The organism is Pseudomonas sp., from assembly GCF_030683065.1.
Taxonomy (GTDB): Bacteria; Pseudomonadota; Gammaproteobacteria; order Pseudomonadales; family Pseudomonadaceae; genus Aquipseudomonas.
The window spans coordinates 57,672-114,976 of sequence record NZ_JAUXMX010000029.1; the positions used below are offsets into that span (position 1 = coordinate 57,672).

Annotated in this window: 52 protein-coding genes, 1 tRNA gene and 1 pseudogene (2 of these 54 cut by a window edge); 37 read left to right on the top strand and 17 right to left on the bottom strand. The window is 60.3% G+C overall.

Annotated features, from left to right (window positions below):
- The 5 genes from Q8K09_RS07140 to Q8K09_RS07160 form a co-directional block, all read left to right on the top strand.
- Positions 1-1,042, top strand: the 3' portion of a protein-coding gene (locus tag Q8K09_RS07140) for an NAD-dependent succinate-semialdehyde dehydrogenase (protein WP_305254275.1). 419 nt of this gene lie to the left of the window's left edge; the window shows 1,042 of its 1,461 coding nt (coding positions 420-1,461); its start codon lies beyond the left edge, outside the window; its stop codon occupies positions 1,040-1,042.
- Between the two features lie 3 nt (positions 1,043-1,045).
- On the top strand, positions 1,046-1,741 hold the full coding sequence (gene rpiA / locus Q8K09_RS07145; protein WP_305254276.1) for a ribose-5-phosphate isomerase RpiA: 696 nt from the start codon (positions 1,046-1,048) through the stop codon (positions 1,739-1,741).
- A gap of 22 nt (positions 1,742-1,763) precedes the next feature.
- Positions 1,764-3,146, top strand: coding sequence for a glutathione-disulfide reductase (gene gor, locus Q8K09_RS07150; RefSeq protein ID WP_305254277.1), 1,383 nt, complete (start codon positions 1,764-1,766; stop codon positions 3,144-3,146).
- Between the two features lie 154 nt (positions 3,147-3,300).
- Positions 3,301-4,698 carry a class II 3-deoxy-7-phosphoheptulonate synthase gene (locus tag Q8K09_RS07155; RefSeq protein WP_305254278.1) on the top strand — a complete coding sequence of 466 codons (1,398 nt, stop codon included), beginning with the start codon at positions 3,301-3,303 and terminating at the stop codon, positions 4,696-4,698.
- Between the two features lie 104 nt (positions 4,699-4,802).
- Complete coding sequence (locus tag Q8K09_RS07160) at positions 4,803-5,423, top strand: hypothetical protein (RefSeq protein ID WP_305254279.1); 621 nt, start codon at positions 4,803-4,805, stop codon at positions 5,421-5,423.
- Here the strand turns inward: Q8K09_RS07160 and Q8K09_RS07165 are convergent.
- From Q8K09_RS07165 to Q8K09_RS07220, 12 genes are all read right to left on the bottom strand, one after another.
- Entirely contained in the window at positions 5,420-6,433 is a 1,014-nt protein-coding gene (locus Q8K09_RS07165; RefSeq protein ID WP_305254280.1) for an NADP-dependent oxidoreductase, read from the bottom strand. The two genes, Q8K09_RS07160 and Q8K09_RS07165, sit on opposite strands and share 4 nt — an antisense overlap.
- Before the next feature lie 129 nt (positions 6,434-6,562).
- A complete protein-coding gene (locus Q8K09_RS07170; RefSeq protein WP_305254281.1) occupies positions 6,563-7,588 on the bottom strand; it encodes an NADP-dependent oxidoreductase in 1,026 nt (341 codons plus the stop codon).
- Positions 7,589-7,644: 56 nt separating this feature from the next.
- Positions 7,645-8,397 carry a glucose 1-dehydrogenase gene (locus tag Q8K09_RS07175; RefSeq protein WP_305254282.1) on the bottom strand — a complete coding sequence of 251 codons (753 nt, stop codon included), beginning with the start codon at positions 8,395-8,397 and terminating at the stop codon, positions 7,645-7,647.
- An 11-nt stretch (positions 8,398-8,408) separates the two neighbouring features.
- A complete protein-coding gene (locus tag Q8K09_RS07180; protein WP_305254283.1) occupies positions 8,409-9,023 on the bottom strand; it encodes a glutathione S-transferase family protein in 615 nt (204 codons plus the stop codon).
- A 25-nt stretch (positions 9,024-9,048) separates the two neighbouring features.
- Entirely contained in the window at positions 9,049-9,807 is a 759-nt protein-coding gene (locus tag Q8K09_RS07185) for an SDR family NAD(P)-dependent oxidoreductase (protein ID WP_305254284.1), read from the bottom strand.
- Between the two features lie 62 nt (positions 9,808-9,869).
- Positions 9,870-10,652, bottom strand: a complete 783-nt coding sequence (locus tag Q8K09_RS07190; RefSeq protein WP_305254285.1) for a ThuA domain-containing protein — start codon at positions 10,650-10,652, stop codon at positions 9,870-9,872.
- A 9-nt stretch (positions 10,653-10,661) separates the two neighbouring features.
- Entirely contained in the window at positions 10,662-11,462 is an 801-nt protein-coding gene (locus tag Q8K09_RS07195) for an SDR family NAD(P)-dependent oxidoreductase (RefSeq protein WP_305254286.1), read from the bottom strand.
- Positions 11,462-13,924, bottom strand: a complete 2,463-nt coding sequence (locus Q8K09_RS07200; RefSeq protein ID WP_305254287.1) for an RND family transporter — start codon at positions 13,922-13,924, stop codon at positions 11,462-11,464. The genes Q8K09_RS07195 and Q8K09_RS07200 overlap by 1 nt, the downstream gene beginning before the upstream one ends.
- Complete coding sequence (locus Q8K09_RS07205; RefSeq protein WP_305254288.1) at positions 13,908-15,071, bottom strand: YCF48-related protein; 1,164 nt, start codon at positions 15,069-15,071, stop codon at positions 13,908-13,910. Before Q8K09_RS07205 ends, Q8K09_RS07200 begins: the two co-directional genes overlap by 17 nt.
- A gap of 146 nt (positions 15,072-15,217) precedes the next feature.
- Positions 15,218-16,588 (bottom strand): DUF1329 domain-containing protein, encoded by a 1,371-nt coding sequence (locus Q8K09_RS07210; RefSeq protein WP_305254289.1) that lies wholly within the window; start codon positions 16,586-16,588, stop codon positions 15,218-15,220.
- A 26-nt stretch (positions 16,589-16,614) separates the two neighbouring features.
- The gene (locus Q8K09_RS07215) at positions 16,615-18,258 is read right to left on the bottom strand and encodes a DUF1302 domain-containing protein (RefSeq protein ID WP_305254290.1); all 1,644 of its coding nucleotides are present in this window, start codon (positions 18,256-18,258) and stop codon (positions 16,615-16,617) included.
- A gap of 563 nt (positions 18,259-18,821) precedes the next feature.
- The gene (locus Q8K09_RS07220) at positions 18,822-19,727 is read right to left on the bottom strand and encodes a LysR family transcriptional regulator (protein WP_305254291.1); all 906 of its coding nucleotides are present in this window, start codon (positions 19,725-19,727) and stop codon (positions 18,822-18,824) included.
- 155 nt (positions 19,728-19,882) lie between these two features.
- Between Q8K09_RS07220 and Q8K09_RS07225 the strand changes: the two genes are divergently transcribed.
- The 10 genes from Q8K09_RS07225 (at position 19,883) to Q8K09_RS07270 (ending at position 29,812) form a co-directional block, all read left to right on the top strand.
- Positions 19,883-21,406, top strand: coding sequence for a CoA-acylating methylmalonate-semialdehyde dehydrogenase (locus tag Q8K09_RS07225; RefSeq protein WP_305254292.1), 1,524 nt, complete (start codon positions 19,883-19,885; stop codon positions 21,404-21,406).
- Positions 21,407-21,457: 51 nt separating this feature from the next.
- The gene (locus Q8K09_RS07230) at positions 21,458-22,231 is read left to right on the top strand and encodes an enoyl-CoA hydratase (protein WP_305254293.1); all 774 of its coding nucleotides are present in this window, start codon (positions 21,458-21,460) and stop codon (positions 22,229-22,231) included.
- 29 nt (positions 22,232-22,260) lie between these two features.
- Positions 22,261-23,151, top strand: coding sequence for a 3-hydroxyisobutyrate dehydrogenase (gene mmsB, locus Q8K09_RS07235; protein ID WP_305254294.1), 891 nt, complete (start codon positions 22,261-22,263; stop codon positions 23,149-23,151).
- Between the two features lie 2 nt (positions 23,152-23,153).
- On the top strand, positions 23,154-24,245 hold the full coding sequence (locus Q8K09_RS07240; RefSeq protein ID WP_305254295.1) for an enoyl-CoA hydratase/isomerase family protein: 1,092 nt from the start codon (positions 23,154-23,156) through the stop codon (positions 24,243-24,245).
- Between the two features lie 26 nt (positions 24,246-24,271).
- Positions 24,272-25,423 (top strand): acyl-CoA dehydrogenase family protein, encoded by a 1,152-nt coding sequence (locus tag Q8K09_RS07245; RefSeq protein ID WP_305254296.1) that lies wholly within the window; start codon positions 24,272-24,274, stop codon positions 25,421-25,423.
- A 69-nt stretch (positions 25,424-25,492) separates the two neighbouring features.
- On the top strand, positions 25,493-26,257 hold the full coding sequence (locus Q8K09_RS07250; protein WP_305254297.1) for an electron transfer flavoprotein subunit beta/FixA family protein: 765 nt from the start codon (positions 25,493-25,495) through the stop codon (positions 26,255-26,257).
- Positions 26,258-27,187: an FAD-binding protein gene (locus Q8K09_RS07255; protein ID WP_305254298.1), complete on the top strand. Its 930-nt coding sequence runs from the start codon at positions 26,258-26,260 to the stop codon at positions 27,185-27,187.
- 624 nt (positions 27,188-27,811) lie between these two features.
- Positions 27,812-28,639, top strand: coding sequence for an ABC transporter substrate-binding protein (locus tag Q8K09_RS07260; RefSeq protein ID WP_305254398.1), 828 nt, complete (start codon positions 27,812-27,814; stop codon positions 28,637-28,639).
- 10 nt (positions 28,640-28,649) lie between these two features.
- Positions 28,650-29,000 (top strand): DUF4398 domain-containing protein, encoded by a 351-nt coding sequence (locus Q8K09_RS07265; RefSeq protein ID WP_305254299.1) that lies wholly within the window; start codon positions 28,650-28,652, stop codon positions 28,998-29,000.
- 11 nt (positions 29,001-29,011) lie between these two features.
- Positions 29,012-29,812, top strand: a complete 801-nt coding sequence (locus Q8K09_RS07270) for an OmpA family protein (protein ID WP_305254399.1) — start codon at positions 29,012-29,014, stop codon at positions 29,810-29,812.
- A gap of 42 nt (positions 29,813-29,854) precedes the next feature.
- On the opposite strand, the gene Q8K09_RS07275 is transcribed toward Q8K09_RS07270, so the two are convergent.
- Complete coding sequence (locus Q8K09_RS07275) at positions 29,855-30,346, bottom strand: DUF4124 domain-containing protein (RefSeq protein ID WP_305254300.1); 492 nt, start codon at positions 30,344-30,346, stop codon at positions 29,855-29,857.
- A gap of 324 nt (positions 30,347-30,670) precedes the next feature.
- On the opposite strand from Q8K09_RS07275, the gene mgtE reads away from it, so the two are divergent.
- The 4 genes from mgtE (at position 30,671) to Q8K09_RS07295 (ending at position 35,505) form a co-directional block, all read left to right on the top strand.
- Positions 30,671-32,113 carry a magnesium transporter gene (gene mgtE, locus Q8K09_RS07280; protein WP_305254301.1) on the top strand — a complete coding sequence of 481 codons (1,443 nt, stop codon included), beginning with the start codon at positions 30,671-30,673 and terminating at the stop codon, positions 32,111-32,113.
- 186 nt (positions 32,114-32,299) lie between these two features.
- Positions 32,300-32,551, top strand: coding sequence for an OadG family protein (locus Q8K09_RS07285; RefSeq protein ID WP_305254302.1), 252 nt, complete (start codon positions 32,300-32,302; stop codon positions 32,549-32,551).
- Between the two features lie 25 nt (positions 32,552-32,576).
- Positions 32,577-34,358, top strand: a complete 1,782-nt coding sequence (gene oadA / locus Q8K09_RS07290) for a sodium-extruding oxaloacetate decarboxylase subunit alpha (RefSeq protein WP_305254303.1) — start codon at positions 32,577-32,579, stop codon at positions 34,356-34,358.
- A 10-nt stretch (positions 34,359-34,368) separates the two neighbouring features.
- Entirely contained in the window at positions 34,369-35,505 is a 1,137-nt protein-coding gene (locus Q8K09_RS07295) for a sodium ion-translocating decarboxylase subunit beta (RefSeq protein WP_305254304.1), read from the top strand.
- A 117-nt stretch (positions 35,506-35,622) separates the two neighbouring features.
- On the opposite strand, the gene Q8K09_RS07300 is transcribed toward Q8K09_RS07295, so the two are convergent.
- Entirely contained in the window at positions 35,623-35,943 is a 321-nt protein-coding gene (locus Q8K09_RS07300) for an Arc family DNA-binding protein (RefSeq protein ID WP_305254400.1), read from the bottom strand.
- Positions 35,944-36,481: 538 nt separating this feature from the next.
- On the opposite strand from Q8K09_RS07300, the gene phnC reads away from it, so the two are divergent.
- From phnC to Q8K09_RS07370, 14 genes are all read left to right on the top strand, one after another.
- A complete protein-coding gene (gene phnC / locus Q8K09_RS07305) occupies positions 36,482-37,318 on the top strand; it encodes a phosphonate ABC transporter ATP-binding protein (RefSeq protein ID WP_305254305.1) in 837 nt (278 codons plus the stop codon).
- Positions 37,319-37,369: 51 nt separating this feature from the next.
- Positions 37,370-38,374 carry a phosphonate ABC transporter substrate-binding protein gene (gene phnD / locus Q8K09_RS07310; RefSeq protein ID WP_305254306.1) on the top strand — a complete coding sequence of 335 codons (1,005 nt, stop codon included), beginning with the start codon at positions 37,370-37,372 and terminating at the stop codon, positions 38,372-38,374.
- Between the two features lie 66 nt (positions 38,375-38,440).
- A complete protein-coding gene (phnE, locus tag Q8K09_RS07315) occupies positions 38,441-39,235 on the top strand; it encodes a phosphonate ABC transporter, permease protein PhnE (RefSeq protein ID WP_305254307.1) in 795 nt (264 codons plus the stop codon).
- Between the two features lie 35 nt (positions 39,236-39,270).
- A complete protein-coding gene (gene phnF / locus Q8K09_RS07320) occupies positions 39,271-39,975 on the top strand; it encodes a phosphonate metabolism transcriptional regulator PhnF (RefSeq protein WP_305254308.1) in 705 nt (234 codons plus the stop codon).
- A 40-nt stretch (positions 39,976-40,015) separates the two neighbouring features.
- The gene (phnG, locus tag Q8K09_RS07325; protein ID WP_305254401.1) at positions 40,016-40,465 is read left to right on the top strand and encodes a phosphonate C-P lyase system protein PhnG; all 450 of its coding nucleotides are present in this window, start codon (positions 40,016-40,018) and stop codon (positions 40,463-40,465) included.
- Complete coding sequence (gene phnH / locus Q8K09_RS07330) at positions 40,465-41,076, top strand: phosphonate C-P lyase system protein PhnH (RefSeq protein ID WP_305254309.1); 612 nt, start codon at positions 40,465-40,467, stop codon at positions 41,074-41,076. Before phnG ends, phnH begins: the two co-directional genes overlap by 1 nt.
- Complete coding sequence (locus tag Q8K09_RS07335; protein WP_305254310.1) at positions 41,076-42,167, top strand: carbon-phosphorus lyase complex subunit PhnI; 1,092 nt, start codon at positions 41,076-41,078, stop codon at positions 42,165-42,167. Before phnH ends, Q8K09_RS07335 begins: the two co-directional genes overlap by 1 nt.
- Entirely contained in the window at positions 42,164-43,042 is an 879-nt protein-coding gene (locus tag Q8K09_RS07340) for an alpha-D-ribose 1-methylphosphonate 5-phosphate C-P-lyase PhnJ (protein ID WP_305254311.1), read from the top strand. The genes Q8K09_RS07335 and Q8K09_RS07340 overlap by 4 nt, the downstream gene beginning before the upstream one ends.
- Positions 43,039-43,848, top strand: coding sequence for a phosphonate C-P lyase system protein PhnK (gene phnK, locus Q8K09_RS07345; protein WP_305254312.1), 810 nt, complete (start codon positions 43,039-43,041; stop codon positions 43,846-43,848). The genes Q8K09_RS07340 and phnK overlap by 4 nt, the downstream gene beginning before the upstream one ends.
- 88 nt (positions 43,849-43,936) lie before the next feature.
- Positions 43,937-44,662, top strand: a complete 726-nt coding sequence (phnL, locus tag Q8K09_RS07350; RefSeq protein WP_305254313.1) for a phosphonate C-P lyase system protein PhnL — start codon at positions 43,937-43,939, stop codon at positions 44,660-44,662.
- Entirely contained in the window at positions 44,652-45,797 is a 1,146-nt protein-coding gene (locus Q8K09_RS07355) for an alpha-D-ribose 1-methylphosphonate 5-triphosphate diphosphatase (protein ID WP_305254314.1), read from the top strand. The genes phnL and Q8K09_RS07355 overlap by 11 nt, the downstream gene beginning before the upstream one ends.
- Positions 45,797-46,360 carry a phosphonate metabolism protein/1,5-bisphosphokinase (PRPP-forming) PhnN gene (gene phnN / locus Q8K09_RS07360; RefSeq protein ID WP_305254315.1) on the top strand — a complete coding sequence of 188 codons (564 nt, stop codon included), beginning with the start codon at positions 45,797-45,799 and terminating at the stop codon, positions 46,358-46,360. The genes Q8K09_RS07355 and phnN overlap by 1 nt, the downstream gene beginning before the upstream one ends.
- The gene (gene phnP / locus Q8K09_RS07365) at positions 46,351-47,100 is read left to right on the top strand and encodes a phosphonate metabolism protein PhnP (RefSeq protein ID WP_305254316.1); all 750 of its coding nucleotides are present in this window, start codon (positions 46,351-46,353) and stop codon (positions 47,098-47,100) included. Before phnN ends, phnP begins: the two co-directional genes overlap by 10 nt.
- A 115-nt stretch (positions 47,101-47,215) precedes the next feature.
- Positions 47,216-48,439: a nitrate/nitrite transporter gene (locus tag Q8K09_RS07370; RefSeq protein ID WP_305254317.1), complete on the top strand. Its 1,224-nt coding sequence runs from the start codon at positions 47,216-47,218 to the stop codon at positions 48,437-48,439.
- A gap of 174 nt (positions 48,440-48,613) precedes the next feature.
- Here the strand turns inward: Q8K09_RS07370 and Q8K09_RS07375 are convergent, their stop codons facing one another.
- Positions 48,614-49,081, bottom strand: a complete 468-nt coding sequence (locus Q8K09_RS07375) for an Lrp/AsnC family transcriptional regulator (RefSeq protein WP_305254318.1) — start codon at positions 49,079-49,081, stop codon at positions 48,614-48,616.
- A 201-nt stretch (positions 49,082-49,282) separates the two neighbouring features.
- Between Q8K09_RS07375 and Q8K09_RS07380 the strand changes: the two genes are divergently transcribed.
- From Q8K09_RS07380 to Q8K09_RS07390, 3 genes are all read left to right on the top strand, one after another.
- Positions 49,283-52,750, top strand: coding sequence for an indolepyruvate ferredoxin oxidoreductase family protein (locus Q8K09_RS07380; protein ID WP_305254319.1), 3,468 nt, complete (start codon positions 49,283-49,285; stop codon positions 52,748-52,750).
- Between the two features lie 211 nt (positions 52,751-52,961).
- Positions 52,962-54,020 carry a Glu/Leu/Phe/Val dehydrogenase dimerization domain-containing protein gene (locus Q8K09_RS07385; RefSeq protein WP_305254320.1) on the top strand — a complete coding sequence of 353 codons (1,059 nt, stop codon included), beginning with the start codon at positions 52,962-52,964 and terminating at the stop codon, positions 54,018-54,020.
- 119 nt (positions 54,021-54,139) lie between these two features.
- Complete coding sequence (locus Q8K09_RS07390) at positions 54,140-55,537, top strand: sodium-dependent transporter (RefSeq protein ID WP_305254321.1); 1,398 nt, start codon at positions 54,140-54,142, stop codon at positions 55,535-55,537.
- Positions 55,538-55,737: 200 nt separating this feature from the next.
- On the opposite strand, the gene Q8K09_RS07395 is transcribed toward Q8K09_RS07390, so the two are convergent.
- Complete coding sequence (locus Q8K09_RS07395) at positions 55,738-56,211, bottom strand: GNAT family N-acetyltransferase (protein WP_305254322.1); 474 nt, start codon at positions 56,209-56,211, stop codon at positions 55,738-55,740.
- Positions 56,212-56,333: 122 nt separating this feature from the next.
- Between Q8K09_RS07395 and Q8K09_RS07400 the strand changes: the two genes are divergently transcribed.
- Positions 56,334-56,408, top strand: a tRNA-Arg gene (locus Q8K09_RS07400).
- 82 nt (positions 56,409-56,490) lie between these two features.
- Here Q8K09_RS07400 and sstT read toward each other — a convergent pair.
- Positions 56,491-57,305, bottom strand: a pseudogene (gene sstT / locus Q8K09_RS07405) (serine/threonine transporter SstT); it runs 410 nt beyond the window's last position.

The following is a 57,305-nucleotide window of genomic DNA, read 5'->3' on the forward strand; positions in this document are numbered from 1 at the left end:
CCGCCGTATCGTCGTCCTGAAACAGCCCGTCGGCGTCTGCGCTGCCATCACGCCCTGGAACTTCCCCGCCGCCATGATCACGCGGAAGGTCGCACCGGCGCTCGCCGCCGGCTGCGCAATGGTGGTGAAACCCGCCACCATGACGCCGCTCTCCGCCTTCGCGCTTGCCGAACTCGCCGAACGCGCCGGGCTTCCCGGCGGTCTTCTCAGCGTCGTCACCGGCAAGGCGGGCGAGATCGGCGGCGAGATGACGTCGAGCGGCATCGTCCGCAAGGTGACCTTCACCGGCTCCACGGAGATCGGCAAGGACCTGATGCGGCAATCGGCATCCACCGTGAAAAAGATTTCGCTGGAGCTTGGCGGCAACGCGCCTTTCATCGTTTTCGACGACGCCGATGTCGACGCGGCGGTCGAAGGTGCGGTCGCTTCGAAATACCGCAACACCGGCCAGACCTGCATCTGCACCAACCGTTTCCTCGTGCAGGCGGGCGTCTACGACGAATTCGTCGAGAAGCTCACGGCGAAAGTCGCCATGCTGAAAGTCGGCTCCGGTTTCGAGGAAGGCGTCGTGCAAGGTCCGCTGATCGAAATGGCGGCCGTCGAAAAGGTCGAGGAGCATGTCGCGGATGCCGTCGCGGGTGGCGCGAAAGTTCTCACCGGCGGCAAGCGCCACGCGAAGGGCGGCACCTTCTTCGAACCGACCGTCATCGCCGGCATGAAACGCGATATGAAGGCCGCGCGGGAGGAAACCTTCGGGCCCCTCGCGCCCGTCTTCCGCTTCGAAACGGAGGAAGAGGCCATCGAAATGGCGAATGACACGCCGTTCGGTCTCGCTTCGTATTTTTACAGCCGCGACATCGGCCGCGTTTGGCGCGTCGCGGAGGCGCTGGAATGCGGCCTGGTCGGCGTCAATGCTGGATTGATTTCCACGGAGCTCGCGCCCTTCGGCGGCTTCAAGGAGTCCGGCGTCGGCCGCGAAGGCGGTCCGTGGGGGATCGAGGAATTCCTCGAAGTGAAATATGTTGCAATGGCGGGGCTCTGAGACATGAACGCTGACGATCAGAAGAAGGCGGCGGCTGTCCGCGCGCTCGACTATGTGAAGCCCGGAATGAAGCTCGGCCTCGGCACCGGTTCCACGGCGGAACATTTCGTGCGCGCGCTGGGTGAAAAGGTGAAGGCGGGCCTCGATGTCGTCGGCGTGCCGACATCGGAGCGCACGGGCAAGCTCGCCGCCAGCCTCGGCATTCCGCTCACCAATCTCGACGACACGCCGCATCTCGACATCACCGTCGACGGCGCGGACGAACTCGACGGCAAGCTCCGTCTCATCAAGGGCGGCGGCGGCGCGCTGCTGCGCGAAAAGATCGTCGCCACGGCGTCGGACCGCATGATCGTCATCGCCGATGCCTCGAAGCTCGTGAAGACGCTCGGCGCTTTCCCGCTTCCCGTCGAGGTGATCCCCTTCGGTGCCGCCGTGACGGCCCGCAAGATCGCGGAAGTCGCGAGCGCCCATGGCTGCACCGGCAGGATGTCCCGCCGCGCCGACGAATATGGCGAGCCCTTCTTCACCGACAGCGAAAACTTCATCTACGACTGCGACTTCGGCTCCATTCCGGATCCGGACGGCCTCGCCGCGGCGTTGAACCGCATAGCGGGTGTCGTCGATAACGGCTTGTTTATCGGCATCGCCGCTTTGGCCATTGTCGGAACGGACAAGGGCACCGATATCATCGAGGCGTAATAGGAAAAGCGGAGCCGGCGGCATGACCGAATACGACTACGATCTCTTCGTCATTGGCGCGGGCTCCGGCGGCGTGCGCGCGGCCCGCATCGCGGCGAACCACGGCGCGAAGGTCGCGGTCGCCGAGGAATATCGCGTCGGCGGCACCTGCGTCATTCGCGGCTGCGTCCCGAAAAAGCTCTTCGTCTATGCAAGCCACTTCTCGGAAGATTTCGAGGAAGCGAAAGGCTTCGGCTGGACCGTCGGCGAAACCTCCTTCGACTGGAAGACGCTCGTCGCCAACAAGGACAAGGAAATCGACCGCCTGAACGGCATCTACATCCGCAATCTCGAAAAGGCCGGCGTCGAGATCATCGAGTGCCGCGCCACGCTGAAAGACGCGCATACGGTGCATCTCGTCGGCGAGAAGCGCGATGTCACCGCGGATAAAATCCTCGTCGCGGTCGGTGCCGCTCCCTTCCTGCCGGACATTCCGGGCATCGAACACGCGATCACCTCCAACGAAGCCTTCCATCTGGAAGAGCTGCCGAAGCGCGTCATCGTCGTTGGCGGCGGCTACATCGCGGTCGAATTCGCCGGCATCTTCAACGGTCTCGGCGTGCAGACGATGCAGCTCTATCGCGGCTCGCTCTTCATGCGCGGTTTCGACAACGATCTGCGGGAGTTGCTGCAGGAGGAGATGAGCAAAAAGGGCGTCGATCTCCGCATGAACAGCGACATCGCCGCCATCGAGAAGAAGGACGGCGAGCTTCACGTCAAGCTCACGAATGGCGACGAGTTGAAGACCGACGCCGTCATGTATGCGACCGGCCGCAACCCGAACACGAAAGATCTCGGCCTCGAGGAAGTCGGCGTGCAGCTCGGCATGGCGGGCGAGGTGATCGTCGACGATTATTCGAAGTCCTCCGTCGACAACATCTATGCCGTCGGCGATGTCACCGACCGCGCCAACCTCACCCCCGTCGCCATCCGCGAGGGCCACGCATTCGCCGACACCGTCTTCGGCGACCGGCCCACCAGGGTCGATCACTCGATCATCCCGACGGCCATCTTCTCCCAGCCGGAAATGGGCACCGTCGGCCTCACCGAGGCGCAGGCCCGCGAGCAATATGACGAGGTCGACATTTACAAGACCGCCTTCCGCCCCCTGAAGGCGACGCTTTCGGGTTCGCAGGAAAAGACCTTCATGAAGCTCGTCGTCGACGCGAAATCGGGCAAGATGCTCGGCGTCCACCTGATGGGCCCATCCTCCGGCGAACTCATCCAGGCCGTCGGCATCGCCGTCACCATGGGCGCCACCAAGGCCCAGTTCGACATGACCATCGCCGTCCACCCCACGGCGGCCGAGGAACTGGTGACCCTGAAGGAGAAATGGCAGGCCCCCGTGGTCAAGGCGGCGGATTAACCGCTTTTCCACGTCCCTGAACCGGATCAAGGGCTTAGGCTTCCCTTTAGAGCCCTTGTGGCCTATAACTCCGCCTTCCATATGAGGAGCGTGCGGCGCCGCCGGGCATCAGCCCCGAAGCCCGCGCGCTTTCTTGCGTTTCGGAGAGAAGACGATGGCTGATACCTGGAAACCGGAGAGCTGGCGCGCCAAACCCGCGAAGCATCTCCCGAGCTACCCGGATGAAGCGGCTCTGGCCGCCGTGGAAGCGCGTCTGCGCTCCTATCCGCCGCTCGTTTTTGCAGGTGAGGCCCGCAAGCTGAAGGCAGACCTCGCCGAGGTCTGCGAGGGCCGTGCATTCCTCCTCCAGGGCGGCGATTGCGCCGAGAGCTTCGCCGAATTCTCCGCCGACAATATCCGCGACACGTTCCGTGTGCTGCTGCAGATGGCGGTCGTGCTCACCTTCGCCGCCGCCTCGCCGGTCGTGAAGGTCGGCCGCATCGCCGGCCAGTTCGCGAAGCCGCGTTCGTCCGCCACCGAGACCATCGGCGACGTCACGCTGCCGTCCTATCTCGGCGACAACATCAACGGCATCGAGTTCGACGAGAAGTCGCGCGTGCCGGACCCAGAAAGGCTGCTCCGGGCCTACTCGCAATCGGCCTCGACGCTGAACCTCATCCGCGCCTTCGCGAATGGCGGCTATGCCGATCTCGATTTCGTGCATCGCTGGAATCTGGGCTTCGTCTCCGACAGTGCCGAAGGTGCGCGCTACGAGGAACTCGCGAACCGCATCACGGAGGCGCTCGACTTCATGCGCGCCTGCGGCATCGACAGCGCCACGCAGCATCAGCTTCACACGACGGATTTCTACACCAGCCACGAGGCCCTGCTGCTCGGCTACGAGCAGGCGATGACGCGCATCGATTCGACCACGGGCGACTGGTACGACACCTCCGCCCACATGCTCTGGATCGGCGACCGCACGCGCCAGCCCGATCACGGCCATGTCGAATACATGCGCGGCATCAAGAACCCGATCGGCATGAAATGCGGCCCCTCGCTCGATCCCGAGGAGCTTGTGCGTCTCACCGATATTCTCAATCCGAAGAACGAGCCGGGCCGCCTGACGCTCATCTGCCGCTTCGGCGCGGAGAATGTCGAGAAACACCTGCCGCAGCTCATCCGCGCCATCGAGCGTGAGGGCAAGAAGGTGGTCTGGTCCTGCGACCCGATGCACGGCAACACGATCAAGGCGTCGTCCGGCTACAAGACGCGCCCCGTGGACCGCATCCTCGCCGAGGTGCAGGCCTTCATGGCCGTGCACCGCGCCGAAGGCACCCATGCCGGCGGCGTCCATTTCGAGATGACCGGCCAGAACGTCACCGAATGCATCGGCGGCGCGCAGGCGATTTCGGAAACGCAACTCGGCGACCGCTACCACACGCATTGCGACCCGCGCCTTAACGCCAGCCAATCGCTGGAACTCGCCTTCCTCATCGCCGAAGGCCTGAAGAAGGAGCGCATGGAAGCCCAGCGCGAGAGCGGCTCCGTTGCCGCCTTGGGTGCGTGGTAACGGCGGCACACGGATTAAAATTAAAAGGCCCGGAGCGATCCGGGCCTTTTTCTTTGCGCTCATGCGCGGTAGAAAAGGGAAGGGGGATAAAACAGGGAACGCCCGTGACCCCTTCATCCCGACTGAAATTCCTTCATCTTCTGCCCGCCGCGCTCGTCTTCCTCTGCGCCGTCCCTGCACAGGCGAGCGGGTTCCGCGCGCCCGGCCCGGAAGACCGGCTTCATGCCGTCTCGGTCTTTTTCGGCGAGGGCACGGAAGACAATTTCAGCGACGTGGTGGAAAACTTTTTCATTGTCGACAAGACCGACGACAACATCGTCTCCGCCGCCGCCTCGCGCCTTCTCGGCTGGTACGGCACTTCGCTCAGTTTCGAGGCCGAACTCATGTATGCATGGCACTTCGGCCGCGAAGACTATCACGAGATCGGAACGGCGGCTTATGCGCGCTGGCATCGCTTCCCGTGGAACGATTATCTCGCCACCACCTTCGCCGTCGGCATGGGCCCCTCATACACGAGCCGCTATCCCGAGCTGGAGCGCCAGCCGGATGGCAGCCGTTCGCGCGTGCTGAACCAGTTCAACCTGCAGGCCACATTCGCGCTGCCAGCTCATCCCGAAACATCGCTGGTCACCCGGCTTCAGCATCGCTCCGGCGTCTTCGGCGCGTTCAATGGTGTCACCGATGCCTCGAACTTCATCAGTGTCGGCCTGCGCCACGAATTCTAGCTGACCTTGATAAGCCGCCGCCCCAGATTCTCCCCCTCGAACAGCCCGATGAAGGCCGCCGCCGATCCCTCGATCCCTTCGGACACATCTTCCGTATACTGAAGCTTGCCCTCGTGGATCCATCCGGCCATCTCGGCCTGCGCCTCGCGGAACCGCTTGAAATAGTCGAACACCACCAGCCCCTCCATCCGCAGCCGGTGCGTGATGAAGCGCGTCACGTTGCGGATACCGACGAGTTCGTCATCCGCCCGGTTGTATTCGCTCACCTGGCCCGAAACGACGATCCGCCCATGTTCCTTCATGTTGAGGATCGCGGCGTCCAGCATCTCGCCGCCCACATTGTCGAAATAGATATCGACACCCTCGGGGCAGGCACCTTTGATCGCCGCGCGCAAATCGGCGCCGCGATAGGAGAAGCACTCGTCGAAACCGAGACCCTTCACATAGTCGCATTTCTCCTTCGAGCCCGCGATGCCGACGACCCTGCAGCCCTTCATCTTCGCGATCTGCCCGGCCGTCGCGCCGACGGGCCCGGCCGCCGATGAAATCAGCACCGTGTCGCCTTCCTTCGGGCTCCCGAGTTCCAGCAACCCGAAATAGGAAGTCAGCCCCGGAATGCCGAGCACGCCGATGGCCGCGGTCGGCCTGAGCTTCCCGTGAAACATCTCCGGCGCCAGTACCTGCACGCCACGCCCGTTCGACACCGCATGTGTCACCCAGCCGAAGCCGCCCGTCACCCGGTCGCCCGGCTTGAACTTCTCGTTGTTCGACGCCTCGACCACGCCCACCATCGCGCTGTCGATGGTCTCGCCCACCGGCAGCGCCGCCGTGTAGCTGTCGCCCGAAAGCCGCCCGCGCATGCCGGGATCGACGGAGTGAAACTCCGTGCGGATGAGAATCTCGTGCTCGCCGATATCCGGCAGCGTCACATCCTCCAGCCGGAAATTCTCCGCCCTCGGCTTCCCCTCCGGCCGTGACGCCAGCACCCAGCGTTTCGCTTTTGTTGGCATTTTTTGTTCCTCCCTCACTTCTCTTCGTCATTGCGAGGAGCGAAGCGACGAAGCAATCCAGGGGGCCGCAGCCGCTGCGCTTGCCGCTCTGGATTGCTTCGCTTGCGCTCGCAATGACGTTCTTGTTTATCAGACCGCCTTGTCCGGTCCGATCTTCACCAGCATCTTGCCGAAATTCGCACCCTTGAAGAGATTGAGGAACGCCTTCGGGGCATTCTCGATGCCGTCTTCCACCGTCTCTTCCCACTTCATCTTGCCGCCTTTGATGAGCGGACCCATCTCGGCGAAGAATTCCGGCAGGTGCTGGAAATAGTTGGAAACGATGAAGCCCTGCAGGCGCAGGCTCTTGCCGACGATCTGGATGAGGTTCGTCGGGCCCGGCCGCGGCTCGGTATCGTTGTACTGCTCGATCATGCCGCACAGCGCCGCCCGCCCGTTCACCCGCATTGCGTTGATCGCGGCTTCGAGGTGCTTGCCGCCCACATTTTCGAAATAGACGTCGATGCCTTTCGGGAAAGCATCGGCCACCGCCTTCGTCAGGTCGCCGCAGGTCTTGTAGTTGATCGCGGCGTCGAATCCCAGCTCCTCGACGATCCAGCGGCACTTCTCGTCGCTACCGGCTATACCCACCACCCGGCAGCCCTTGAGCTTGGCGATCTGCCCGGCCAGCGAGCCGCAAGCACCGGCGGCAGCGCTGATCAAGGCAGTCTCGCCGAGTTGCGGTTTACCTATTTCCAGCACGCCAAAATAGGGCGTCAGGCCCACCGCGCTAAAAATGCTCACGTGATAGTTCAACGGAAAGCCATTGTCAGTACTGACTTTGTAGACCTGCTCGCCACCCACCACGCTGAAGTCTTCCCAGGCGTTACAGGCAATCCCCACAACATGGTCGCCTTCACGAAAATCCGGATGACGGCTTTCGATGACCCGACCCAGGGTCGAACCTCGAATGGCCTCGCCCAGAGCAATCGGCGCAAAGTAGCTAGCTTTCTCGCTCATCCAGCCACGAATGGCCGGATCCATCGACAAATAGAGGTTTTCCAGAAGCACCTGGCCTGGTCCAGGACGGCTAACCGGCACTTCGCGCAAGTGAATGTGCTCGGGGGTCGGAATGCCCTGTGGTCGGGCGTGCAGATACAACTGGCGATTGAGCAATTTTTTCACAGCGGATTCTCTTATTGTTCGGTTTGCCGCTCACATGGAAGTGAGGGCTATTGAGCCGTCCAGCCACCATCGATGCTGACCAAGCTGCCATGCATGAAAGACGCCGCATCGGACGCCAGCCAGAGCACCGCCTGAGTCACTTCATCAACTTCACCGAGACGCCCGACCGGATGCAGGGCCGTTAGTTTAGGCAGCAATTCATCGACATCCAGACGGTTCTGCAACATGGCAGTGCGGATAACTCCAGGGCAGATCGCATTGATCCGCACGTTATGCCGAGCATATTCAACTGCTGCGGTTTTGGTCAGCCCCGCCACCGCATGCTTGGTCGCGTTATAGGGTGCCGAACCTGGCAACACCGTAAGGCTCAATGCTGATGCGGTGTTGACGATCACACCGCCACCCTGCTTGAGCATCTGTTCGATGGAGTACTTCATGCACAGCCAGACCGCCTTGAAGTTGACCGCGACGATCTGATCGAACTCGGCTTCGACCACATCGGCAGTCAGGGCGTAACCGCCACTGATACCTGCGTTGTTGTGGACAATATCCAACCGCCCCCAACGCCGCACGGTCTCGGCAATCAGCTCGCGCATCTGCTCGGCCTGGGTCACGTCAACGGCACGAAACGCAGCCCGCCCGCCCGCTGCCTCGATCTGCGCCAAGCACTGTTGGCCCTGGTCGTCACTGATATCCGCCAGCATCACCCAGGCACCTGCACGGGCGAAGGCCTGTGCCGTGGCAGCGCCGATGCCCGAAGCAGCCCCTGTTACCAGCACCACTTTGTCTTTGAACTGCATGACCCGCTCCCTTAGCTCAGTGCACTCACACGTGATCCCATGGCGGCATGCCAGCGGGCTAAATTGCCACAACGTCCACTATTGAGCCCCTGTCCGACCTGCGCACCGAATTCCAGAAAGCAGAATAGCAACAGGTCGGCCACCGTCAGACGCTCGCCGCAAATGAAGGTTTGCGTGCCTAGCTGCTCATCCAGCCAGCACAGCCCCTCGCCAGCAGCCAGCTTCAGCTGATCGGCAGCCTGCGGGTAGCACCGCACACGGTTCTTGAACAGCTCGAAGCCTTCGGCGGCACGAAATCCCGCAGTCATTGGCTGAACCACCGCCTGGTCGACCCGCCGCAACCACATGCGCGTCTGCGCCCGCTGCAGGACTGTCGTGCCGATCAACGGGGGACACGGAAAAATCTCTTCCAGGTATTCGCAAATCGCGGTGGTCTCGCTGATAACCTGGCCGGTGCCCAACTCAAGAACCGGCGTGGTACCGCTCGGGTTGAGCGCGAGGAAACCTGCTTGGCGATTTTCGCCACCGATGATATCGACGTCGACTATCTCCAACTGGATGCCCTTCTCCGCGGCGAACATCCTAACCAACCGCGGATTGGGCCCGATCGAACTGTAGAGCTTCATCCACTCGACTCCCTAGCTCAGCGGCTCAGAACTGCACGCGCTTGGTATAACCGCCATCGATGATCAGGTTGCTGCCGGTGATGTAGGACGCCATCGGGCTGGACAAGAAGACCATCGAGCGAGCCACGTCCTCGACCTTGCCAAAGCGGCCCAAGGGCATTTCAGACAGGGTCTTGGCATACAGCTCGGGCATTGCTTCCTTGATCGCCGTCCAGTTGCCACCCGGGTATTCGACCGGGCCGGGGCAGATCATGTTGACGCGAATATTCTTCGCCGCCCACAACTGCGATAGCTGTTTGCCGTAGGTGATGATCGCCGCCTTGATGGCATTGAACGCTTGCGGATAGATAAAGGTTTCCACCGCAGCGGTACTCGACATCAGAATTACCGAGCCTTCCTTGCTGGCAGACAGAGCTTCTTCAAGCGTCTGGCAGCCGGTCACGGCGCCCATCATGTCGAGACGGAAGCTCATGTCCCAATCCATAGTGCCCTGGGCACCCGAAGAACTGGCGTTGTGGATGAAGATATCGCAGCCCCCCAGGCGCTCTACCGCAGAATTCAGCCAGGTCACATAGGCCTCGCCGTCGTTCATGTCAAAGGCATCGCCATAGACCTTGACCCCATGCGCCTGCAGCGCTTTCACCGTGTCCGCAACGCGCTGCGCGTCACGGGAGAAGAAGGCGATGTCGCAGCCTTCTTGCGCATAAAGCTCCAGGGCTGCACGACCGATACCGCGGCTGCCGCCATTGATGATGACTTTTTTCCCGCGAAGTCCGAGATCCATTGATTTAGCTCCTCAGCGTAAGTTGATTGACCGACGCATGCCGGTCGTAGTCGTAGTCGTAGTTAATTCGTAGGCTGATCAAGGCGTGCCGCCCAGTTCAGGCCGCGACGCAGCAGTTCGTAGAACATTGGGTGATCCCAGGCGCAGCGATCGACCTGCGGCCAGAAGTCCATCAGCGGCCGCAGGTCGTAATGCCCGCGACAATGACCGAGGGTCAGGTAGAGCACGGCCCCTTTGCCCAATGGCCGCAGGTAAAGCACCGGATGGCGCTCGGCCCGCCACTGATCACGGACGAATCCAGGGGTTTCACCCTCGAATGCGGTATCCAGCAGCACCTCGACCTCGGCCGTCATGTCCATAAGGTAGCGCTCGTCGGTGATCTCAAACGCTTCGATGCCGCGTACCAGCGGGTGCTCGGGCTTGGCCACTTCGACCCGGAACGGCGCGATCGGTGGATGCGCGGCAAACTGCGAGCCCAGTGTCTCCATCAGGTGCGGCGCCCAGTCGGGGGTGTCCACCTGGCCATTGTCGAGAAAGCGCAAAATCGAGTTGGTGCCGTGCAACGCATACCAGCGCCCACCCAGCTCTAACCATTCGCGCAGAGCGACCTGCTGCTCCAGACTGGGAATTACTTCACAGGTGTAGGTCAGCAGAAAGTCAGCCGCCTGAATAGCCGTAAGGTTTGCGTAGTCCTCGAACACCCGCACACGGATACGCTGGTTTTCGCCAAGCAGCTTGAGCAGCTCCAGGCGGGCGAAATCGATGTCGTGGTATTTTCCGGCCGCCACCACAACACAATCAATTCTGCCTGTTTGTTTGCTTTCTATGTCGTTGCTCTGCTCCATGACTGATCCTCAGGCGTCAGTTTTGGCAGCCAGTGCCTTTGCCACAGCAGCGCCCACATCGGCACTGGTCGGATTGCCGCGCAACTGCAGGCCACCATTGATTTGCAGGTTCTCACCAGTCATAAAACACTCATCGCTGGCCAGCCACACAGCGGCGGCAGCGATATCCGCCTTGGTACCGATACGGCCCAACGGATAGCGCCCGAGGAAACACTCATGCACGCCCGGCGTAGCCATAGCTTGCGCGGTCATCGGCGTTTCGGTCAGGCCGGGGGAAATCGAGTTGGCACGGATACCGCGACTGCCGAACTCATTGGCCACGCAACGCAGCACATGGTCAATACCAGCCTTGGTGCCAATATAGGCGGCGTAGTTCTCGATCACCGCCTGGGTCGTGGCCGAGCTGATCTGAATGATCGAGCCGCCGCGATGCATCGCCTCGATCACCGCCTGAAGGAACAGGAAGGGGCCTTTAAACTGCAGAGCGGTAATCCTCTCCAGCTCGCCTTCAGAGGTTTCAAGAAAACCCTTGGTCAACCCCCAGCCCGCAGTGTTCACCGCGATATCGAGCCCACCGCCCCAGGTCAGCACATGGGCGGTCAAGGCTGCCAGATCGGTTTTGCTGGTGATGTCGCACTGGAAATACGAGCCCTTGATTTCATCGGCGAAGCGGGACATTTCGTCCACATTACGCCCTGCCACCACCACCCTCGCCCCCTCGGCGACAAAGCGCCGGGCAATGTCCTGACCCATGTTGTCATGGCTGTCGGCACCGATGACCAGTGCGATCTTGTCTTGAAGTCTTGGCATCAGATAGCTCCCCCTGTGACTGCATTAGCATTGGAATCGTTCTGCGGCGCACGCTTAATGCGTGCGGATTCACCCTGAAGCAGGAAGTGGGAAAGTGCCGGTACCAGGATCAGGGCGCCGAGCATGTTCCAAGCAAACATAAAGGTCAGCAGAATGCCCATATCGGCCTGGAACTTGATCGGCGACCAAGCCCAGGTAATCACACCGGCGGCCAGAGTCACGCCGACCAGTGCAACCACCTTGCCTGTAGTCGCCAGTGCCTTCTTGTAGGCTTCGGCCACCGACATCCCGGTACGCTGGAAGGCCAACTGGATACTCAGTAGATAGATCGCATAGTCGATTCCGATACCAACCCCCAAGGCAACCACTGGCAGGGTCGCAACCTTGATGCCGATCCCCAGATAGACCATCAGCGCTTCGGCAAGGATCGAGGTAAGAATCAGTGGAACCAAGGCCACGATCACAGCGCGCCAACTACGGAAGGTGATCAGACACAGCAGAGCCACGGCGGCATAGACGTAGAGCAACATCTGCCGGTTGGCTTCCTTGACCACGATATTGGTCGCTGCGTCGACGCCGGAGTTACCCGCAGCCAGCAAGAATTTGCGATCCTCGGTGTCATGTTTGGCGGCAAACTCACTAGCCACCTTGACGACGCGATCAAGAGTCTCAGCCTTGTGGTCGGCTAGGTAAGCCACGACCGGTGTCAGCGTGCAACTGGTGTTCAGGTACTCTGAGTTCCAGGACACCGCATTGCCAATTTGCGCATCGATGATGCCTTGATTATCACTGATGGTGGACCATTTCGGATTGCCCTCGAACATCCCGGAGGTATAACCGCGCACGGTGTCCGCCAGCGAGGCAGTTCGCTGTACGCCAGGGACCTGAGATAGTTCCCAACCAAGGCGATCGACCTCGGTCAGAGTCTCGTAGGAGCGACAGCCATCGTCACCGGTCTTCACCATCACAGCGAACACATCGCTGGAAATACTGTAGTGCGAAGTTATGAACGCATTGTCCAGGTTATAGCGTGAGTCCGGGCGCAGCTCAGGCGCACCGGCATCCAGATCGCCGACCTGCAGTTGCAGCGAGGTCATAAAACCCCAGCTCCCCAGCGCGAAGCTAACCAGCAAAGCACCGACAGCCCAGCGGCGCTCGGTAAACCGCTCGAGGGTCAACCATACATGGCCGAAACCCGATGCATGCTGGGAGTCGGCTTGCTCCACTGCCAAACTGCGTTGCGCCGCCTTGGGTGTAACGCCGACGTAAGAAAGTAATACCGGGATAAGAATCAGGTTGGTGAAAATCAGCACCCCAACACCGATACTGGCGGTCAGGGCCAGTTCGCGAATCACTGGAATATCGATAATCATCAAGACGGCGAAGCCAACCACGTCCGCCAACAACGCAGTCATACCGGCCAGGAACAGGCGGCGAAACGTGTAGCGGGCGGCGACCAGACGATGGGTGCCCCTGCCAATGTCCTGCATGATGCCATTCATTTTCTGCGCACCATGGCTGACGCCAATAGCAAACACTAGGAATGGCACCAACATGGAGAATGGATCGAGGTTGTAACCAAACAGCGCCACAAGCCCTAATTGCCAAACTACCGCCATGATCGAACAGCACAGAACCAGCAACGTACTGCGGATGCAACGGGTGTAAGAGTAGATGATGGCTACTGCAATAATCACGGCAGCCAGGAAGAATAGCGCTACCTTTTCCAGCCCAGCGATAAGGTCACCGATCATCTTGGCGAAACCGATCACATAGATGTTGACCTTTGCATTCTCACCCTCACCATAGCGCTGCCGGATCTCCTCGATCGACTGCGACAACTCCTGGTAATCCACCGTCTTACCTTCAGCATCCCTGGCCATTAATGGCACTATGATCATGCTGGAGCGATAGTCATGCGCCACTAGGCTGCCGACTGCATCAGCACGCCCGATGTTGATGCGCAGGTCTTCGATCGAACGCGCTGAGCCGTCGTAGTCATTGGGCAATACCGGTCCACCGGTAAAGCCCTCTTCGGTGACCTCAGTCCAGCGCACCACGGGGGTGAAGATCGACTTCATCCAAGGCCGGTCGACACCATGCAGGATGAAGACCTCATCATTGATCTTGGCCAATTCGGCCAGATACTCAGCATTGAATATATCGCCGTCCTTGGCCTCAACCACAATGCGCACCGAGTCACCGAGACCGCGCAGTTCGCTGCGGTTATCAAGGAAATTCCTAATGTACTCCTGCCCGTGCGGCAGCATCTTTTCGTAACTGGCCGCGATCTTCAGATCGCGCACTTGCAGCCCGAGAAACAACGTGATCAGCACACAACTGATGATTATCAGCACGCGGCTGTTAAAGATCAGCTGCTCAAGTAGGCTCCCTGAACGACCATCAAAGTCCTTGAGATCTTTGATCACATCCATTTTTTCTGCATTAGTGACGGTAGCCATAGCCAGCTCCCAACAAGGTGGACATCTGATCAGCAGAGCGTTCGACTACAGCACTCGATTCCTTGGTTTTAATGGCCAACAACGTCATCGTTTCACGCTGTACGCCAGTCGCGCCGACCAGTGTCAGGTTGCCATCCACCCTGGCAACTAGGTCAAAGAACGGCATCGACTTCTTCAGCTGCACGCGTGTGAAACTTTGACCTTCATCCGTACTCAACTCCACTTCACCAGCCAGACTGGTCAGCAGCAGATGCCCTCCTAGTAAGAACACCCCTGCAGTAATCCCAGCTTGACTGTCGATTGGGGTACGCACCCAATTTGCGCCCTCATCGGTCGAGCGAAACACACTGCCACGCATACCAAAAGCGATCAGGCTTTTTCCATTACTGGCCGCGCCGAACAAGGTGCCGGCATAGTCGGTTGGGATCGCAGCGAATGCCATTTCATCCAGACCCATGCGCCAGACCATGCCCTGCTCACCGGTGATATAGAGCGCCCTCGCATCATCGCTCAGCGAATAGAAATGCAGCTCATTCGGATTGTCGACTCGGTGCAGCCAGGGCTCCCAAGTCTTGCCCCCGTCGACCGTTTTAAGAATCCGGTTAAACAGCCCGACTACAAAGCCGATTTTCTCATCAAGAAAATGTACCGCCATTAGTGGCTGAGTACCGCCGTAGCCAATCAAACTTTGCTCGCGATCAATAAACAGTTGCGCATTTTCCAGCGCACCACCACGTGCTTTGTCCGTGTAGTACTCAAGAATCAGCGTGGATGCCTGATGTCCATCCAGTTGCCGCTCCCAGGTTAAACCACCGTCCTTGCTATGCAAGACTACCCCGCCATGGCCCACGGCCCAGCCGTGCTGCGCCGTGGGAAAACTCACGGCTACCAAATCACTACTGACCGGCACTTGAGCTTGTTTCCAGCTATGACCACCATCCTCAGAAAGAGCAATATGACCACGCTGCCCGACTGCCACCGTACGCTCACCAGCCATAGCAACAGCGATCAGCGGACTCATGAGCATTTTCTCACTCATTGCCGCCGCAACCTGCGTCGGATCTTCAAACGCCTGAGCATAACCACAGACAATTAGCCAAGTGCTCAGCAAGAAGACCCTGCAGCAATAAATAGCAAAGACTCGCATCGAAACTCTCCTCACACAGCAGCTCCTGAAGTAGCAGGGCTAACGCCTTGCTACTAGGAGTTCGCGTACATATTCTACAAACCGGGATCAGCCTGACTCAGAGAGAGGAACGGCTGAGTGATTACGCCGCTCCACCCCATTAAGGCTTAGCGAATACCACCACCAGTCAGCGCCGAAGCCGAGAAGGTATTCGTCGGTACGGGATCGGAGGTATACCAGCCGGTCTTCCCTGTCGAATAGGCCTGACGGGTATAAGCACCACTCGCCAAGTCATACACTGCGAACTGGCCGCTGACATGACCTGCCGACTCGTAGAACGGGAAGGATTCGGACTGCACGACACGGTAGACCTTGCCAGTGCTGTCGTAGGAGTCCGCCATGCCTACTCCGAGGTAGTCCTCATCCCAGTAAAGGGTCCGAGTCGGATAGATGTGACGCTTACCGGGCTTCAGCTTCGCGTCGACCACCCAGACCCGATGCAACTCCCAGCGCACGCAATCTGGGTTGATGAAGTTAGGCGTATGCACCACATCCTTGCCGCACTTGGTCTGATCCTGGATCTTGAACATATTGTACGGAATGTACATTTCCTTCTTGCCGACCAGGGTGAAGTCATATCGATCAAACGCACCGTAGAACACCGAGGAATCATCGACCGTACCGATACCCGCACCTGTCGGCGATGGCGTGTCGTAAGCGACGTCCGGCGACAGTTTTACCCGACGCTGACCAACTACATAACTCCAGGCACGGCGTGCGTTGGTAATCATGTTGATGCCATCGTGCAGTACCAGCTTCTCCCCTGCCTTGCGCGCCGGAGCGTTGTAGTCCGCCCGCAGCATCTCGTTGATTTCGTCACCGACCAGCTTCTCGTTCTGCTTCTCAATCCATAGCGGATACTGGTTCCACTGCTTCCAGCCAGCGGTATTGATCACAGTGCCGTTGGCATCGACCACTGTGGTCATCAGATCGTCAGCACGGAATGCAGCCTGTTCGAATTTGAAGATGCGATTCCACATGACTTCCTGACCGGTCTTCGGGATCGGGAACGGTGCGCCAGCCCAGCAATTGCTGACGGACAAGCCTTCGGGGGTCAAAGTACAATCAGTGGCATTCTTCTTGCTGTTTTCCAGATAGAAGTCCGGATAGCGCGCCGTGCGATGCGTCGGATAGACATCGATACGGAAGTTCGGGTATTTGGCAAACAGCGCCTTGGTCCCTTCAGTCAATTTGTCCGCATGCTCGGCCATGTTGGCAGACGTAACCGTCAATACCACAGGCTCATCGGCAAACGGGTCAGGCCGAATGCCTGGGGTGCTCGGGTCATAGTTGGCGGGGGGCTGTATCCCGCCGGTGTAGGCTGGAATGGTGCCTTCCGCGTTACCGGCAACCTCGGCCCCCCAGGGAGTGAGGGTAGTCCCCAGCTGCTTGGCTTCCTCAGGAGAAACGGCGGCCAGCAGTGAACCGCTGACAACCATGCCGATGACTGCAGAGAGCAGTTTGATTGTGTGCTGCATCTTGTTTGCCTCTTTTATTGTTGTCATCAGAAAGTGGTCTTCAGCGTCAGGGACAACCAGCCGCGGTCATTCAGCGTTTCACTGCCACTGAACGGACCCAGTACGCGGTCTTCCAGACCTGGCGTGCCGGCCAACGGATTAGCGATTTGCACACCCTCACCAAAGTAATCGTTGTAGGCCAGGTTAACTTTGTACTGGGAATAGATGTCGAGGCCGACACCAACACTCCAAGAACCCGTATTCTCATTGGCCCCCAAGGCCGCAGGCGAGTTGCCTTTGAGGCCCATACCGAAGTTCAGCGGCAGGGTCATATCGACGCCCGGGAACACCTGATACCAGGTTGGTGTGAAGCCGATATTAAAGCCGATGGCATCATCACTGACGCAGCCAGCCTTGGTGCCGAGGGCGCAACCATGATCTTCATGATTGGCCTCGAATTGGGCCTTGGTTGCATTGCTTACTTTGTCCAAACGCGAATACGTCAGCTCTGCCTGCAACGGCGCAGAGTCGAACAAAGGCGTCTGGCCGATATAGGCAATCATGTTGACTAAGCCATGCCAGGTATCGCCACGCGCGTTGCCGGCCAAGGTCGTATCCTCACGACGCGACAGCTCCGCACCCACTGAAACAGAACCAATCAGTCGGTTGTAGCTGAGGCCATAGAGTTTCACGTCCTCGGCATAGTCGTTATAGAGGAAGGTGCCACTGGAATCTGCCACCAGATTCGGCATGCGGTCATCGAACTTGCGGTAGAACAAACCGACGCTGCCACCCAACGTATCGGATTGAATCTGCATGTTCAGACCAAAACTGCCCTTGTCATCCGGGGTTTTGTTGGGCCCGCTATCAGGGTCACCTATATAGGGAACGCCCAGGTTCTGACCACCGAGCAAACTCACACCACTACCCCCAAGGTAGGTACCGCCATCGGGCAGACGGTGTGGGTCCCACTCCAGCAAGTAGTTGGCGGCAACACTGACCTTGTCGGTCAGCTGTGCAGAAACGGATACCTGATTCTGCGGAAGGAACAGTTCTTTGGCTTCTATACCTGGCGTCGAGGTGGCCTTACGCAGATCAAGAGGGCCCTGACCATAAGCAATGCCGTCGGCGACAGTGAACAATGCCTCCCCCCAATAGAGGTTGTGCCGGCCAGCACGAATATTTACCGGCACCTCACCCAGATCCAAGCGTGTGAAAACGAATGCATCGAGAATTTCACCAGAACGCTTGTAGTAACGCTCCACATCACTAGTGAACTTGTTGTTCGGATAAAGGGAACCGCCGATCAACGGATTGGCCTTAACCTTGTCATCGTAGGCAAAGTCATTCCAGCCCGCAGCAGAAACGCGGAAGCCGTGGTTCTCTTTATAGATAAAGTCGAACTCACTGAAGATGTCTATGCGATTAGTGACTAGATCACCGCGATCATGCGAGTAAGTAGAGTTGTGGTAGGCAGGGCTGTCGCCCAGATTGTCATCACGACCTTCCACTCGCCAGCCAGCGTTGTACTTCAGGGTGTTATCCCAACGCACGGCCAGATCCGAATTGCCAGTATCAATGCTGAATGCATTGGCCGACTGCGCGCCAAGCGTCATCACCGCCGCGCTAACAGCGGCCGCCATGCGCACCCTGACAAACCTCCCCACCTTGATTTTTTTGTTCTTATTCATTGGATTCTCCGAACTTGAGTTGAGTCGGCAGTCGATCGAGTGTACCGACATATTAAAACCATCGTGATCGTTTTTGTTTTATCTATTTTTTTTCATGTCTCTGCCTGCCTTAACCAGCCACGCCAGATAGAACGCATCTGACCCTTACCCTTCCACCACGTAACTGCTACTTCGAGATGCCCTTAGCAGAGAGGCAATCAAGCTCCTAGCCTGGTCGCTTCTCCTTGACCAACCTTCCTGCTGAGACGCTCTGCTAGCTGCAAGTGAACGCACCATCACGCCACCCATTAAAAACCAACACGAACGTTTTTTATTAACTTACACCTGCATCAGCCTATGCACAAGCCACTCAACGAGAGAATTTTCAAAATCATCTGCTCACGGCTGAACCGCCGCGCAAACAGCTTACTTGGGCCAAGTCCAACTGCCCGACAAGACCAGACAGCATGGAAATCACCGACCAATGCAGCCAGACGGAGAATAATTTGTCGACCAATCGCGGAAGATGACTCGAGAATCCGTACTGCTTCGGTACCTTGCTCAAGAGGTATTTCATGACGGCTTTACCCTTCGCCATCCAGCGCACCAAGCAATAAAAACTGGTTCGCCTGTGCCATTTCCCGAAGAAAATTCCAGGTTGCTTTCATCCGGGCGATGTCCTTTAGCTCGATGGGCATCAGCATCCAGAAAGTTCGGGTGAACTCGATTTCCTCACTGAGCACCCGCCGAAGGCGTGGGTCGGCATCAGCGGAGAATGACGGCAGGATTGCAATACCGGCCCCGGCAGCGGTGGCCTGCTGCTGCGCAAGAATACTGGTGCTGCGCAAGGCGAAATGCCGAGGCTTACCGATTTCATCGAGATAAAGGAGTTCCTTGCTGTACAGCAAATCGTCGATATAGCTGACAAATGCATGATCGCGCAGATCCTCCCGATGTCGAATGGGTGGATGCTGCTCCAGATAGCTGGCCGAGGCATACAGCTTGAGCACGTAGTCGGTCAGTTTGGTAATAATGAATGGCCCGCGCTCGGGGCGCTCCAGGGTAATCACAATGTCGGCTTCGCGGCGCGACAGCTGCACCATCCTGGGCACTGCCAGCAAGTCGACCCCAAGGTTTGGATAGCGCCGGGTGAACTCGGCCAGTTGCGGGGCAAGCATCGCCGAGCCATAACCTTCGGTCGCACCGATGCGCACCTGTCCGGACAGGCTGTCTTTCTGCCCTGCTCGCGCTTGTTCAATCGCCGAAAAAGCGCTCTCCATCGCTTCCGCTTGTGGCAATAGCGTGCGCCCAGCCTCGGTCAGGCTGTAGCCCGCCGCCGCGCGCACGAACAGCGGCGTATCCATGCTCTTTTCCAGCGCCTGCACGCGACGCGACACCGTGGTGTGATCGACGCCTAGCCGGCGCGCAGCGGCCGTCAGTTTGCCCGCACGTGACAGCTCGAGGAAATAACGCAGATTGTCCCAATCCATACGACCACTCCAATCACTGTGCAAAAATGCAGAGTAACCCTGCGCATAGTCGTATTGCTACAGACAAAAACGCACTGCTAGGATCGGGGCCTGGTTCTCAAAGCCCCACGATGAGATCCCTACTCACCATCTGCCCTTGAAAGGCTGGAGTCCTAATGACAGCGCAAGCAAACGCCCAGAACACTGTGCCCACCGTCAAACTGCTGATCGGCGGCCAGCTGGTCGAATCCAAGACCACCGAGTGGCGCGACGTGGTCAACCCGGCGACCCAGGAAGTCCTGGCCCGCGTGCCTTTCGCCACCTTGGATGAAATGAACGCCGCCGTGGCCAGCGCCAAGGAAGCCTTCAGCACCTGGCGCAAAACGCCGATCGGCGCCCGTGCACGGGTATTTTTGAAGTATCAGCAACTGATTCGCGAGAACATGAAGGAGCTGGCGGCGATCCTCACCGCCGAACAGGGCAAGACCCTGCCGGACGCCGAAGGCGACGTGTTCCGCGGCCTGGAAGTGGTCGAGCACGCCGCCAGCATCGGCAACCTGCAACTCGGCGAACTGGCCAACAACGTTGCTGGCGGCGTCGACACCTACACCCTGCTGCAGCCGCTGGGCGTCTGCGCCGGCATCACCCCGTTCAACTTCCCGGCGATGATCCCGTTGTGGATGTTCCCGATGGCCATCGCCACCGGCAACACCTTCGTCCTCAAGCCGTCCGAGCAGGACCCGATGGTAACCATGCGCCTGGCCGAACTGGCCATGGAAGCTGGCGTGCCGCCAGGCGTGCTCAACGTGATCCACGGTGGTGCCGATGCAGTCAATCTGATCTGCGACCACCCGGATATCAAGGCGGTGTCCTTCGTCGGCTCGACCAAGGTCGGCACCCACGTCTATAACCGCGCCACCCAGAATGGCAAGCGCGCACAGTGCATGATGGGCGCAAAAAACCACGCCATCGTCATGCCGGATGCCAACAAGCAGCAGACTCTGAACAACCTGCTGGGCGCCGCCTTCGGTGCCGCCGGTCAGCGCTGCATGGCGCTGCCAGTAGTGATTCTGGTCGGCGAGGCGCAGCAGTGGCTGCCGGAACTGATCGAGAAGACCAAGACCCTGAAGATCAGCGGCGGCGCCGAGCCGGGCACCGACATCGGCCCCGTGGTGTCCTGCTCCGCGCTGGACCGGATTGGCAGCCTGATCGCCAGCGGCGTCAGCGAAGGTGCCACCCTGGAACTGGACGGCCGCAACCCGCAAGTGTCCGGCTATGAGCAGGGAAACTTTGTCGGCCCGACCATTTTCTCCGGTGTCACCACCGACATGAGCATCTACCGCGAAGAGATCTTCGGCCCGGTGCTCTGCGTGCTGCACGCAGACACCCTGAACGACGCCATCGCCCTGATCAACGCCAACCCGAACGGTAACGGCACCGCCCTGTTCACCCGTTCCGGCGCTGCTGCACGGCACTTCCAGGAAGAGATCGACGTCGGTCAGGTCGGTATTAACGTGCCAATTCCGGTGCCGGTACCGCTGTTCTCCTTCAGTGGCTCGCGCGCTTCCAAGCTCGGCGACCTGGGCCCTTACGGCAAGCAGGTGGTGCAGTTCTATACCCAGACCAAGACCATCACCCAGCGCTGGTTTGACGAAGACGAAGTCAGCGGCGCCGTCAACACCACCATCACTCTGAAATAAACCGCCAGGCAGGCGCCTGCCTGGCGCCTGCCTGACTCAGGAGTCTGCGTCATGCAATTTGAAACCCTGCTGCTGGAAATCCACGAGCGTGTCGGTCTGATCACCCTGAACCGCCCCAAGGCACTCAATGCCCTCAATACTCAACTGATTGCCGAGCTGAACCTGGCGCTGGATCAGCTCGAGAAAGATCCGCAGATCGGCTGCATGGTTATCACCGGCTCGGCCAAAGCCTTCGCCGCCGGTGCCGACATCAAGGAAATGGTCGACCTGACCTACCCCCAGGTATTCCTCGATGACTTCTTCTCCGCCGCCGACCGCATCGCCAGCCGGCGCAAACCGCTGATCGCAGCCGTGGCCGGTTATGCCCTGGGCGGCGGTTGCGAACTGGCGCTGATGTGCGACTTCATCTACGCCGCTGACAATGCGCGTTTTGGCCTACCGGAAATCACCCTCGGCGTGCTCCCCGGAATCGGCGGCACCCAGCGTCTGACCCGCGCCCTGGGCAAGGCCAAGGCCATGGAAATGTGCCTGACCGGACGCCAGATGGACGCCCAGGAAGCCGAACGCGCCGGCCTGGTAGCGCGCATTCTACCAGCCGATAGTCTGCTGGAGGAAACCCTCAAAACCGCCCGCGCCATCGCTGAAAAATCCCTTCCGGCGACCATGCTGGTCAAGGAAAGTGTCAACCGCGCGTTCGAGTCCAGCCTCAGCGAAGGCGTGCGCTTCGAGCGCCGGGTGTTCCATTCGATATTCGCCACCGCCGATCAAAAGGAAGGCATGAGCGCCTTCGTCGAAAAACGCCCCGCGCAGTTCAAGCACTGCTGAGCGCTTACCCCATTTAGCGAGGATCCACCATGCACATAGGTTTTCTAGGACTCGGCAACATGGGCGGCCCGATGGCCCTCAACCTGCTCAAGGCTGGCCACAGCCTGACGGTATTCGACTTGTCGCCGGCCTCGCTGGCACGCCTAACCGAAGCCGGCGCCACCGCCGCCACTTCGCCGGCCGCCATTGCCCAGAGCGATGCCGAGCTGATCATCACCATGCTGCCCGCTGCCGCGCATGTGAAGTCCGTGTACCTGGGCAACAGCGGCCTGCTGGCCCATGTACAGCCCGGCGTCCTGCTGATCGACTGCTCGACCATCGACCCGCTCAGCGCCCGCGAAGTGGCCAAGGCCGCCGTAGAGCACGGCAACCCCATGCTCGATGCGCCGGTTTCCGGTGGCACCGGCGGCGCGACTGCCGGCACCCTGACCTTTATGGTCGGTGGCTCTGTTGCCGATTTCGACCGCGCCCAGCCGATTCTCGCGGCCATGGGCAAGAACATCGTGCACTGCGGCGACGCCGGCAACGGCCAGGTGGCCAAGGTCGCCAACAACATGCTGCTCGGCATTTCCATGATCGGGGTCGCCGAGGCCATGACCCTCGGCGTGTCCCTGGGTATGGATGCTGCAGTCCTGGCCGGCATCATCAATACCTCGAGCGGACGCTGCTGGAGCTCGGACAGCTACAACCCCTTCCCAGGCGTACTGGAAACTGCACCGGCCGCCCGTGGCTACAGCGGCGGTTTCGGTACCGACCTGATGCTCAAGGATCTCGGTCTGGCCAGCGAAGCGGCCAAACAGATCGGTCAACCGGTGATCCTCGGCGCCCTCGCCCAACAGCTCTACCAGAGCTTCAGTGCCCAGGGTAATGGCGGCCTGGACTTCTCCGCGATCATCAACCTGTACCGCAAGGACGCCTGAGCATGAGCGATGTCGAAGCGCCAGTTCTGGCGACCGTCCGCAATCGCATTGGCCACCTGAGCCTGAATCGTCCGGCTGGACTGAATGCCCTGACCCTGCCCATGGTGCGCCTGCTCCTGCAGCAGCTGCATGCTTGGGAGCAGGATCCGCAGATCCTCGCCGTGGTGTTACGCGCCACTGGCGAAAAGGCCTTCTGTGCGGGCGGCGACATCCGCATGCTCTACGACAGCCACAAGTCGGGCGACAATAAACACGAGATCTTCCTCGAAGAGGAATATGCCCTCGACGAATACATCCACACCTACCCCAAACCGATCATGGCGCTGATGGACGGTTTCGTGCTCGGCGGCGGTATGGGGCTGGCGCAGGGTGCCACGCTGCGGGTGATCACAGAGCGCACGCGCATGGGCATGCCTGAAGTGGGCATCGGTTTCTACCCGGATGTCGCTGGCAGCTATTTCCTGCCGCGGTTACCTGGCGAGCTGGGCATTTATCTAGGCGTCAGCGGCATCCAGGTACGCGCCGCCGACGCGCTTTACGCGCGACTGGCCGACTGGTGTATCGCCAGCGAGCAGATTACCGAGCTGGACCGCTGCCTCGACAATATGAGCTGGACCAGCCATCCGCGGGAAGCCTTGCGCACCCTGCTCGCCACCCTCGCCGTCAGCAAGCTGCCAGGCTCGGAGCTCAAAGCGTTGCGCTCGGCCATCGACGAGTACTTCGCCCTGCCCGACCTGGCATCGATACGCGCGGCGCTGTTGGCTGAGACCCGTCCCGAGTTTCAGGACTGGGCCGAGGAAACTGTCAAGGTGCTCGACAGCCGCTCGCCGCTGGCCATGGCCGTGACCCTGGAGTTGCTACGCCGCGGGCGCAAACTGCCGCTGGCCGACTGCTTCGCCCAGGAACTGCACCTGGACTACCAGTGGTTCGACAAAGGCGATCTGATGGAAGGCGTGCGCGCCCTGATCATCGACAAGGACAAAACCCCACGTTGGAATCCAGCCACCCTGGAGGAGCTTGATCCCGCACGGGTGCAGGCCTTCTTCAACGACTTCAAGCCAGCTGCTAAATCCCGGCGCACCGTCAGCGCCTGAGCCCCACAGCACAAGAGAGATGCCCGATGCACGACCTCGAACTGAGTGAAGAGCAATGCATGATCCGCGACATGGCCCGCGACTTCGCCCGTCGCGAGATCGCGCCCAAGGCCCAGGCCATGGAAAAGGCCGGCTGGATCGACGACGCCCTGGTGGCACAGATGGGCGAGCTGGGGCTGCTCGGCATGGTGGTGCCCGAAGAATGGGGCGGCAGCTATATCGATTACGTCGCCTACGCCCTGGCAGTGGAAGAAATCTCCGCCGGCGACGGCGCCGTCGGTGCGCTGATGAGTATTCATAACTCGGTTGGTTGTGGCCCGGTCCTTAACTTCGGCACCCAGGCACAGAAGGATTTCTGGCTCGCGGATCTGGCCAGCGGTCAGGCGATTGGCTGCTTCTGCCTGACCGAGCCTCACGCTGGCTCCGAAGCCAACAACCTGCGCACCCGTGCCGAGCTGCGCAATGGCCAGTGGGTACTCAATGGCGCCAAACAGTTCGTCAGCAACGGCAAACGCGCCCGGCTTGCCATCGTCTTCGCCGTTACCGATCCGGAGCTGGGCAAGAAGGGCCTGTCGGCCTTCTTAGTACCCACCGACACCGCAGGCTTCACGGTCGACCGTAGCGAACACAAGATGGGCATCCGCGCCTCTGACACCTGCGCGATAACCTTGAGCGATTGCAAGATCCCCGAAGCCAACTTGCTCGGCCCGCGCGGTAAAGGCTTGTCGATCGCCCTGTCCAACCTGGAAGGCGGCCGCATCGGCATCGCCGCCCAGGCCCTCGGCATCGCCCGCGCGGCCTTCGACGCCGCTCTGGGTTATTCCCGCGAACGCATCCAGTTCGGCAAACCAATTGGCGAGCACCAGAGCATCGCCAACCTGCTTGCCGACATGCACACCCAGCTCAGCGCCACGCGCCTGCTGATCCTGCATGCCGCGCGCCTGAAGAGTGCCGGATACCCCTGCCTGTCGGAAGCCTCGCAGGCCAAACTTTTCGCCTCGGAGATGGCCGAGCGCGTGTGCTCCAAGGCAGTGCAGATCCACGGCGGCTACGGCTACCTAGAGGATTACCCGGTGGAGCGCTATTACCGCGATGCGCGCATCACCCAGATCTACGAAGGTTCCAGTGAAATCCAGCGCCTTCTGATCGCCCGCGAGCTGGCCAACTACCCGCTGTAACCCCTCCTTTTGCGCAGGACCACCCTACCCGAGTGGCTTGTGCTTTTTTATTCGATGAAGAGAGATCCCATGAAAGTCCTGGTAGCCGTCAAACGAGTGGTCGACTACAACGTTAAAGTGCGCGTCAAAGCGGACAACAGCGGCGTTGATCTTGCCAACGTCAAGATGTCGATGAATCCCTTCTGCGAAATCGCTGTGGAAGAAGCGGTACGCCTGAAAGAAAAAGGCGTGGCGAGCGAAATCGTCGTGGTGTCGATTGGTCCGACTACTGCTCAAGAGCAGTTGCGTACCGCACTGGCGCTGGGTGCTGATCGCGCCATCCTGGTTGAGGCAGTCAAGGTAGAGGGCAGCGATGAGCTGAACTCCCTGGCTGTGGCCAAGCTGCTCAAAGCCGTGGTCGACAAGGAGCAACCGCAGTTGGTGATCCTTGGTAAACAGGCCATCGACAGCGACAACAATCAGACCGGCCAGATGCTGGCTGCGCTGAGCGGTTACGCTCAAGGCACCTTCGCCTCCAAGGTCGAAGTGGCGGGCGACAAGGTCAATGTAACGCGTGAAGTTGACGGTGGACTGCAGACTGTTGCACTCAACCTGCCAGCGATCGTTACCACCGACCTGCGTTTGAACGAGCCGCGTTACGCCTCCTTGCCGAACATCATGAAGGCTAAGAAGAAGCCACTGGAAGTGTTCACCCCAGAAGCTCTGGGCGTTGCTACCACTTCTACCGTCAAGACCCTGAAGGTCGAAGCGCCTGCTACCCGCAGTGCCGGCATCAAAGTCAAGTCGGTGGCTGAACTGGTCGAGAAACTGAAGAACGAAGCGAAGGTAATCTAAATGGCTATCTTAGTTGTTGCAGAACACACCAATGCGGGCCTTGCGCCTGCCACGCTGAATACCGTTGCTGCGGCCAAAGCTATCGGTGGTGATATTCACGTACTGGTTGTCGGTGCTGGTTGTGGCGCTGCCGCTGAAGCGGCGGCCAAAGTTGCTGGCGTGGCCAAGGTCCTGGTTGCCGATAATGCTGCATTCGCTTATCAGTTGCCGGAAAACGTCGCGCCGCTGGTTGCCGAGCTCGGTGCCGGCTACAGCCATATCCTGGCTGCTGCCACCAGCAACGGTAAGAACATCCTGCCGCGCGTCGCTGCGCAACTGGACGTAGATCAAATCTCGGAAATCATCGCTGTTGAAAGCGCTGACACGTTCAAGCGTCCGATCTATGCCGGTAACGCTATCGCTACCGTGCAATCTTGCGCTGCCGTGAAAGTCATCACCGTGCGTGCCACCGGTTTCGATCCGGTTGCCGCCGAAGGTGGTTCCGCAGCCATTGAAGCCGTGGCTATTGGTGGCGACGCTGGCAAGTCGGCATTCGTCGGCGAAGAGCTGGCTAAGTCCGATCGTCCGGAACTGACCGCTGCCAAGATCGTCGTCTCCGGCGGCCGCGGCATGCAGAACGGCGATAATTTCAAGCACCTCTACACGCTGGCCGACAAGCTCGGCGCGGCAGTTGGTGCCTCGCGTGCCGCGGTCGACGCCGGTTTCGTGCCTAACGATATGCAGGTCGGTCAGACTGGCAAAATCGTTGCGCCGCAGCTGTACATTGCTGTCGGTATCTCCGGCGCGATCCAGCACTTGGCCGGCATGAAAGACTCCAAGGTGATCGTCGCGATCAACAAGGATGAAGACGCACCGATCTTCCAGGTGGCCGATTATGGTCTGGTGGCGGATCTGTTCGATGCTATTCCGGAGTTCGAGCAACTGGTGTAAATCAGCGTCTCTTGTGTCATAAAAAACCCGCCTTGGCGGGTTTTTTATTGAGTGCGCCAGGCATGGTGCTGTTCGGGTCGCTGTGGTGGCGAGTCGGGCGACTTGCAGGTGAGCGTCCGCTACACACCTGGTTAGGTGGTGCCTAGCTTGGGGGCGTCTAGCCGAGCGGGAAACAGATGAGCATAATGAAGAGCGTTAGCCAGAATTGCTGAAGTCCGATACTTGCACGGAGCGTTATGTCCTGGATCCGACAGGCTAAGCAGCAAGGTCGCGAGCCAGTTGTCTTGGCTGGCAGCGAAACCGTGGGCCATTAGAGTGGTTTCGCCGTTGCTCGGGCCGCCGTGGTGGCAATGAATGCTAAGATCGTCGACAGTCCCCTGTTTGGCGCCGAGGTCGGCTTGATGCGGGTGCGACCAGGTGCGCCGTAGCCAGTGGCACTTTTGGGCGTAGATAAAAAAGCGCCTGCGAAGCTGCCGAGCAGTAGTGTCAGGTTTAGAGTTTGATTTTTCACCGCAAGCTTTCATCGCGAATTATTGTTGCGCCGGTTATACGCTGACATGCAGTCGGCATACGGCTTTGCGCGCATGTCCGAGAGTCCATCCAACGTTCAGCCGAGAAGCCATCATGCTTGAACATGGTTTGTTGAAATCCGTATTGCTATTGCTGGGTGTTGCGCTGTTGCCTGGGGTGAGCGCTGCCGCAGGTAAGTGTGAACGCCTGGTCGCAACCGGTAATCCCGAGTATCCGCCCTATTTATGGCGCGACCCGCAGAATCCGCAGCAGTTGATCGGGGCCAATGCTGACTTGCTCAAGCATTTGGCTAAAGAGTTGGATCTGGTTATCGATGTGATTTATACCGGGCCCTGGTCTCGCGCCCAGGACGAGGTGCGCACGGGGCGTGTCGATGTGATCGCCGGGGCTTTTCTGACCCTGCCGCGCCTGGAAACCATGGATTACGTGCACCCGGCATTTTATTTCACTCCGAGTGTGGTTTGGGTGCGTAAAGGTGCAGAGTTCCCCTATGCCAGTTGGGCCGACCTGCATGACCGCATGGGCGGCACGTTAGTGAATAACAGCTTCGGTCAGCAATTCGATGCCTATGCCAAGGCCAATCTGAGCCTAGAGGGTGTGTCCAGTGTGACTCAGGCGTTCCAGAAGCTGTTGTTGGGGCGTACTGATTATGTTCTTTATGAGCGTTTTCCCGGTTTGGCGCTGGCCGAAACGCTAGGCGTGGAAGATGACCTGCTGGTGCTTGATCCACCTATTTCCAGCGAAGGTTTGTACCTGACGCTGTCACATAACTCGGCATGCAACGACCCTTGGCTGCGCGGACAATTGGCGAAAAAGATGACAGAATCTGTTGCTGCCGGCCTACCGGAAGTCTTGCTGCAGAACAATCTATTGCTCTGGAAAGAACAGCAGTTGCAACCTGCAAGCGTCCCGAATCCGTAGGATATTCTTTGTGATTAATCGTGTTTCATGTGCAGCAATCGTCTTGCTGGGTTTGACTGGTTGCGCCAGTGATCCAGCGCCAATTGAACAGTTACGTCTTACTGAGCAAGCGTTGGCGCAAGCCAAAGCTGTGGGCGCCGATGAGCACGTGGCTGAGCAGGTCATGGCCGAAGACAAGTTGCTGCAAGCTCAGTCCGCCATGCGACATGATGCATTCAGGGAGGCTCGGGTGCTTGCCGAGCAGGCCGAGCTGGATGCGCGTCTGGCGCAGGCGCAGGTGTTGACGCAAAAAAGCCAGTATCAGCTGAACGAACTGAATAACCGGATTAATCGTCTGCGTAAGCAGTTGGGAGAGCTTTGATGAGTGCTCGAATGAAGTTGCTGAGCAGCGCTCTCTTGGCATTACTGCTGAGTGGCTGCGTGAGTTCGTCGCAGCAGAGCAGCAGTCAGGCACTCGAGGCAGCCCGCGACAGTTTTCAAACGGTAAAAGAGAACGCTGATGTGCTGCGCAGCGCACCCAAAGATGTGATTCGTGCGGGTGAATCCCTGGCCCGTGCGGATCGCCTGTCTAGCTATTGGGGAAGTGCGGATGATGTTAGTCATTACGCCTACCTCAGTCAGCGCTACAGTGAAATCGCCGGGCAAAATAGTGCCTTGAGTCTGAATCAGGAACGCGCGGCCAAGCTCGAGCTGGAGCGTCAGCGCCTGCAGTTGGCGCTGCGTGAGGCCAAGCTGCTTAGTGTGCAAGAGCAGAGCAACTGGCTGGAGCAGATGGTGAGCCTGGTAACCAGTGAGACTGAGCGCGGTTTGGTGATGACGTTGGGCGACGTACTGTTCGATGCAGGGCAGGCCAATCTGAACGCTTCTGCCAATCGAACAGTGTTGAAGCTGGTGCAGTTCCTGCAGTTGAATCCGCGCCGGGTAGTGCGTGTCGAGGGCTATACCGACAGCAGTGGCGACAAGCTGGAAAACCTCGAACTGTCGCGTGCGCGCGCGCAAACCGTTGCCGACGTATTGATTGATCTAGGCGTCGATGGCCAGCGTATCAAGGTGCAGGGCCATGGCGAGGGCTTTCCTGTCACGGAGAATGCGTCGGCTAGGGGGCGGGCGCAAAACCGCCGGGTTGAGGTTGTGTTTTCCGACGAGCAGGGTCGCCTGGGCGCTCTCCGCTGATTCAGTGGTCACGCAAAGCCCTGGTTCGCTGAATAAGGTGCGCTAACGCTTGCTTTTGACGCAGCCAGCTTGGTCGAAGCTGACCTGGCGACTGTTGCCCTGCTGGTCGCGGTAGTGATAGCGCGCTTGGCCGTTCTGGCTGCTGATTTTATCCGGTGTGCCGAGGCTGCTTTCCACATCGTTGCGGCTCATGCCACTGCGTATTTGCTGCTTGATCATGGCTGTGCGGCGCTCGCTGCCGGTAATCAGGTTGCCGCAGCCATCCTGCGTTTCACCAACTACCACCAGTCTGCTGGTCTTAGCCGATGCTTGGTCGCGCGTTAATTTGCCTGGCTTGGCCAGTAGCGTAGGGCTGCCGTTGCCCGGTGTGGGGTTGTAGGCATCCTGCATATATTGCGCTTGCTCGGCAGGGCAGCCTTGCAGGGTGAAGGTGATGTGGCCATTGGCGTCTTCGCAGCGGAACACGGTTGAGGCCAGCAGTGGGGGTGGGCACAACAGGATGGCGCAGATAGTTGCATGGTGCAGTACAAGCATAGTGACGTCCTCCTTGACGCTCGTGTGGCAAGCCTAGTCGATGAGCCTGGCTTTGCCAGTGGTGTCTTGTGCGGCTTCTCCGGCGTCGCAGCTAAGCAGTGTTAAAAACACTGAAGTTTGAGTTGCAACAGCTTGTTCTAGCCTGCTTTTTTGTAACGTGCAAAGCCATCGGGCGGTGTTATTATTTTGCTCGTCAGCCCCGCCGGGGCTTGTGGATTACCACCATGGACTTACCCAGTAGTTACTCTGAATCTCGATTGTGCAATCACGTGTTGACTGATTGACCCTCTTTGGCGTGCGCCGCCGCTGGGGGTGGAGCGCGCCATGACTGAAGTAGAAGCCAAAAAGCCGCAAGAAAGCCTGCAGGATCGCCTTGCCCAGGTGGTCGAGTTGCTGCATCGGCACAAACTGGTCGAAGACCTGACCCATCGTCAGGAAGGCCCGCATCACGACCGGGTGGAAAACCTGGTGCATCGGCAAAATCTGGTCGAACTGCAGCGCAAACTCGATGAGCTGCACTCTGCCGACGTCGCCCACATCCTCGAAGCATTGCCGCTGGACGAGCGACTGACTATCTGGCAGCTGGTCAAGGCCGAGCGTGACGGCGATATCCTCCTCGAGGTGTCCGATTCGGTTCGAGAAACCTTGCTTGCCGACATGGACGACCATGAAATTCTTGCGGCGGCCAAGGAGATGGATGCCGACGAGTTGGCGGATCTGGCCTCCGAGCTGCCGCGTGATGTCGTCCATGAGTTGATGGAAACGCTCGATGCGCAGCAACGTGAGCGAGTGCGTTCGGCGCTGTCCTACGAGGAGGATCAGGTCGGCGCGCTGATGGACTTCGAGATGGTCACCATCCGCGAAGACGTCAGCCTTGAGGTGGTCTTGCGTTACCTGCGGCGCCTCAAAGAGTTGCCGGGGCATACCGACAAGCTGTTCGTTGTCGATTATGACGGGGTGCTCAAAGGTGTGCTGCCGGTCAAGCGCTTGCTGGTCAACGATCCGGACAAGCTGGTCCGTGAGGTGATGGCGACCGATCCGGTAAGCTTTCATCCAGACGAGGATGCCTACGATGCCGCCCAGGCCTTCGAGCGATATGACCTGATCTCAACGCCAGTTGTCGACAAGAACGGCAAGCTGATTGGCCGTCTGACCATCGACGAAATGGTCGATTTGATTCGTGAAGAAAGCGAAAGCGAAGTGCTGAACATGGCAGGCCTGCGCGAGGAGGAAGACATCTTCGCCTCGGTGTGGAAGTCGCTGCGTAACCGTTGGGCCTGGCTGGCCCTCAATCTGATCACCGCGTTCATTGCCTCGCGGGTGATAGGCCTGTTTGAGGACTCCATCGAAAAGCTGGTGGCGTTGGCTGCATTGATGCCGATTGTTGCCGGTATTGGCGGTAACTCGGGTAATCAAACCATCACCATGATCGTGCGCGCCATGGCGCTGGATCAGGTCAGTACGGGTAACACTGCGCGGCTGATTCGCAAGGAGCTGACCGTTGCCCTGATCAATGGCCTTGTTTGGGGTGGGGTGATTGGAGTGGTGGCTTATATGCTTTACGACAGCTGGTCGTTGGGTGCAGTGATGACTGCGGCCATGACGCTCAATCTATTGCTGGCGGCATTGATGGGCGTGCTTATTCCAATGACTCTGGTGCGCATAGGCCGCGATCCTGCGATGGGGGCCAGCGTGATGATAACTGCAGTGACCGATAGTGGCGGCTTCTTCATCTTCCTGGGGATGGCTTCGTTGTTTCTGTTGTAGTGAGGGCGTTAAGTTTGTACGGTCTGGGCTTGGCGCTATTTCGACATAATTTGTCGCCAAGTGCTGTCTGGGGTTTGCTTCAAACGCCCGTTTCAAGCTAAGGTGCGCCAGCTTTGCCTGGGGCATTCCTCAGGCGCTCCTATCAATAATTAATGCAGCCAAATGCTGCTGCAAAAAGGAGTCAAGATGACCTCCAATCAACTCCTGCTCGAGGGTGTTGAGCTCATGTTCTTCGGCCTGGGCTTTGTATTTCTCTTCCTGATTATGTTGGTGGGTGCAATCCGCGTGATGTCGCGGTTGATCGAGCTGTTCGCCCCCCACACGCCAGTACCCGCAGCGGCACAATCGTTCACCAAGTCTGCTATTCAACAGCCGGACGCCGATGTGCTGGCCGCTATTCAATCCGCTATCAATCAGCACCGCGCTCGCCGCGGTTGAGTCAGGTTCGCAAGGGAGCACCTGTATGACTGCCGTTAAACAAGCACTCGGAATCACCGATGTGGTTCTGCGCGATGCTCACCAGTCGATTCTGGCCACTCGAGTGCGCCTCGAAGACATGTTGCCGATCGCGCCGAAGCTCGATCAGGTTGGCTTCTGGTCCGTGGAGTCCTGGGGTGGTGCTACTTTTGATGCCTGCATCCGTTACCTGGGTGAAGACCCATGGCACCGCATCCGCGAGCTGAAAAAGGCCATGCCCAATACCCGCCAGCAGATGCTGTTGCGCGGGCAGAACCTGCTTGGCTACCGGCACTATGCTGATGATGTCGTAGAGAAGTTCGTCGAACGTGCGGCCTTTAATGGTGTCGATGTGTTCCGGGTGTTCGATGCGATGAATGACCCGCGTAACCTGCAGACCGCCCTCAGAGCCGTCAAAGAGCAGGGCAAGCATGCTCAGGGCACGATTTCCTACACCACCAGCCCGGTGCACACCTTGGAAATGTGGGTTGATCTGGCCAAGCAGATCGAGGACATGGGCGCCGATTCGGTGGCGATCAAGGACATGGCCGGCATTCTCAATCCATACATAGCGTTCGAACTGGTGACGCGCCTGAAGGCGACCCTGTCGATCCCTATTCATATGCAGTGCCATGCCACCGCCGGGCTTTCTACCGCTGCCATCGTCAAGGCGGTGGAGGCCGGTATCGACAATGTCGATACGGCGATTTCCTCGCTGTCGATGACCTACGGCCATTCGCCGACCGAGTCAGTAGTGGCAATCTTCCAGGGTTCCGAGCGCGACACGGGCTTGAATCTGCAGCTGCTCGAAGAAATCGCGGCCTACTTCCGTGAAGTTCGTAAGAAGTATGCCAAGTTCGAAGGCACCCTCAAGGGCGTCGACTCGCGCATCCTGGTTGCCCAGGTGCCAGGCGGCATGCTGACCAACATGGAAAGCCAGCTGAAAGAGCAGGGCGCACAGGACAAGTTCGATGAAGTGTTGGCCGAGATCCCGCGGGTGCGCGAGGACTTGGGCTTTATCCCGCTGGTGACGCCGACTTCGCAGATTGTTGGCACCCAGGCGGTGATTAACGTATTGACTGGCGAGCGTTACAAGTCGATCACCAAGGAGACCGCGGGCGTGTTGAAGGGTGAATACGGCGCAGCGCCGGCACCGTTCAATAAAGAGCTGCAAGCGCGGGTTCTGGATGGCGCCGAAGCGATCACCTGTCGCCCGGCGGACATGCTCACTGCGGAAATGGACAAGCTGACTGCCGAACTCAAGGGCATTGCCAAAGAGAAAGGCATCAAGCTGGCCAGCGACGAAATTGATGACGTGCTGACCTATGCACTGTTTCCGCAGATCGGTCTGAAGTTTCTGGAGAATCGCGGTAACCCGGCAGCCTTCGAGCCGGCACCAACGGGTAATGAGTTGCCTGCGCGTGAAGCCGGCAAACCCGAGGTCTACACCGTTGAAGTCAACGGTAAGTCTTTCGTGGTGCAGGTCAATGAGGGTGGCGATATCGACGGCATCAAGCCGCTTGGTGGCGCTGCAGCCGGTGCTGCGGCTGCTACCGCCGCGTTGCCGGCGGGTGGCGGTGAGTCGCAAAACGCCCCGCTGGCTGGGAATATCTTCAAGGTCTTGGTGCAACCAGGGCAGGAAGTCGAGGATGGTCAATTGCTGATCATCCTTGAGGCCATGAAGATGGAGACCGAGATTCGCGCGTTCAAAGCGGGTGTTATCGGTGCGGTTAATATCAAGGTCGGCGATGCAGTGGCGGTGGGCGACAGCCTGCTGACCATCGGCTAAGGGGCGAATCATGGATAAGCTCCTCAAGCTGTGGCAGAGCACAGGTCTTTATCATGTAGAGCCGGGTCAGATTTTCATGATCGCGATCTGCTTGCTACTGATCTATGTGGCGATCAAGAAAGGCTTCGAGCCGCTGCTGTTGATTCCGATTGGTTTTGGCGGCCTGCTGGCCAACATTCCTGTGGCCAACATGGCCGAGGGATCCGGCTTTCTGCACATGATTTATGAGGTCGGCCTGCCCACCAGCGTGTTCCCGCTGCTGATTTTCCTGGGTGTCGGGGCAATGACTGACTTCGGACCGATGCTGGCCAATCCCAAGACCCTGTTGTTGGGTGCGGCGGCGCAGTTCGGTATCTTCGGTACCCTGCTCGGTGCGCTGGCCCTGGCTTCACTGGGTATTCCCGGGCTGGAGTTCACCCTGAAGGAAGCGGCCTCGATCGCCATCATCGGCGGTGCCGATGGTCCAACTTCTATCTTCGTTACCTCCAAGTTGGCGCCGCATCTGCTTGGGCCAATTGCCGTGGCGGCCTATGCCTATATGGCGCTGGTCCCATTGCTGCAGCCGCCGATCATGCGGGCGCTGACCACCAAGGCCGAGCGTGCAATTGTCATGCAGCAGTTGCGTCCGGTTGGGCAGACCGAGAAGATCATCTTCCCGCTGGTACTGTGTTTGCTGGTGGGGCTTCTGCTACCGGACGCGGCGCCGTTGGTGGGTCTGTTTGCCCTTGGCAATTTGCTGCGTGAAGCAGGTGTAGTTGAGCGTCTGGCCGATACATCGCGCAACGCGCTGATCAACATCGTCACTATTTTCCTCGGTCTGGCCGTGGGTTCCAAGTTGTCGGCCGATGCCTTCCTGCAGATCAAGACCCTGGCGATCCTGCTGTTGGGTATGGTGGCTTTCTGTGCGGGCACAGCGGCTGGGGTGTTGATGGCCAAGTTGATGAATGTGTTCTGTACGCACAAGGTCAACCCCTTGATCGGGTCCGCCGGGGTTTCGGCGGTGCCAATGGCGGCGCGGGTATCGAACAAAGTCGGCCTGGAGGCTAACCCCCAGAACTTCCTGTTGATGCATGCGATGGGCCCCAACGTGGCTGGGGTAATCGGCTCGGCGGTAGCAGCCGGGGTGTTGCTCAACTTTGTCGGCTAACGACCAAGGCGTTTAGATGTTGTAAAAAAAGCCGCCTGTTCAGGGCGGCTTTTCTTTGGAGGCGAATAATAAATTGCGTGGGTAGTGGGTAGCGAGCTTTGTCGTCGCTACTTACGCTTATTCAGCTGCCATCTCTGCATCGTGGGCAATCAATGCCACCAGGGCATTTTGTTGGCGACGAGACAGTTGGCGGAAGCGCTGCAGCAACTCGCGTTCATGCAAGGATAGCTCGGGACTATCCAGGCTAACGTTGACTTCGTCACCCAAGCTGCTCTCTTGAAGCATGCTCTGCTCAAGGCGGGCGATGATTTCCGAGTTCATGCTGCGATGGTGATTGCGCGCGACATCAGCGATGCGCTCGCGCATGCCATCAGGCAAGCGAACCACGAATTTGTCAGCCGTGCGGCTGGAGTAAATAGCCTGTTTCATAGGTCGCATACATTTAACCGGTAAGTTCAGGGAAGCGATGCTGTCAGTGAGCACGTGATTGTCACCGTTTTGACCGTCTTTAGCACTAGCTGTTCAATCGCAATCATCATTTGCATCAATATTACGCTACGGGATAGGTGATTATTTGACGCCAAACTTGTGGCACATTGTGCTTTGGGTAGAGGCCCATTGCCAGCACCGGTTGTCAGAAATGCGACCCATTAAACATAAGATAGGCATTTCTGGGTGCGATGCAAAAGTCGCAGCGGGCCTCATTCCTGGTTATCGCAGCCGACGGCTGATCACGCTTCGCCCCGAATCACCTAGTTAAACAGTAGCGGATGATCCTGTTATTTGCCCCTTACCTTAGCGTGCGCCAAGAACCCCTGACGCTAGTAGCCGAGCATCACTCCAGATCAGGAAAAATAAAGCAGTAGTCACCTAAGCGTCATGGCCTGTTAACGGGGATGTCACAGAGTTTGCCTACCTTGGTCTACACCAAGCGGCGACCCTGGGTCGTCAACCCGTTAACTGAAGAGGCGAACCCATGAACGCAGCGATCCGCGTTGAGAGCCTGAGCAAAACGTTCGGCACTAAACAGGCTCTCTATTCTCTGGCGCTGTCCGTGCAGCCCGGTGAAATGGTCGCGCTGATTGGCGCATCCGGTTCCGGTAAATCAACCTTACTGCGCCACCTCGCCGGCTTGGCCTGCGGTGACCGCACGGCTGGCAGCAACATCGAAGTGCTCGGTCGTCAGGTGCAGGCGCAAGGTCACCTGAATGGCGAGATACGCCAACTGCGTGCTGACATTGGCTACATTTTCCAACAGTTCAACCTGGTGACTCGTTTAAGCGTAGTGCAAAACGTCCTGCTTGGCTGCCTTGGGCGAATGCCTCGCTGGCGCGGCACTCTCGGCCTGTTCAATGCCGAAGAAAAGCAGCGTGCGCTGCAGGCGTTGGCGCGCGTTGGTTTGGCTGACCTGGCGCAGCAGCGTGCTTCGACCCTGTCTGGCGGTCAGCAGCAGCGTGTGGCGATTGCCCGTGCCCTGTGTCAGCGCGCCAAAGTGATTCTGGCCGATGAGCCAATTGCCTCGCTGGACCCCGAATCCGCGCGCAAGGTCATGCAGATTCTCGCTGACATCAACCGTGAAGACGGCACCACCGTGGTGGTCACCCTGCATCAGGTGGACTACGCCATGCGTTATTGCCAGCGCGCCGTGGCGCTCAAGACCGGGCACATCCATTTCGACGGATCAACCGCAGGTCTCAATCCGGATTTTCTCAACGATCTGTATGGCGCCGAGTTGGCGGTCGATGTGTTGCCGGCTGACAAGCCGCGTCGGCAGCGCCCGCAACCGGCCTCTATAAGCCTCGCCAAGGCCTGAGTGATCCCCGCGTCTCATTAATTCAGCCCACCCGCAACAGGAGTGCTCCGCATGTTCAAACGTATCAGTCGTGTTCTCGCCGCGTCCGCCCTGGTCACCGGCTCCCTCTTGGGTGCTGCTCAGGCCTCTGAGCCAGAACTCAATTTCGGCATTATCTCTACCGAGGCTTCGCAAAACCTCAAGACCATGTGGGACCCCTTTCTGGCCGATATGAGCCAGCAGACCGGCTTCAAGATCAATGCCTTCTTTGCTCCTGATTACGCTGGGATCATCCAAGGCATGCGTTTCGACAAAGTCGATATTGCCTGGTACGGCAACAAGTCGGCGATGGAAGCGGTAGACCGTGCCGGTGGTGAAGTATTCGCCCAAACCGTCGCAGCAGATGGTTCGCAGGGCTATTACAGCTTGATGGTGGCGCACAAAGACAGCCCGATCACGTCGATCGAAGACATGCTGAAAAACGCCAAGACCCTGACCTTCGCCAACGGCGACCCGAACTCCACCTCTGGCTATCTGGTACCCGGCTACTACGTGTTCGCCCAGAACAATGCCGACGCCAACAAGATATTCAAGCGCGCGCTCAATGGCAGCCATGAAGTCAACGCGCTGTCGGTGGCCAACAAGCAGGTCGATATCGGCACCTTCAACAGCGAAGGCATGCAGCGTCTGGAAGTGACTGCGCCACAGAAGGCTGCTCAGCTGAAAGTGATCTGGACCTCGCCGCTGATCCCGTCTGACCCAATGGTCTGGCGCAAGAACCTGGATGAGGCCAGCAAGAACAAGCTGCGCGAATTCTTTATGACCTATGGCGATCAGCCGGCTGAGCTGAAAGTCCTGGAAGGTCTGCAGTGGGCCAAGTTCAAGGCTTCCGATGACGACCAGCTGCTGCCGATTCGCCAGCTGGAGCTGTTCAAGCAGCGCACTGAAGTGGCCAACAACGACAAGCTAAAGGCCGACGACAAAACCGCCAAGCTCAAAGAGCTGGATGCCGAGTTGGCCAAGCTGGAAAAGCGCATGGCTGAAATCGCCAAGCAAAGCCCTGTCAGCGCTGGTTAATCGCAGTTCTCGACCCGCCGCTTACGGCGGGTCGTTTTCTTCTGCCGCATGATTCGAGACGTTGTTATGACCACTTTGACCACCGCACCCACGCCCGACCTGACTGCCAAGCGTTCCTGGTCGCAGTTGATTGGCTGGGGGCTGTTTTTCGTTGTGTTGGCTTGGTCCTGGCAGGGCGCGGAGATGAATCCGCTGGCCCTGATCCGCGACTCCAGCAACATGGCGACCTTTGCCGCGGACTTCTTTCCGCCCGATTTCAGTAACTGGGAGCTGTACCTCAAGGAAATGATCGTCACCGTGCAGATCGCCCTGTGGGGCACGGTGCTGGCGATTGTCTGCGCGATCCCGCTGGGAATTCTCTGCTCAGAAAACATCGTGCCGTGGTGGGTCTATCAACCCATTCGCCGTGTGATGGATGCCTGCCGTTCGATCAACGAAATGGTCTTCGCCATGCTCTTTGTGGTGGCGGTTGGCCTGGGGCCATTCGCTGGGGTGCTGGCGCTGTTTATCGGCACCACCGGGGTGCTGGCCAAACTCTTCGCCGAGGCGGTCGAGGCCATTGATCCGGGCCCGGTTGAAGGTGTGCGCGCCACTGGCGCAAGCGCGCTGCAGGAAGTCATCTACGGGGTGATTCCGCAGGTGCTGCCGCTGTGGATTTCCTACTCGCTGTACCGCTTCGAGTCCAACGTGCGCTCGGCCACCGTGGTCGGCATGGTCGGTGCCGGCGGGATCGGGGTGATTCTCTGGGAAGCGATTCGCGGCTTCCAGTTCGCTCAAACCTGCGCCTTGCTGATCGTGATCATTCTGGTGGTCAGCTTCCTGGACATCATTTCGCAGCGCCTGCGCAAACAATTTATCTGACGGAGCCGGGTGCCTACGGGCGCCCGTTTTAAAGCATGCACTTGTCTAGACAAGCAGGGCCCATGTACCGCGAACTGGCTGCCGTGCTGCGCGATGAGCTGCAGCGCATGAACCCCGGCGACTACCTGCCGGCCGAGGTGCAGCTGGCCGCGCGTTTTGCCGTCAACCGCCACACCCTGCGCCGTGCGGTGGATGAGCTGGTGCTCGAAGGCCGCCTGCTGCGTCGCCAGGGCAAGGGCACGCAGGTGTTGGCCAAACCGATGATTTACCCGATGCAGGCCGGCAGTGCGTACAGCGCGTCGCTCTCGGCGCTCGGCCACAAGGTTGAGGCGCAGTTGCTCGAAAGCCGCCTGCGCCCGGCCAGCTGCGAGGAGCGCGAGTACCTGCAACTGCCCAGTGCTGCGCAGTTACTGGAACTGAGCACTTTGCGCCTGATAGAAGGCCAGCCGGTCAGCCTGATTCGGCATGCCTTCAGCACTGAACACGCCGAGCTGCTGGCCGACTACCAGGGCGGCTCGCTGCGTCAGTACCTCAGTCAGCGCGGCCTACCGCTGACGCGCACCTTCAGCCTGATCGGCGCGCGCCTGCCCAGCCGTGACGAGGCCGCGCGCCTGATGATGCCTAAACATGCACCGCTGCTGAGTGTGCAAACCCTTTCCCGTGATCTGGCCGGACGGCCGGTGGAGCTGTCGTTATCGACCAGCCGCGCCGACCGCTTCCAGTACCAGCTCGCCCTTTGATGGAGGCTTGTTGATGAACCGCGATAGACCGCACAGCGACATGCAGCACAGCGATCCGCAGATCGCCATTCGTCAGCACTGGATGGGTGTACTCGCCCGTGCTGGCGCCAGCTTGGCAACTTACGAGTCGGCGTTGAAGGAAATCGATTACCGCCTGATTCGTGCCCCGGAAATCGGCATGACCCTGGTGCGTGGGCGTATGGGCGGCACCGGCAGCCCGTTCAACCTCGGCGAGATGAGCGTGACCCGCTGCGTGGTGCGCTTGGTCGACGGCCGCACTGGCTACAGCTACGTGGCGGGTCGTGACAAGCAGCACGCTGAACTGGCGGCCCTGGCCGATGCGCACTTGCAAGGCCAAGAGCAGGCGCACTGGCACGCACGCCTGATCGAACCGCTGGCCGCGGTTCAACGCGCCAAACAGGCGGCCAAGGCCGCCGAAACCGCCACCACCCAAGTGGAATTTTTCACCCTGGTCCGAGGAGAAGACTGATGAACGCGGCGAATAGCTCGCAATGGCTGCAACCGGCCTTCAATGATCCGGTGCTGGACGCGCAAACCAGTTTCCGCAGCGCCCTAAAAGCTCTGGCCGAACCAGGCCTGGCTCAACCGCTGAACCGCGCCCTGGCCCTGGAAAACCTGCATCCGGCAACCTACGCCCTGTGTCTGGCGTTTCTCGATGGCGACACGCCGCTGTGGCTGGCGCCGCGTTTCGACACGCCGGCGATCCGCGCCAACCTGTCGTTCCACTGTGGCTGCCCGATTGTCGCCGAGCGCGAGCTGGCGCTGTTTGCCCTGCTCGATGGCAGCCAGTTGGCCGACTTGTCTGATTTTGACAATGGCAGCGAACGCTACCCCGATCAGTCCTGCACCTTGCTGATTCAACTGGATGCACTGAGCGGCGGTGCACCTCTGCGCTGGCGTGGCCCTGGCATCAAGGACGTGCGCGGCGTCGAGCTGCCATTGCCGGCGGCGTTCTGGCAGCAGCGTCAGGCGCGCAGTGCGTTTCCCCGTGGTTTGGATGCCTTCTTCGCCGCTGGCGAGCAGGTCATCGGCCTGCCGCGCAGCACCCATGTGCTGCTCAATGCCGAGGAGGCTGCCTGATGTACGTCGCGGTTAAAGGTGGCGAGCGCGCCATCGACAATGCCCATTTGCTGCTGGCGAAAAAGCGCCGTGGCGATATTGCCATTCCCGAGCTGAGCGTTGCGCAAGTACGCGAGCAAATGCCGCTAGCGGTAGCGCGGGTCATGAGCGAAGGCTCGCTGTATGACCCACAGCTGGCTGCGTTGGCGATCAAGCAGGCGGCTGGCGACCTGATGGAGGCGATCTTCCTGCTACGCGCCTACCGCACCACGTTGCCGCGCTTTGGTGCCAGCGCCGCGCTGGAGACCACGCAGATGCAGCTGTCGCGGCGCATCTCGGCCACCTTCAAGGACTTGCCCGGCGGTCAGTTGCTCGGACCGACGTTTGACTACAGCCACCGCCTGCTGGATTTCGCTCTGCTGGCCGAAGGCGAACAGCCGGGGCCGCATGTCGACCCGCAGGCTGAACTGTCGCCGTGCCCACGGGTGCTGGATTTTCTCGCCGACGAAGGGCTGATGGCCCGTGAAATCGATGACGGCTTAGCGGTGCCGGATATCACCCGCGAGCCGCTGGACTTTCCCGCCAGCCGTGCCCAGCGTTTACAGGCGTTAGCCCGAGGCGATGAAGGCTTCCTGCTGGCGCTGGGTTATTCCACCCAGCGCGGTTACGGGCGCAATCACCCCTTTGCCGGGGAGATTCGCATTGGCGAGGTCGAGGTTTGGCTGGAGCCGGAAGAACTCGGCTTTGCCGTGCCGTTGGGCGATATCGAAGTCACCGAGTGCGAGATGGTCAACCAGTTCGTTGGCGGCAAGGGCATTGATGCGCAGTTCACCCGTGGCTACGGCCTGGCCTTCGGTTATGCCGAGCGCAAGGCCATGGGCATGGCCCTGGTTGACCGTTCGCTGCGTGCGGCGGAGTACGCCGAGGAGGCGCAAGGCCCGGCGCAGCAGGAAGAGTTCGTGCTGATGCACTGCGACAACGTCGAGGCCGCAGGCTTCGTCTCGCACCTGAAATTGCCGCACTACGTCGACTTCCAATCCGAGCTGGAGCTGATCCGCAAACTGCGCAAGCAGGCCAGCGAGCAGCCCGCCGCCGAGGAGCAACGCGCATGAATGCCCAAAGCCAGATCACTCGCGCCCCGGAAGCCGGGTATAACTTTGCCTATCTCGATGAACAGACGAAAAGAATGATCCGCCGTGGTCTGCTCAAGGCCGTGGCGGTTCCCGGTTACCAGGTGCCCTTCGGTGGCCGCGAGATGCCGCTGCCCTATGGCTGGGGGACCGGCGGCATGCAGCTGACCGCCGCGATTCTCGGTGCAGACGACGTGCTCAAGGTGATTGACCAGGGCGCGGATGACACCACCAACGCGGTGTCGATCCGCCGCTTTTTCGCCCGCACGGCTGGCGTTAAAACCACCACGCGCACGCCGGAGGCGACGGTGATCCAGACCCGTCACCGCATCCCGGAAACACCGCTGAGCGGCGATCAGATCATGGTCTATCAGGTGCCGATCCCCGAGCCGCTGCGCTTTATCGAACCCTCGGAAACCGAGACCCGCACCATGCACGCGCTGGAGGATTACGGCGTGATGCACGTGAAGCTGTACGAGGACATCGCCACCTTCGGCCATATCGCCACCAGCTACGCCTACCCGGTGACGGTCGATGAGCGCTACGTGATGGACCCGTCACCGATCCCCAAGTTCGACAATCCCAAACTGCACATGAGCCCGGCGTTGATGCTGTTTGGTGCCGGCCGCGAGAAGCGCCTGTACGCCGTGCCGCCGTTCACCCGTGTGGTCAGCCTGGATTTTGAAGATCACCCCTTCGAGATCCAGCGCTGGGACGAGTGCTGCGCCTTCTGCGGCAGCCAGGATTCCTACCTCGACGAGCTGATCGTCGACGACGCCGGGACCAAACGCTTTGTCTGCTCCGACACCGATTACTGCATGCAACGCCGAGACCTTGAAGAGGAGGGCGCGCAATGAGTGCTGCCGAGAAATTGCAGCTGCACACCGACACGGCGCAGCCGCTGTTCAGCGTGCGCGACCTGACACGTCTGTACGGCCCGGAAACCGGCTGCCAGGGGGTGTCGTTCGACCTGTATCCGGGTGAGGTATTGGGCATTGTCGGCGAGTCAGGTTCGGGCAAGTCGACCCTGCTCAGCCTGCTGTCGGGGCGCTGCCCGCCGGATTGCGGTGCAGTCAGTTATCGCGATACGACCGGTAACTGGGTTGATCTGTACAGCGCCAGCGAAGCGCAGCGGCGCACGCTGCTGCGTACCGAGTGGGGCTTTGTTGAGCAAAACCCGCGTGACGGGCTGCGTATGGGCGTGTCGGCCGGGGCCAATATCGGCGAGCGGCTGATGGCTCAGGGCGTGCGCCATTACGGCGAACTGCGCGCGGCCGGCATCGACTGGCTGCAACAGGTGGAGATCGACCCGCTGCGCATCGACGACCTGCCGCGCACCTTCTCTGGCGGCATGCAGCAGCGCTTGCAGATCGCCCGCAATCTGGTCTCTAGCCCACGGCTGATCTTTATGGACGAACCCACCGGTGGCCTCGATGTGTCGGTGCAGGCACGTCTGCTCGACTTGTTGCGCGGCCTGGTGCGTGAGCTGGATCTGGCGGTGGTGATCGTCACCCACGACCTGGCGGTAGCGCGTTTGCTGGCCGACCGGCTGATGGTGATGCGCCGCTCCCATGTGGTCGAGGCCGGGCTCACCGATCAGATTCTCGATGACCCGCAGCACCCCTATTCGCAGTTGCTGGTGTCGTCGGTGTTGCAGCCATGAAGCGCTTCGTAGCCCGGATGAAATCCGGGGGCGGTATATGCCAAATCCCCGGATTGCATCCGGGCTACGGGTCAATATGAGGTCAATCATGAATACGCTTATCGAGGTCTCTGGCCTCAGCAAGACCTTCACCCTGCATCAGCAGCACGGTGTGGTGCTGAATGTATTGAGCGGGCTGCATTTCAGCGTGCGCGCCGGCGAGTGCCTGGTGCTGCACGGGCAATCCGGTGCGGGCAAGTCGACCTTGCTGCGCACCCTGTACGGTAATTATCTGGCCGCTGGCGGCAGCATTCGCGTGCTGCACAACGGCGAATGGGTTGAGTTGGTCGGTGCCGAACCGCGTCAGGTGCTGGCGGTGCGTCGGCAGACCCTGGGCTATGTCAGCCAGTTTCTGCGGGTGATTCCCCGTGTCTCGACTCTGGATGTGGTGATGGAACCGGCCCTGGCCCGTGGCTGGAGCAAGACCGATGCCGAGGCGCGGGCGAAAAGCCTGCTCAGTCGCTTGAACATTCCGCAAGCCTTGTGGCAACTGGCCCCCGGCACCTTCTCCGGCGGCGAGCAGCAGCGGGTGAATATCGCTCGCGGCTTTATGGTCGCTTGGCCGCTGATGTTGCTGGACGAACCCACCGCCTCGTTGGACGAGGCCAACCGTCAGGTGGTGCTGGAACTGATTGACGAAGCCAAGGCCGCCGGTAGCGCGCTGATCGGCATCTTCCACGACCGCGCCGTTCGTGAGGCGGTGGCCGATCGCACCCTTGATATGAGCCAGGACATGGGCGCTGCAGCGCAGCAGGAGTATGTGTATGCCGGTTGAACAGATTTTCACCAACGCGCGCATCGTCACCGCTGAACAGGAGTTTCTCGGCACCCTGGTGCTGCGTAACGGCCTGATTGCTCAGGTGGAAGAGGGCGTCAGCGGCTTGCCGCAGGCGCAGAACCTGGATGGCGATTACCTGCTGCCCGGCCTGGTCGAGTTGCACACCGACAACCTGGAAAAATACATGAGCCCACGGCCAGGGGTGGATTGGCCCTCGGCCTCGGCCGTGCAAACCCATGATGCGCAGATTGTCTCGGCCGGCATCACTACGGTGTTTGACGCCCTGGCGATTGGCGATGTGAACCCGCGCGGCAAGCGCATGCAGCAGTTGCCGGCCATGCTTGAAGCCATTGCCGCCGCCACGCAAGCTGGGCACATGCGCGCCGATCATCGCCTGCACCTGCGCTGCGAAGTCTGCCACCCCGAGACCCTGGCGGTGTTCCGTGATCTGCTGGAGCACCCGCTGGTGCAACTGGTCTCGGTGATGGATCATGCACCGGGCCAGCGCCAGTTTGCTAAGGAAGACAAATACCGCGAGTACTACATGGGCAAGTACCACCTCAGCGAAACCGAGATGGAGACGTTTATCGTGGAGCAGGTGGACAACTCGCGGCAGTACAGCGACCGTCAGCGTCGCAGCATCGTTGCCGACTGTCAGGCCCGTGGTATTTCCGTGGCCAGCCACGACGACGCGACCCTGGCCCATGTGCAGGAATCGGCGGGGTTCGGCATGTCCATCGCCGAATTTCCCACTACCCTGGAAGCGGCCAAGGCCAGCCACGAATTGGGCATGAAGGTGTTGATGGGCGCGCCGAATATCGTTCGCGGCGGCTCGCACTCCGGCAATATTGCTGCCGCTGAACTGGCCGGGCATGGCGTGCTGGATATTCTCTCCAGTGATTACTACCCGGCCAGCCTGCTGCAGGCGGCGTTGCTGCTGGCCGGGCAAGACAACGCGTATGATCTGCCGCGCGCCATCGCCACGGTCAGCAAGGTGCCGGCCCAGGCGGCGGGGCTGGATGATCGTGGGGAAATCCGTGTGGGTCTGCGCGCCGATCTGGTGCAGATGCGCGTGCATGACGGCCAGGCGTTGATCCAGCAAGTCTGGCGACAAGCGAAAAGGGTGTTCTGATGAGTGGCCGGTTGATCTATCTGATGGGGCCTTCGGGCTCGGGCAAGGACAGCCTGTTGGATGCCGCACGCGAGCGGCTGGCCGCGCGTGGCTGTGTGATTGCCCGGCGGGTCATCACCCGCTCGGCGGAAGCGGTGGGCGAGGAGGCGGTGGGCGTGTCGCCGGCCGAGTTCGACCAGCAGGAAGCGGCCGGTGCTTTTGCCCTGAGCTGGCGTGCCAACGGCTTGGCCTATGGCATTCCCCGGCAGATCGATGACTGGCTGGCGGCAGGGCAGGACGTGCTGGTCAACGGTTCGCGGGCTTACTTGCCACACGCTTTGCAGCGTTATCCCGATCTGATTGGCGTATTGCTCTTGGTCGAGCCTGCGGTGTTGCGTGAACGCTTGCTCAGGCGCGGCCGTGAAAGCATTGAGCAGATTGAGCTGCGCCTGGCGCGTAATGCTCAGTTCGACGCCGCTAGCGCTGAGCGTGATGGCCTGCATCTGTTGGATAACTCGGCGTCGATTGAGCGTGCAGGGGACAACCTGCTGGCTCTGATCGGGGCCAGCCGCGTATGCGCCTGACTCTGCTCGGCACCGGCGATGCCCGTCAGGTACCGGTGTACAACTGCAGCTGTCCGGCCTGTGCCAGTGCGCGCGTTTATCCCGCGCGGCGCCGTGGCCCCTGTTGCGCGCTGATTGAATGCGGCGCGCAACGCTGGCTGATTGATTCCGGCCTGACCGATCTGTGCGAGCGCTTCCCGCCCCACAGCCTGAGCGGCATTCTGCAAACCCACTACCACGCCGATCACGCTCAGGGCTTGCTGCACCTGCGCTGGGGTCAGGGGCTGATTATTCCGGTGCACGGCCCGGATGACCCGGAAGGCCTGGCTGACCTGTACAAACACCCCGGTATTCTCGATTTCAGCCAACCGTTCGCCGCCTTCGAGCGGCGGCAACTGGGTGAGTTGAGCGTCACGGCGCTGCCGCTTAATCACTCGAAACCCACCTTTGGATACCTACTAGGGGGCGAAGACAGGCGTATCGCCTACCTCACCGATACCCTTGGCGTGCCGGACGCCAGCGCCGAGGTGTTGCGCCAGCAGCCGCTGGATCTGCTGGTGCTGGATTGCTCCACCGCACCGCAGCCCATCGCCCCACGCAACCACAACGACCTGACCCGCGCACTGGAAGTGGTCGATCAACTGCAGCCAAGGCAAACCGTGCTTACTCATATCGGCCACAGCTTCGATGCCTGGTTGCTGGATAACCCCGATGCCTTGCCGGCCGGCGTAAGCCTGGCGCATGACGGGCGGGTGTTATGAGCGGCCAGCGCTTTTGTGGGAGGGGCTTTAGCCGCGAAAGCTCTTGGGTTCAGCTGTCTGTCGCGGCTAAAGCGGAGCGCCGCCCGACCCCTCCCAAGGTAATGAGAGCAACCCAATGAACGCCCGCCGTGTGACGCTGCTGCTGTGCGGTGCGGAAACCCTGGGCATGGCCGGCTTTGCCCTGTTCGCCGCCTTGCTGCCGGATTTTCAGGCGTTGTGGGGGCTGAGCAATACCCAGGCGGGCTGGATCGGTGGCGGCTTCTTTCTTGGCTATATGGTCGCGGTGCCGATTCTTACCGGGCTGACGGATAAGTACGACGCGCGGCAGATCTACCTGGCGGCGATGCTGCTGACCGCGTTGGCCAATGCCGGCTTTGTGTTTGCCGATGATTTCTGGTCGGCGCTGGCCTGGCGGGTGTTGGCCGGTATTGGCCTGGCCGGCACCTACATGCCGGGGCTTAAGGCGCTGTCCGAGCGCATCGAAGGGCCGGCGCAGTCGCGGGCGGTGGCCTTCTACACGGCGAGCTTCGGTTTGGGCACGGCGCTGTCGTTTATCCTCGCCGGCGAGTTGGCCACGTTTGGCGGCTGGCAACTGCCGACCCTGCTCAGTGGCGTCTGCGCCTTGCTGGCCTGGGCCATGGTCTATTGGGGGTTGCAACCCAAAGCGGTGGTGCAGCATGCGCCGCGTAAATTGCTGGATTTTGCCCCGCTAAAGAATCGAGCAGTGGTCGCCTACTGCCTGGCCTATGCGGTGCATAACCTGGAACTGTTTGCCATGCGCGCCTGGGTGGTGGCCTTTGTGGTGTTTTCCGGGCAATTGCAGGGCCGCGATCCCTGGCTGTCCGGCACCTGGGTGGCGATGCTGGTGACTTTGATCGGCATGCCGGCGAGCATCTTCGGCAATGAACTGGCGCTGCGTTTTGGCCGGCAGCGCTGGCTGATCGCGGTGATGCTCAGTTCAACCGTACTGGCGCTGTTTATCGGCCTGAGTGCGGCGTTGCCATTCTGGCTGATGCTGGTGCTGGTATTGCTCTACAGCATCACCGTGACGGCCGACTCGGCCTCATTGACCGCAGGCCTGATTGCCGTCGCACCGGCTAGCCACCGTGGTGCGGCCATGGCGATTTATTCCTGTACCGGCTTTAGCGGCGCATTTCTTGGCCCGCTGCTGTTTGGCATCAGCCTGGATGTACTGGGCGACAAGAGCCTGTTGGGCTGGTGGGCGGCGTTTGCCCTGATCGGGGTGATATTGCTGCTCGGCCCGCTGGCGCTGTGGTGGGCAGGTAAAACCCGGGGGTTGGTGCGCACGGCGCACCCTACGGGCCGCCGGTTGTCTTGATCCGCTGCGCGCGCCGAGGCGTGAGGAAATGCTGATGCGCACACCTGGCCCCGCCTACCCTAAGGGCCAGCAAGTAGCCTGGGTCGAGCGCAGCGATACCCGGGGGGAGATGTCCACTGCACAGCGCGGTTAATGCGGCGCGCCGGCCGATCCTCCCGTGCTATTCGGGGCCAGTTAATCCAACGGTAATTCGGTGGTGCGTTTGACCTCGCTCATGGCGATGTGCGAGTGCGCTTCCTGCACATGCGGGCGTTGCAACAGGTGGTCACGCAGGAAGCGTTCGTAACTGGCGATGTCCTTGGCTACCACCTTGAGCAGGTAATCCGAGCCACCGGCCATGGTGTAACACTCCAGCACCTCGGGGTAGCCAACCACCGCCTGTTCGAATTCTTCCAGGTTCTTGCGGCCATGGGCCGACAGCTTGATATCGACGAACACGGTCATCCCCAAGCCCAATAATTTTGGGTTGAGCAGGGCGACTTTGCGCTCGATCAGGCCTTCCTCCTGCATGCGGTTAATCCGCCGCCAGCAGGGCGATTGTGACAACTCGACCTTCTCGGCGATCTCGGCGGCAGAGAGGTCGGCGTCATGCTGCAGCAGGCGAAGAATCTTGCGGTCGATAGGGTTAAGTTTTTCTTGCATGATTTCTCCAGAATTTTTGTATTTATAGGATAAGTCATGCGAAGTATTGGCTTTTTCCTGCGTATTTAGAAAGAAAAAAGCGGCACCGCTCAGTCATATTCTTAGCCAGTCGTTGCGCCCGGTGATCCCGGACGCAACAGAACCCGGTTGGCACTCACCGTTGCCAGCCTTGCTCTCCATAAAAATAAAAGGAGCGACAGCATGTCTCTGGCCGAGATCCGCCTGGATGACAAGTACCGCCTTGCCACTGGTCACCTGTACCTCACCGGCACCCAGGCGCTGACCCGCCTGCCCATGCTGCAGAAGCAACGCGACGCCGCCCATGGCCTGAATACCGCGTGCTTTATTTCCGGCTACCGGGGCTCGCCCCTGGGCAACCTCGACAAGAGCCTGTGGGACGCCAAGCAGTACCTCAAAGAGAATCACATCCACTTCCAGCCGGGGGTCAACGAAGAATTGGCCGCCACCTCGGTGTGGGGCAGCCAGCAGACCAGCCTGTTCCCCGGTGCGCGTTACGACGGTGTGTTTGCCATGTGGTACGGCAAAGGTCCGGGTGTGGACCGCTGCGGTGATGTGTTCAAACACGGCAACTCGGCCGGCGTTTCCGAGCATGGCGGCGTGCTGCTGCTGGCCGGCGACGACCATGGCTGCAAGTCTTCGAGCATCGCCAACCAGAGCGAGCATGCGTTTATCGCCGCCTCGATCCCGGTGCTCAACCCGGCCAACGTTCAGGAAATTCTCGATTTCGGCATCATCGGCTGGGAGCTGTCACGCTACAGCGGTTGCTGGGTGGCGCTGAAAACCATCGCCGAAAACGTCGACTCATCCGCTGTGGTGGAGGTCGATCCGCTGCGCATGCAGGTGAAGATTCCCGAGGATTTCCAGCTGCCGGAAGACGGTGTATATATCCGCTGGCCGGACCCGCCCCTGACCCAGGAAGCACGCCTCAATACCTACAAAATCTACGCCGCCCGCGCCTTTGCGCTGGCCAACAACCTCAACCAGATCAAACTCGACTCGCCCAACCCGCGCTTAGGCATTATCACCACCGGCAAGTCCTACCTCGACGTGCGTCAGGCTCTGGATGACCTCGGTCTGGATGACGCGCTCTGTGCACAAGTCGGCCTGCGTGTGCTGAAGATTGGCATGAGCTGGCCGCTGGAACCGGTATCGGTGCATGAGTTTGCCGAAGGCCTGGACGAGATTCTGGTGGTCGAGGAAAAGCGCGGCATCATCGAAGACCAACTCACCGGTCAGCTCTACAACTGGCCCGTGGGCAAGCGCCCGGTGGTGGTTGGCGAGTTCGACGAAGCCGGCCATTCGCTGCTGCCGAATCTCTCCGAACTGACCCCGGCGATGATCGCCCGCGCCATCGCCAAGCGCCTTGCGCCGATCTACAGCAGCGCCAGTATCGACGAGCGCCTGGCCTTCCTGGCGGCCAAGGAAGCATCGCTGGCTGCGCCTAAACACACCACTGTGCGCACCCCGCATTTCTGCTCCGGCTGCCCGCACAACACCTCGACCAAATTGCCGGAAGGCAGCCGCGCCCAGGGCGGTATCGGTTGCCACTACATGACCCAGTGGATGGACCGCAACACCGACACCTTTACCCAGATGGGCGGCGAGGGTGCGACCTGGATCGGCCAGGCGCCGTTTACCGACACGCCGCATATCTTCCAGAACCTCGGCGACGGCACCTACTTTCATTCCGGCCAACTGGCCCTGCGTGCGGCCGTGGCCGCCGGGGTGAATATCACCTACAAAATTCTCTACAACGACGCGGTGGCCATGACCGGCGGCCAGCCGATCGACGGCGAATTGCGCGTCGATCAACTGAGCCAGCAGGTGTACGCCGAAGGGGTGAAACGCATCGCCTTGGTCACCGACGAGCCGGAGAAATACCCGACCCGTGCCACCTTCGCGCCCATCGTCAGCTTCCACCATCGGCGTGATCTGGATGCCGTGCAGCGCGAGTTGCGCGAGTTCCAGGGCTGCTCGGTGCTTATCTACGACCAGACCTGCGCCACCGAGAAACGCCGTCGGCGCAAACGCGGCAAGCTGGTCGATCCGCAAAAACGTGCCTTTATCAACCCGGCAGTGTGTGAGGGTTGTGGCGATTGCAGCGTCAAGTCCAACTGCCTGTCGGTGCTGCCGCTGGAAACTGAGCTGGGGCGCAAGCGCGAGATCGACCAGAATTCCTGCAACAAGGATTTCAGCTGCGTTGAAGGCTTCTGCCCAAGCTTTGTCACTGTGCACGGCGGCAGCCTGCGCAAACCGGAAGCCGTGGGTTTGAGCGCGCTGTTTATTGCCCTGCCGGAGCCTCGGCAACCTACTCTGGAACGGCCGTGGAATATCCTCTTGCCAGGTGTCGGCGGTAGTGGCGTCACCACTGTCGGCGCGTTGCTCGGCATGGCTGCGCATATCGAAGGCAAGGGCTGCAGCGTGCTCGATCAGGCCGGCCTCGCGCAGAAGTTCGGCCCGGTGATCACCCATATCCGCGTCGCCGCCAAACAGGACGACATCTTTGCCGTACGAATCGCCGCCGGCGAGACCGACCTGCTGCTCGGTTGCGATCTGGTGGTCTCGGCCAGTGAAGAGGCCCTGGCCAAGCTCAATGACAAAATCGCCCATGCGGTGGTCAACAGCCATGAAGCTGCCACCGCCGAATTCACCCGTAATCCAGACGCGCAAGTGCCTGGCGCGGCGATGCGCGAGGCACTGATCGAAGCGGTGGGCGCGGGCAAAACCCACTTTGTCGACGCCAGCCGCCTGGCCACGCGTCTGCTCGGCGACAGCATCGCCACCAACCTGTTTATGCTCGGTTTCGCTTACCAGAAAGGCCTGGTGCCGGTGTCTGCCGAAGCCATCAACAAGGCCATCGAGCTTAACGGCGTGGCTGTGCAGCTCAATCAGCAGGCATTCCTCTGGGGCCGTCGAGCGGCCCATGATGCGGTCGCCGTGGAGCGTCTGGCCAAGCCGACTGTGGACGAAGCAACCCATTGCCAGACGCTGGAAGACATCATCGCTGACCGCGTTGTGCGCCTGACTGCCTACCAAAACGCCGCCTACGCCGAGCGCTACCGCGAGCAGGTGGTGCGGGTGCAGCAGGTCGACAACAGCGCTGACCAAGCGTTGAGCAAGGCAGTGGCGCGTTACTACTTCAAGCTCTTGGCCTATAAGGACGAGTACGAAGTGGCGCGGCTGTACAGCGACGGCAGCTTTATCCGTCAGCTGGAGGCGCAGTTCAGCGGCGACTACCGCCTGGAATTCCACCTGGCACCTAGCTGGTTGAGCAAGCCGGATGCCAGCACCGGCGTGCCGCGCAAGCGTCAGTTCGGCGCCTGGATGCTCAAGGCTTTCGGCGTACTGGCCACGTTCAAGTTCCTGCGTGGCACACCGCTGGACCTGTTCGGCTACAGCGCTGAACGCAAGCTGGAGCTGCAGCTGATCGACGACTACGAGCAGAACCTGGACTACCTGCTCAAGGAACTCAATGCCGACAACTACCGCACCGCACTGGCCCTGGCCGAGCTACCGGAGCAGATCCGCGGCTATGGCCACGTCAAGGAACGTAGCCTGGCCAAGGTGCGCGAGCAGAGCAGCCAGCTCAAGGCGCGCATGTTGGTTAGCGAGATTCAGGCGGTGCACCTGTTCGAGCCAGCCGCCTGACAACCAATCCCCTGTAGGAGCCAGCTGTGACCCACATGGATGTGGGGAATGCCGCAAGGCGTAGGGAACGATAGCGGCCTGGCGATTTTCTGGCATCAGTGACACGCCATGATCGCCAGGCCGCCGGACCGCAGCAAGAACTAGGCGTCCCCCTGGCTCCTACACGTTGATAGGCCTCAACCCTCACAACAAGAACAATCAAGGAACTCCCATGTCCGTGTTTTCCCATATCGATTTCGACCACCACGAACAGGTGGTCTACGGCCACGACCAGGCCAGCGGCCTGAAGGCGATTATCGCCATTCACAACAGCAACCTCGGCCCGGCCCTCGGCGGTTGCCGCATGTGGAATTACGCCAATGACGATGAAGCGCTGCGCGATGTGCTGCGCCTGTCGCGCGGCATGACCTACAAATCGGCCCTGGCCAACCTGCCACTGGGCGGCGGCAAGGCGGTGATCATCGGCGACCCGCATACCGGCAAGAGCGCGGCGCTGTTCCAGGCCATGGGTGATTTTGTCGACAGCCTCGGCGGCCGCTATATCACCGCCGCCGACTCCGGCACCGGCGTTGCGGAAATGCAGATCATGGCCGAGCGCACCCGCCACGTATCCGGCGCCGAGCTGCGCGAAGCTTTTGCCGGCGGTACGCGCAATGGCGACCCGTCACCGTCCACCGCCTACGGCGTATTTATCGGCATCCAGGCCGCAGTCAAACACCGCCTGTGCCGTGATGATCTGCACGGCCTGAAAGTGGCAATTCAAGGGGTAGGGCAGGTGGGCTTCGACCTGGCGCGTCAGCTGAAAGCTGCCGGGGCCGAGCTGTGGGTGACTGATATCGTCGAGGCCAATGTGCGTCGCGCGGTCGAGCAACTGGGCGCAACCGCTGTCAGCCAGCAGGCAATTTTCGGCCTGGATGTCGATGTGTTCGCGCCCTGCGCCATGGGCGGCATTATCAACCAGCAAACCCTGGAAGCCCTGCGCGCACCGATTATCGCCGGGGCCGCCAACAACCAACTGGCCGATGCCAGCCTGGCGGAAACCCTGCGTCGCAACGCGTGCCTGTACGCGCCGGATTACGCGATCAATGCCGGCGGCATTATCGACGTCTGCTACGAGCGCACCGGCGGCAGCGCCGCACAGCTCAAGGCGCATATCGAAGGCATCGGCGCGACCCTGGCGGAGATTTTCCAGCGTGCCGAGCGCGAGGGCGCCACCACCACCGCTATCGCCGATCGTCTGGCCGAGGAGCGCCTGCACTGCGGCGTATGACGTAGGGTGCGCCGTGCGCACCAGGCACCAGAGGTGTCTGGTGGCGCCCTGAGCGTCCTTTGTTGGGTATCGCTGCGCTCAACCCAACTTTTTCCACAACAACAAGAGGGTAAAACCCAATGAGTCAAGACAGCATCGCCGGCGCCAGTGCCGGCCCCGTCAGCAGTTCAGCCGCGCGCGGCCTTTGGTCGTCGCGCTGGGTATTCTTTCTCGCCGCCACCGGTTCAGCAGTGGGCCTGGGCAATATCTGGAAGTTTCCCTATATCACCGGGGAGAACGGCGGCGGCGCCTTCGTCCTGGTCTACCTGGCCTGTATTCTGGCCATTGGCATTCCGCTGTTGATGGCCGAGGTGATGATCGGTCGTCGCGGCCGGGCCAACCCCGAGGGCGCCTTCGCTGCCGTGGCCAGGCAGGCGGGCGCCAGTCGTCATTGGCGCTGGCTGGGCACGCTGGCGGTGCTTACCGGTTTTCTCATCCTTAGTTTCTACGCAGTAGTGGCCGGTTGGGCCCTGGCCTATGCGCCAGCGGCGGCCATGGGCAGTTTCGCCGGGCTGGACGGCGAGAGCAGTGGCGCCTTGTTCGGCGCCATGCTCGGCGACCCCTGGAAGCTGGCCGGTTACGGCACCCTGGTATTGCTACTGACCCTGGGCATCGTCGCCCTGGGCGTACGCGAAGGCCTGGAGCGTGCACTGCGGTTCATGATGCCGGGATTGTTCGTGCTGCTGTTGATTCTGGTGGGCTATGCCGCCACTACCGGGCATTTCCTCGAGGCCGTGCACTTTCTGTTTGACGCCGACTTCAGCAAGCTCAGTGCGCAGAGCGTGCTGGTGGCGCTGGGGCATGCGTTCTTCACTCTCAGTCTGGCAAGCGGTGCGATGATGGTCTACGGCTCTTATCTGCCGGCCGGTACGTCCATCGTCAAGACCTCGCTGATGGTGGCCCTGGCTGATACCGGGGTGGCTTTGCTCGCTGGCCTGGCGATCTTCCCGCTGGTGTTTGCCAACGGCCTGGAGCCAGGCGCCGGCCCCGGGTTGATCTTCGTCACCCTGCCTATCGCCTTCGGCCAGATGCCGTTCGGCCAGGTAATCGGTGGTCTGTTCTTTATCATGCTGGCACTCGCCGCGCTGACCTCGGCAATCTCGCTGAGCGAGCCGACCATTACCTGGCTGTGTGAAAAATTTGCGATCAGTCGGCTCAAGGCCGTGCTGTTGAGTGGCCTGGCGCTGTGGTTGTTGAGCCTGGGTACGGTGCTGTCGTTCAACGCCTGGGCGGAATTCACCCTGTTCGGCAAGACCTTCTTCGACAGCCTGGATTACCTGACCACCAACCTGATGATGCCGCTCGGCGGGCTGGGAACGGTGCTGTTCACCGGTTGGGCGTTGAGCCGTGCAACGGTGCAGGAAGCCTTGGGCGTTGGTCATGCGCGATTGTTCAAGCTGTGGTGGCAGCTGCTGCGCTGGGTCACGCCAGTCGGGATTCTGGTGGTGTTCCTGCACACCCTCGGGCTGTTCGCATAAGCGTTAGTCGTCCCGGGGTGTGTCTGGTGCGAAGGTGGGCAGTGTGAGGCTTGTCCACCTTCGCCGTTTTAGCCGCGAATGGCCGCAGGCCCCATCAAATAATCGTGCATAAGTCCCCTCCCACAACAAAACCTAGATCTGCGTAGGAGGGGCCTTGGCCGCGAAGGGCCGTGCCGAGATGCTGAATCCATGCGCCTGTCTCAGTCCAGGGCCAGGGCCAGGCTGATGCCATGAGGCTTGAATCCCAGCTCGGCGTAGAAACGATGGGCGGCCTCACGGCTCTGGTTGCTGGACAGCGCCAACTTGTAGCAACCCCAACTGCGCGCGCGCTCAACGGCTTTGCCCATCAGCGCCCGACCGACACCCAGGCCGCGGGCGTCGGCATCTACCACCACATCCTCGAGCACCGCCGAGCGGGCGAAGTTGTGCGCCAGGTGTTCGATCAGATTGAGCGTGCAGGTGCCCAGCAGCTTGCCATTGCGCTCGGCCACCAGCACTGCGCGGTTGATCGGCAGCTCGGTCAGGCGCAAGGCCAGTAGCTTGGCGTCGGGGCGCGGTTCTTGCGGAGCCAGTTGCTGCAGCAAGGCGGCCAGGGCAGCGGCGTCGGTGACGCTGGCGGCGCGCAGGCTGATGGTGGTGAAAGGCGAGTCTGGCGAGAGGCGTACCTGTTTCATGGCAATCTCCGTGCTGATTCAGCAGGAGTATGCTCAAGGCTTGATGGCAGTGACATGACAAAACCGCGCAGGCTCGCTAAGATGCGGCCCGGCTGGTGGCTTGTGCAGCCAGCGCGCAAAAAGTCCCCTTAGTTCAAGGGATAGAACAAGCCCCTCCTAAGGGCTAGATGCTGGTTCGATTCCAGCAGGGGACGCCAAACAACAGGTTATGTACACCGTGCAATAACCAACAAAAAAGGCTTACGCACTGCGTAAGCCTTTTTTCGTTGCGGCGCCTTATCAAGCCTGGCGCTGTGCCTCGCTGATGCAGGCCGTGGCGGTAAACAGTACGTCGGTGGAGGAGTTCAGCGCGGTTTCCGCCGAATCCTGGACGATGCCGATGATAAAGCCCACCGCCACCACCTGCATGGCCACGTCATTGGGGATGCCGAACAGGCTGCAGGCTAGAGGGATCAGCAGCAGCGAGCCGCCGGCCACGCCCGAGGCTCCGCAAGCACTGACTGAGGCCAGCAGGCTGAGCAGCAGGGCAGTGGGCAGGTCCACGGCGATACCCAGGGTATGCACCGCAGCCAGCGTCAGCACGCTGATGGTGATGGCTGCCCCGGCCATGTTGATGGTGGCACCCAGGGGGATCGAGACCGAATAGGTTTCCTCATGCAGGCCCAGGCGCTGGCACAGCTGCAGGTTGACCGGAATATTGGCCGCCGAGCTGCGGGTGAAGAAGGCGGTCAGGCCGCTTTCGCGCAGGCAGGTGAAGACCAGCGGGTAGGGGTTGCGGCGCAGCTTGAAGAAGACAATAGCCGGGTTGACCACCAGGGCGACAAACAGCATGCAGCCGACCAATACCAGCAGCAGGTGCAGGTAGTCGAGCAGCGCTGCCATGCCTGATTCGGCCAGGGTCGCAGCCACCAGGCCGAAGATCCCCAGCGGCGCCAGGCGGATCACCAACTTGACAATCGCGGTGACGCCGGCGGACAGGTCGGCAAGCATCAGTTTGCTGCTCGGGCTGGCGTGGCGGAAGGCCAGGCCAAGACCGACGGCCCAGGCCAGAATGCCGATAAAGTTGCCCCTGAGCAGCGCATTGACCGGGTTGT

Bases quoted from the DNA above. Each gene is read 5' to 3' on its own strand.
- rpiA (WP_305254276.1), top strand. From the start codon at position 1,046: ATGAACGCTGACGATCAGAAGAAGGCGGCGGCTGTCCGCGCGCTCGAC.
- gor (WP_305254277.1), top strand. From the start codon at position 1,764: ATGACCGAATACGACTACGATCTCTTCGTCATTGGCGCGGGCTCCGGC.
- Q8K09_RS07155 (WP_305254278.1), top strand. From the start codon at position 3,301: ATGGCTGATACCTGGAAACCGGAGAGCTGGCGCGCCAAACCCGCGAAG.
- Q8K09_RS07165 (WP_305254280.1), bottom strand. From the start codon at position 6,433: ATGCCAACAAAAGCGAAACGCTGGGTGCTGGCGTCACGGCCGGAGGGG.
- Q8K09_RS07175 (WP_305254282.1), bottom strand. From the start codon at position 8,397: ATGCAGTTCAAAGACAAAGTGGTGCTGGTAACAGGGGCTGCTTCGGGC.
- Q8K09_RS07180 (WP_305254283.1), bottom strand. From the start codon at position 9,023: ATGAAGCTCTACAGTTCGATCGGGCCCAATCCGCGGTTGGTTAGGATG.
- Q8K09_RS07185 (WP_305254284.1), bottom strand. From the start codon at position 9,807: ATGGATCTCGGACTTCGCGGGAAAAAAGTCATCATCAATGGCGGCAGC.
- Q8K09_RS07190 (WP_305254285.1), bottom strand. From the start codon at position 10,652: ATGGAGCAGAGCAACGACATAGAAAGCAAACAAACAGGCAGAATTGAT.
- Q8K09_RS07195 (WP_305254286.1), bottom strand. From the start codon at position 11,462: ATGCCAAGACTTCAAGACAAGATCGCACTGGTCATCGGTGCCGACAGC.
- Q8K09_RS07200 (WP_305254287.1), bottom strand. From the start codon at position 13,924: ATGGCTACCGTCACTAATGCAGAAAAAATGGATGTGATCAAAGATCTC.
- Q8K09_RS07205 (WP_305254288.1), bottom strand. From the start codon at position 15,071: ATGCGAGTCTTTGCTATTTATTGCTGCAGGGTCTTCTTGCTGAGCACT.
- Q8K09_RS07210 (WP_305254289.1), bottom strand. From the start codon at position 16,588: ATGCAGCACACAATCAAACTGCTCTCTGCAGTCATCGGCATGGTTGTC.
- Q8K09_RS07215 (WP_305254290.1), bottom strand. From the start codon at position 18,258: ATGAATAAGAACAAAAAAATCAAGGTGGGGAGGTTTGTCAGGGTGCGC.
- Q8K09_RS07220 (WP_305254291.1), bottom strand. From the start codon at position 19,727: ATGGATTGGGACAATCTGCGTTATTTCCTCGAGCTGTCACGTGCGGGC.
- Q8K09_RS07225 (WP_305254292.1), top strand. From the start codon at position 19,883: ATGACAGCGCAAGCAAACGCCCAGAACACTGTGCCCACCGTCAAACTG.
- Q8K09_RS07230 (WP_305254293.1), top strand. From the start codon at position 21,458: ATGCAATTTGAAACCCTGCTGCTGGAAATCCACGAGCGTGTCGGTCTG.
- mmsB (WP_305254294.1), top strand. From the start codon at position 22,261: ATGCACATAGGTTTTCTAGGACTCGGCAACATGGGCGGCCCGATGGCC.
- Q8K09_RS07240 (WP_305254295.1), top strand. From the start codon at position 23,154: ATGAGCGATGTCGAAGCGCCAGTTCTGGCGACCGTCCGCAATCGCATT.
- Q8K09_RS07245 (WP_305254296.1), top strand. From the start codon at position 24,272: ATGCACGACCTCGAACTGAGTGAAGAGCAATGCATGATCCGCGACATG.
- Q8K09_RS07250 (WP_305254297.1), top strand. From the start codon at position 25,493: ATGAAAGTCCTGGTAGCCGTCAAACGAGTGGTCGACTACAACGTTAAA.
- Q8K09_RS07255 (WP_305254298.1), top strand. From the start codon at position 26,258: ATGGCTATCTTAGTTGTTGCAGAACACACCAATGCGGGCCTTGCGCCT.
- Q8K09_RS07260 (WP_305254398.1), top strand. From the start codon at position 27,812: ATGCTTGAACATGGTTTGTTGAAATCCGTATTGCTATTGCTGGGTGTT.
- Q8K09_RS07270 (WP_305254399.1), top strand. From the start codon at position 29,012: ATGAAGTTGCTGAGCAGCGCTCTCTTGGCATTACTGCTGAGTGGCTGC.
- Q8K09_RS07275 (WP_305254300.1), bottom strand. From the start codon at position 30,346: ATGCTTGTACTGCACCATGCAACTATCTGCGCCATCCTGTTGTGCCCA.
- mgtE (WP_305254301.1), top strand. From the start codon at position 30,671: ATGACTGAAGTAGAAGCCAAAAAGCCGCAAGAAAGCCTGCAGGATCGC.
- Q8K09_RS07285 (WP_305254302.1), top strand. From the start codon at position 32,300: ATGACCTCCAATCAACTCCTGCTCGAGGGTGTTGAGCTCATGTTCTTC.
- oadA (WP_305254303.1), top strand. From the start codon at position 32,577: ATGACTGCCGTTAAACAAGCACTCGGAATCACCGATGTGGTTCTGCGC.
- Q8K09_RS07295 (WP_305254304.1), top strand. From the start codon at position 34,369: ATGGATAAGCTCCTCAAGCTGTGGCAGAGCACAGGTCTTTATCATGTA.
- Q8K09_RS07300 (WP_305254400.1), bottom strand. From the start codon at position 35,943: ATGCGACCTATGAAACAGGCTATTTACTCCAGCCGCACGGCTGACAAA.
- phnC (WP_305254305.1), top strand. From the start codon at position 36,482: ATGAACGCAGCGATCCGCGTTGAGAGCCTGAGCAAAACGTTCGGCACT.
- phnD (WP_305254306.1), top strand. From the start codon at position 37,370: ATGTTCAAACGTATCAGTCGTGTTCTCGCCGCGTCCGCCCTGGTCACC.
- phnE (WP_305254307.1), top strand. From the start codon at position 38,441: ATGACCACTTTGACCACCGCACCCACGCCCGACCTGACTGCCAAGCGT.
- phnF (WP_305254308.1), top strand. From the start codon at position 39,271: ATGCACTTGTCTAGACAAGCAGGGCCCATGTACCGCGAACTGGCTGCC.
- phnG (WP_305254401.1), top strand. From the start codon at position 40,016: ATGCAGCACAGCGATCCGCAGATCGCCATTCGTCAGCACTGGATGGGT.
- phnH (WP_305254309.1), top strand. From the start codon at position 40,465: ATGAACGCGGCGAATAGCTCGCAATGGCTGCAACCGGCCTTCAATGAT.
- Q8K09_RS07335 (WP_305254310.1), top strand. From the start codon at position 41,076: ATGTACGTCGCGGTTAAAGGTGGCGAGCGCGCCATCGACAATGCCCAT.
- Q8K09_RS07340 (WP_305254311.1), top strand. From the start codon at position 42,164: ATGAATGCCCAAAGCCAGATCACTCGCGCCCCGGAAGCCGGGTATAAC.
- phnK (WP_305254312.1), top strand. From the start codon at position 43,039: ATGAGTGCTGCCGAGAAATTGCAGCTGCACACCGACACGGCGCAGCCG.
- phnL (WP_305254313.1), top strand. From the start codon at position 43,937: ATGAATACGCTTATCGAGGTCTCTGGCCTCAGCAAGACCTTCACCCTG.
- Q8K09_RS07355 (WP_305254314.1), top strand. From the start codon at position 44,652: ATGCCGGTTGAACAGATTTTCACCAACGCGCGCATCGTCACCGCTGAA.
- phnN (WP_305254315.1), top strand. From the start codon at position 45,797: ATGAGTGGCCGGTTGATCTATCTGATGGGGCCTTCGGGCTCGGGCAAG.
- phnP (WP_305254316.1), top strand. From the start codon at position 46,351: ATGCGCCTGACTCTGCTCGGCACCGGCGATGCCCGTCAGGTACCGGTG.
- Q8K09_RS07370 (WP_305254317.1), top strand. From the start codon at position 47,216: ATGAACGCCCGCCGTGTGACGCTGCTGCTGTGCGGTGCGGAAACCCTG.
- Q8K09_RS07375 (WP_305254318.1), bottom strand. From the start codon at position 49,081: ATGCAAGAAAAACTTAACCCTATCGACCGCAAGATTCTTCGCCTGCTG.
- Q8K09_RS07380 (WP_305254319.1), top strand. From the start codon at position 49,283: ATGTCTCTGGCCGAGATCCGCCTGGATGACAAGTACCGCCTTGCCACT.
- Q8K09_RS07385 (WP_305254320.1), top strand. From the start codon at position 52,962: ATGTCCGTGTTTTCCCATATCGATTTCGACCACCACGAACAGGTGGTC.
- Q8K09_RS07390 (WP_305254321.1), top strand. From the start codon at position 54,140: ATGAGTCAAGACAGCATCGCCGGCGCCAGTGCCGGCCCCGTCAGCAGT.
- Q8K09_RS07395 (WP_305254322.1), bottom strand. From the start codon at position 56,211: ATGAAACAGGTACGCCTCTCGCCAGACTCGCCTTTCACCACCATCAGC.